The sequence below is a fragment of the Polaromonas sp. JS666 genome (assembly GCF_900103405.1).
Taxonomy (GTDB): Bacteria; Pseudomonadota; Gammaproteobacteria; order Burkholderiales; family Burkholderiaceae_C; genus Polaromonas.
In genome coordinates this window covers 1-42711 of the sequence record NZ_FNHX01000017.1, presented here as the reverse complement: position 1 = coordinate 42711, position 42711 = coordinate 1, and the positions used below count along the sequence as shown (strand labels likewise).

At 64.7% G+C, this 42711-nt stretch carries 38 protein-coding genes and 2 pseudogenes; 19 read left to right on the top strand and 21 right to left on the bottom strand.

Annotated features, from left to right (window positions below):
- Positions 1-493: 493 nt before the first annotated feature.
- Positions 494-1309: an IclR family transcriptional regulator gene (locus BLQ85_RS23215; protein ID WP_074580338.1), complete on the bottom strand. Its 816-nt coding sequence runs from the start codon at positions 1307-1309 to the stop codon at positions 494-496.
- Between the two features lie 168 nt (positions 1310-1477).
- Between BLQ85_RS23215 and BLQ85_RS23210 the strand changes: the two genes are divergently transcribed.
- From BLQ85_RS23210 to BLQ85_RS24995, 4 genes are all read left to right on the top strand, one after another.
- Positions 1478-2473 carry a tripartite tricarboxylate transporter substrate binding protein gene (locus BLQ85_RS23210; RefSeq protein ID WP_074580337.1) on the top strand — a complete coding sequence of 332 codons (996 nt, stop codon included), beginning with the start codon at positions 1478-1480 and terminating at the stop codon, positions 2471-2473.
- Positions 2474-2500: 27 nt separating this feature from the next.
- Positions 2501-4024: a class I adenylate-forming enzyme family protein gene (locus BLQ85_RS23205; protein WP_074580336.1), complete on the top strand. Its 1524-nt coding sequence runs from the start codon at positions 2501-2503 to the stop codon at positions 4022-4024.
- A gap of 19 nt (positions 4025-4043) precedes the next feature.
- On the top strand, positions 4044-4847 hold the full coding sequence (locus BLQ85_RS23200; protein WP_074580335.1) for a citryl-CoA lyase: 804 nt from the start codon (positions 4044-4046) through the stop codon (positions 4845-4847).
- 149 nt (positions 4848-4996) lie between these two features.
- Positions 4997-5407 (top strand): very short patch repair endonuclease, encoded by a 411-nt coding sequence (locus BLQ85_RS24995; RefSeq protein WP_074580334.1) that lies wholly within the window; start codon positions 4997-4999, stop codon positions 5405-5407.
- 15 nt (positions 5408-5422) lie between these two features.
- Here BLQ85_RS24995 and BLQ85_RS23190 read toward each other — a convergent pair whose 3' ends face one another.
- Entirely contained in the window at positions 5423-6496 is a 1074-nt protein-coding gene (locus BLQ85_RS23190) for a DUF262 domain-containing protein (protein WP_074580333.1), read from the bottom strand.
- A complete protein-coding gene (locus BLQ85_RS23185; protein WP_074580332.1) occupies positions 6493-7242 on the bottom strand; it encodes an FRG domain-containing protein in 750 nt (249 codons plus the stop codon). The genes BLQ85_RS23190 and BLQ85_RS23185 overlap by 4 nt, the downstream gene beginning before the upstream one ends.
- 342 nt (positions 7243-7584) lie before the next feature.
- On the opposite strand from BLQ85_RS23185, the gene BLQ85_RS23180 reads away from it, so the two are divergent.
- Together BLQ85_RS23180 and BLQ85_RS23175 are read left to right on the top strand one after the other, a co-directional pair.
- The gene (locus tag BLQ85_RS23180; protein ID WP_074580331.1) at positions 7585-8850 is read left to right on the top strand and encodes a DNA cytosine methyltransferase; all 1266 of its coding nucleotides are present in this window, start codon (positions 7585-7587) and stop codon (positions 8848-8850) included.
- Positions 8847-9626 carry an Eco29kI family restriction endonuclease gene (locus tag BLQ85_RS23175; protein ID WP_083336968.1) on the top strand — a complete coding sequence of 260 codons (780 nt, stop codon included), beginning with the start codon at positions 8847-8849 and terminating at the stop codon, positions 9624-9626. The genes BLQ85_RS23180 and BLQ85_RS23175 overlap by 4 nt, the downstream gene beginning before the upstream one ends.
- A gap of 110 nt (positions 9627-9736) precedes the next feature.
- Here the strand turns inward: BLQ85_RS23175 and BLQ85_RS23170 are convergent, their stop codons facing one another.
- Positions 9737-10516: an IclR family transcriptional regulator gene (locus tag BLQ85_RS23170; RefSeq protein WP_074580329.1), complete on the bottom strand. Its 780-nt coding sequence runs from the start codon at positions 10514-10516 to the stop codon at positions 9737-9739.
- Positions 10517-10807: 291 nt separating this feature from the next.
- Between BLQ85_RS23170 and BLQ85_RS23165 the strand changes: the two genes are divergently transcribed.
- From BLQ85_RS23165 to BLQ85_RS23145, 5 genes are read left to right on the top strand one after another with little or no spacing between them, the layout of a single operon-like run.
- The gene (locus BLQ85_RS23165) at positions 10808-11818 is read left to right on the top strand and encodes a TRAP transporter substrate-binding protein (protein ID WP_074580328.1); all 1011 of its coding nucleotides are present in this window, start codon (positions 10808-10810) and stop codon (positions 11816-11818) included.
- 28 nt (positions 11819-11846) lie between these two features.
- The gene (locus BLQ85_RS23160; protein WP_074580327.1) at positions 11847-12305 is read left to right on the top strand and encodes a type II 3-dehydroquinate dehydratase; all 459 of its coding nucleotides are present in this window, start codon (positions 11847-11849) and stop codon (positions 12303-12305) included.
- A 1-nt stretch (position 12306) separates the two neighbouring features.
- Entirely contained in the window at positions 12307-12879 is a 573-nt protein-coding gene (locus BLQ85_RS23155; protein WP_074580326.1) for a TRAP transporter small permease, read from the top strand.
- Positions 12876-14153, top strand: coding sequence for a TRAP transporter large permease subunit (locus tag BLQ85_RS23150; RefSeq protein ID WP_074580325.1), 1278 nt, complete (start codon positions 12876-12878; stop codon positions 14151-14153). Before BLQ85_RS23155 ends, BLQ85_RS23150 begins: the two co-directional genes overlap by 4 nt.
- Positions 14154-14175: 22 nt before the next feature.
- Positions 14176-14871: a hypothetical protein gene (locus tag BLQ85_RS23145; RefSeq protein ID WP_074580324.1), complete on the top strand. Its 696-nt coding sequence runs from the start codon at positions 14176-14178 to the stop codon at positions 14869-14871.
- A 662-nt stretch (positions 14872-15533) separates the two neighbouring features.
- Here BLQ85_RS23145 and paoC read toward each other — a convergent pair.
- The 3 genes and pseudogenes from paoC to paoA all read right to left on the bottom strand — a co-directional run.
- Positions 15534-17753 (bottom strand): aldehyde oxidoreductase molybdenum-binding subunit PaoC, encoded by a 2220-nt coding sequence (gene paoC, locus BLQ85_RS23140; RefSeq protein ID WP_074580323.1) that lies wholly within the window; start codon positions 17751-17753, stop codon positions 15534-15536.
- Entirely contained in the window at positions 17750-18706 is a 957-nt protein-coding gene (locus tag BLQ85_RS23135) for an FAD binding domain-containing protein (RefSeq protein ID WP_074580322.1), read from the bottom strand. Before BLQ85_RS23135 ends, paoC begins: the two co-directional genes overlap by 4 nt.
- Positions 18703-19302, bottom strand: a pseudogene (gene paoA / locus BLQ85_RS23130) (aldehyde dehydrogenase iron-sulfur subunit PaoA); the annotation flags it as partial. The pseudogene paoA and the gene BLQ85_RS23135, both read right to left, overlap by 4 nt.
- A 344-nt stretch (positions 19303-19646) precedes the next feature.
- On the opposite strand from paoA, the gene BLQ85_RS23125 reads away from it, so the two are divergent.
- Positions 19647-20654, top strand: coding sequence for a transporter (locus tag BLQ85_RS23125; protein ID WP_074580320.1), 1008 nt, complete (start codon positions 19647-19649; stop codon positions 20652-20654).
- A 31-nt stretch (positions 20655-20685) separates the two neighbouring features.
- Here the strand turns inward: BLQ85_RS23125 and BLQ85_RS23120 are convergent, their stop codons facing one another.
- Complete coding sequence (locus BLQ85_RS23120) at positions 20686-20922, bottom strand: hypothetical protein (protein WP_074580319.1); 237 nt, start codon at positions 20920-20922, stop codon at positions 20686-20688.
- A 27-nt stretch (positions 20923-20949) separates the two neighbouring features.
- Positions 20950-21933 carry a LysR family transcriptional regulator gene (locus BLQ85_RS23115; RefSeq protein ID WP_074580318.1) on the bottom strand — a complete coding sequence of 328 codons (984 nt, stop codon included), beginning with the start codon at positions 21931-21933 and terminating at the stop codon, positions 20950-20952.
- Positions 21934-22089: 156 nt separating this feature from the next.
- Here BLQ85_RS23115 and BLQ85_RS23110 point away from each other — a divergent pair, with 156 nt between their 5' ends.
- A complete protein-coding gene (locus BLQ85_RS23110) occupies positions 22090-22485 on the top strand; it encodes a RidA family protein (RefSeq protein WP_074580317.1) in 396 nt (131 codons plus the stop codon).
- On the opposite strand, the gene BLQ85_RS23105 is transcribed toward BLQ85_RS23110, so the two are convergent.
- Entirely contained in the window at positions 22477-23382 is a 906-nt protein-coding gene (locus BLQ85_RS23105) for a LysR substrate-binding domain-containing protein (RefSeq protein WP_074580316.1), read from the bottom strand. The genes BLQ85_RS23110 and BLQ85_RS23105 overlap by 9 nt on opposite strands.
- A 137-nt stretch (positions 23383-23519) precedes the next feature.
- Here BLQ85_RS23105 and BLQ85_RS23100 point away from each other — a divergent pair, with 137 nt between their 5' ends.
- Positions 23520-24746: a CaiB/BaiF CoA transferase family protein gene (locus BLQ85_RS23100; protein ID WP_074580315.1), complete on the top strand. Its 1227-nt coding sequence runs from the start codon at positions 23520-23522 to the stop codon at positions 24744-24746.
- A 34-nt stretch (positions 24747-24780) separates the two neighbouring features.
- Here BLQ85_RS23100 and BLQ85_RS23095 read toward each other — a convergent pair whose 3' ends face one another.
- From BLQ85_RS23095 to BLQ85_RS23045, 11 genes are all read right to left on the bottom strand, one after another.
- Complete coding sequence (locus tag BLQ85_RS23095) at positions 24781-28428, bottom strand: molybdopterin cofactor-binding domain-containing protein (RefSeq protein ID WP_074580314.1); 3648 nt, start codon at positions 28426-28428, stop codon at positions 24781-24783.
- Entirely contained in the window at positions 28425-28922 is a 498-nt protein-coding gene (locus BLQ85_RS23090) for a (2Fe-2S)-binding protein (protein ID WP_074580313.1), read from the bottom strand. The genes BLQ85_RS23095 and BLQ85_RS23090 overlap by 4 nt, the downstream gene beginning before the upstream one ends.
- Positions 28919-30073 (bottom strand): ABC transporter substrate-binding protein, encoded by a 1155-nt coding sequence (locus tag BLQ85_RS23085; RefSeq protein ID WP_074580312.1) that lies wholly within the window; start codon positions 30071-30073, stop codon positions 28919-28921. Before BLQ85_RS23085 ends, BLQ85_RS23090 begins: the two co-directional genes overlap by 4 nt.
- A gap of 23 nt (positions 30074-30096) precedes the next feature.
- On the bottom strand, positions 30097-30834 hold the full coding sequence (locus BLQ85_RS23080) for an ABC transporter ATP-binding protein (RefSeq protein WP_074580311.1): 738 nt from the start codon (positions 30832-30834) through the stop codon (positions 30097-30099).
- On the bottom strand, positions 30834-31613 hold the full coding sequence (locus BLQ85_RS23075) for an ABC transporter ATP-binding protein (RefSeq protein WP_074580310.1): 780 nt from the start codon (positions 31611-31613) through the stop codon (positions 30834-30836). The genes BLQ85_RS23080 and BLQ85_RS23075 overlap by 1 nt, the downstream gene beginning before the upstream one ends.
- Complete coding sequence (locus tag BLQ85_RS23070) at positions 31610-33508, bottom strand: ABC transporter permease (RefSeq protein ID WP_074580309.1); 1899 nt, start codon at positions 33506-33508, stop codon at positions 31610-31612. Before BLQ85_RS23070 ends, BLQ85_RS23075 begins: the two co-directional genes overlap by 4 nt.
- Positions 33509-33609: 101 nt before the next feature.
- Positions 33610-34800, bottom strand: a complete 1191-nt coding sequence (locus tag BLQ85_RS23065) for an ABC transporter substrate-binding protein (protein WP_139201099.1) — start codon at positions 34798-34800, stop codon at positions 33610-33612.
- A gap of 67 nt (positions 34801-34867) precedes the next feature.
- Positions 34868-35452: an amino acid synthesis family protein gene (locus BLQ85_RS23060; RefSeq protein WP_074580307.1), complete on the bottom strand. Its 585-nt coding sequence runs from the start codon at positions 35450-35452 to the stop codon at positions 34868-34870.
- Between the two features lie 45 nt (positions 35453-35497).
- Entirely contained in the window at positions 35498-36139 is a 642-nt protein-coding gene (locus tag BLQ85_RS23055) for an amino acid synthesis family protein (RefSeq protein WP_074580306.1), read from the bottom strand.
- 22 nt (positions 36140-36161) lie between these two features.
- Positions 36162-37073, bottom strand: coding sequence for a UPF0280 family protein (locus BLQ85_RS23050; RefSeq protein ID WP_074580305.1), 912 nt, complete (start codon positions 37071-37073; stop codon positions 36162-36164).
- Positions 37074-37085: 12 nt separating this feature from the next.
- Positions 37086-38717, bottom strand: a complete 1632-nt coding sequence (locus BLQ85_RS23045; protein ID WP_074580340.1) for a 6-hydroxynicotinate reductase — start codon at positions 38715-38717, stop codon at positions 37086-37088.
- A gap of 276 nt (positions 38718-38993) precedes the next feature.
- Here BLQ85_RS23045 and fdxA point away from each other — a divergent pair, with 276 nt between their 5' ends.
- The 5 genes and pseudogenes from fdxA to BLQ85_RS23020 form a co-directional block, all read left to right on the top strand.
- Positions 38994-39320, top strand: a complete 327-nt coding sequence (fdxA, locus tag BLQ85_RS23040; protein WP_074580339.1) for a ferredoxin FdxA — start codon at positions 38994-38996, stop codon at positions 39318-39320.
- Between the two features lie 55 nt (positions 39321-39375).
- Positions 39376-40149, top strand: a complete 774-nt coding sequence (locus BLQ85_RS23035) for a ferredoxin--NADP reductase (protein ID WP_074580304.1) — start codon at positions 39376-39378, stop codon at positions 40147-40149.
- A gap of 106 nt (positions 40150-40255) precedes the next feature.
- On the top strand, positions 40256-40954 hold the full coding sequence (locus tag BLQ85_RS23030; protein WP_074580303.1) for a TetR/AcrR family transcriptional regulator: 699 nt from the start codon (positions 40256-40258) through the stop codon (positions 40952-40954).
- A gap of 37 nt (positions 40955-40991) precedes the next feature.
- Complete coding sequence (locus BLQ85_RS23025; RefSeq protein WP_074580302.1) at positions 40992-42185, top strand: amidohydrolase family protein; 1194 nt, start codon at positions 40992-40994, stop codon at positions 42183-42185.
- A gap of 75 nt (positions 42186-42260) precedes the next feature.
- Positions 42261-42711, top strand: a pseudogene (locus BLQ85_RS23020) (electron transfer flavoprotein subunit beta/FixA family protein); the annotation flags it as partial.

The following is a 42711-nucleotide window of genomic DNA, read 5'->3' as shown; positions in this document are numbered from 1 at the left end:
AGGCGGGGTCTCGCTAAACTCGCTACGTTTCACTTCGCTCAAACAACGCGATCCCTTATCCGCCTGAACCTCCGCTCCTCGGCGCATCCACAAGGGGTGGAGACAGGAATACCAAACAGCCGAAGACAAATCCCAAATACCTAAAGCAAAAAGGACACGCCATGGCGTGTCCTTCTTTGTCTTGCTTTGTTCTTTGGTATTTGTCTTCTGTCCCCGATCCCGCTTGCCCCGTCCTGGCTGGGCCGAGCAGCGCAGACGGAGGAGGGATAAGGGCTGGCGTTGTTTGAGCGAAGCGCAGCGTAGCGAGTTTAGCCAGACCCCCTCCGTAGTCGAGCAGCGCAGGTTGCCCGTAGCGCAGCGAAGGGACCCAGACTGCGGGTCGCCTTTTCTTTGGTGACTTTCTTTTGGCGAAGCAAAAGAAAGTTACTGGCCGCCGGGCCACTCCCGGCCAGCAGGAGTCAGAGGGGAGCGCCCCGCTGGAGCAAGACCCGGCCTAGAGCCCCTCGGGTAGCAAACCCGATAAAGCCTCCTTCATCCATCGAACAATCAACTGCTGCCGAGCGCGAGGCATCCGCTCCATCGTCGACGCCACACTGATAGCAGCAGCAGGCAAACCATCCCGCCCTGCCACGGCCATGCCAACGGCCAACACCCCTTCAGTAGCGTGATTACCAATCACAGCCCACCCCCTCTCCCGCGTGGCACGGACAAGAATCTCCATGCGTTCGGGCGTCATGCCGCCATAGCGCCCCAAAGCCGGCGCGTTGGCGGCAATGACAGCCGCCGCGTCTTCCTCGGGCAGCGCCGCCAGCAAAGCCAGGCCCGCTGCCCCCACGCCCAGCGGCTGCCGCGTCCCGACCTGTATCACCAGCATCTGCACCGGGTGGGTTCCCACTTGGCGTGCGATGCAGTGCGAGGCGGCGCCTTCGCGCACGATGGCAAAGGCTGCGTCGCCGCAGGCTTTGCTCACGCGGGCCAGCACCGGCTGCAAACGGGCCGCGAAGTCCGACGGTGACGGTGGCAACGTTTGCAATTGCGCAAGGCGCGGCCCGGCCACATAACGGAAGCGGCCGCGCGGCGCAACATAACCCGACTCCAGCAGCGTGGCCAGCAGGCGATACACCGTGGCGCGTTCCAGGCCGGCGCTGCGGCACAGGTCGACCACACGCAAACCTTCGCGGCCGCTTTGCAGCACGGCGTCCAGCAGCTGCAGGCCGCGCCGCAGGGTGCGGCTGCCGCCGTCGTCGGCGGCTTCCACCGAGTCGGTAAGAGGTGCGGGAGGTTTGGAAGTAGAAGAACGCGGGGCCATGGCATCCGACTATAAAACGTCCGCTGGCCGGACGTTTGAATTTGTGGCCCGGCTGGCCCTGGTCAAGAATTTCCCCCTGCCGCCGCTACCGCTACCACCACTACAGGGCCGGCACACGCACCGCATACCGACAACAGAGACAACAGAGACAACAGGAGACACTTCCCTATGAGCTTGTTCAAGACCCCATCGCGCCGGGCGGCCCTGGCCGCGCTGTTCACCGCCCTCGCTGGCACCACCCTGCCCGCCCAGGCCCAATCCACCGCCGCCTGGCCGGCCAAACCCATCAAGCTGGTCGTCGGTTATGCGGCCGGCGGCGCGACCGATGTGATCGCGCGCATTGTCGCGGTCGAGCTTGGCAAGCAGCTGGGCCAGCCGGTGCTGGTGGACAACCGCGCGGGCGCCAACAGCAATGTGGGCGCCGAGATCGTCGCGCGTGCGCCGGCCGACGGCTACACGCTTTACGTTTACACCATCGCCAACACCATCAATGCCTCGCTTTACGACAAGCTGGGCTACGACCCGCTCAAAGATTTCGAGCCCATGGGCCTGATCGCCAAGGTGCCCAACATCCTGGTGGTCAACCCGCAGCTGCCCGTCAAGACCCTGGCGGACTATGTGGCCTTCGCCAAAACATCACCCAACGGCATCACCTTTGCCTCGTCGGGCAGCGGCTCGTCGATTCACCTCTCGGGCGAGCTCTTCAAGATCGCGGCCAAGGCGCCCATGTTGCACGTGCCCTACCGTGGCAGCGCGCCGGCCGTGACCGACCTGCTGGGCGGCCAGGTGCAGTCCATGTTTGACAACGCGCCCTCGGTGCTGCCGCACGTGCGCGGCGGCAAGCTGCATGCGGTCGCCATCACCAGCGCCCAGCGCTCGCCGCTGCTGCCCGATGTGCCCACGGTGGCCGAGTCGGGCTTTCCGGGCTTTGACGTGCAGTCCTGGTTCGGCATCGCCGGGCCGGCCGGCACGCCGCAGGCCGTGGTGCAGCGTGTGAACAGCGAGCTCGTCAAACTGCTGGCCCTGCCCGAGGTGCGCCAGCGCCTGCTCAACCTCGCGGCCACGCCCGAGCCCGGCACGCCCGCGCAGATGCGCAGCTGGACGCTGTCTGAAGCCAAACGCTGGCGCGAGGTGGTGAAACAGTCCGGCGCGCGCGCTGAATAAAAACCAAGGAAAAGAAAGAACCGCCGCATGAACCCGATTGATTTTTTCTGGCGCGCCGCCCAGCGCTGGCCCGAACGCATCGCGATTGACGCGCCCGAAGGCACGCTGCGCTATGACGCGCTGGCGGCCTGGGTATCCGCCTTCGCGGCCGCGCTGATGGAGATAGACCCCGAACCGCAAAGCCGCGTCGCCATCTGCGCCGGCAACAGCAGCGAACACATTGCCGCGCTGCTGGCCGTGCTGGCCTGCGGCAAGACCTGGGTGCCGCTCAATCCCAAAAGCACAGCCCCTGAAATCCGCCGCATCATTGACGCGACCGAGCCCTCCATCCTGATCCTGGACGCCGACTGCGCGAACCTGCTGGCAGGCGCGCCGGGCCGGCGTATTTACTGCGGCGTGGCCGGCAATGACGGCGCGCCCAGCATGGCGGCCCTGAGCGCGCGGCACGCGGGCGCGGCACGGCCGAGCTTCACGCTGCCGCCCGAGGCGACGCAGGCCATCAAGTTCACCGGCGGCACCACGGGCCTGCCCAAGGGCGTGATGCAGACCTACCGCGCGTGGATGGCCAATATCAGCAACCAGATCCATGCCTGGGGCTTTGACGAACATGAACGTTATGTGGTGGCCGCGCCCATCACCCACGGCACCTCGACTTACTTGCTGCCCATACTGGCCCAGGGCGGCTGCCATGTGCTGCTGGCCGGCGCGGGCGCCGAAGCCGTGCGCGCGGCCTTCCAGCACAAGGGCGGCACCGTGAGTTTTATGCCGCCCACCCTGGTCTATATGCTGATGGCCTTGCCCGGTGCCTCGCGCGCCGACTTCCCGAAGCTGCGCCGCCTGATCTACGGCGGCGCCCCCATGCCGCCCGAAAAAATCCGCGAGGTGCGCAGCTTCTTCGGCCCGGTGCTGGGCACCACCTACGGCCAGACCGAAGCGCCGCAAATTTTGACCGTGATGCGGCCCGAAGATTTTGAGGACGAACGCAACTGGGCCGCCGTGGGCCGCGCCACCTGGTTCAGCGACGTGGCCATCATGGCGGGCGGCCAGCTGCTGCCGCCGGGTGAGGTCGGCGAGGTCGTGGCGCGCGGCGATTTACTGATGTCGGGCTACTGGCGCCTGCCCGGCATGACGGCCGAAACCATTGTCGAAGGCTGGCTGCACACCGGCGACCGCGGCCTGATCGACGAGCGCGGCTACCTCTACCTCAAAGACAGGCTCAAAGACCTGGTCATCACCGGTGGCTTTAATGTCTACCCCGTCGATGTCGAGAACGCCTTGGGCCAGCACCCGGCCGTGCATGAATGCGCGGTCTTCGGCATACCCGACGACAAATGGGGCGAAGCCGTGCAGGCCGCGGTGCAATTACGCCCCGGCTGGCAGGCCAACCAGGCCGAGCTGATCGCCTTTGTGCGCGAACGCCTGGGCCCGGTGCAGACACCCAAGTTGATCCACTTCCACGACAGCCTGCCGCGCTCGCCGGTCGGCAAGGTGCTTAAAAGCGCGGTGCGTGCCCAGGCCCTGGCCGCTGCCGATGCCGCCACCACTTCATGATGATGAAAGACTTACTCCCATGAGCAGCACCAAACCCCAGGCCAAACCCGTCACCAGCCTGTGCACCCACACCCTCACCAGCCTGCATTACCGCAATGCCGACCTGGTGCAAGACCTGATGGGTAAAAAGACCTTTACCGAAGTCATGCTCATGCAAATCCTGAACCGCGCACCCCGCAGCGTGGACCTGCGCATCACCGACGCGGTGCTCATTGTGTTGATGGAACACGGCCTCACACCCAGCGCCATCTCGACCCGCCTGGTCTATATGAGCGCCCCCGAAAACCTGCAAGGCGCAGTCGCCGCCGGCCTGCTGGCCGTGGGCAGCTCGTTTGTGGGCACCATGGAGAACTGCTCAGGCCTGCTGGACCGCATATCCGCGGCAGCAGACCCCGAAGCCGAAGCCCTGGCCATTGCCCAGCACTACAAAGATCAAAAGAGCCCCATCCCTGGATTCGGCCACCACCTGCACAAACCCGTGGACCCACGCGCCTACAAGCTGCTGGACTTAGCCCGCGCCGAACCCGAACTGGCCGGCAAAAAAATACGCGCCCTCGAACAACTCTCAACCGCCGTCGATGAAATGGCAGGCCGGCCCATCACCATCAATGCCACCGGCGCCGTCGCGGCGCTGCTCGGGGAAATTGGTGTGCCGACCGCCGTGATGCGAGGTTTTGCGGTCATCTCACGCGCGGCCGGGCTGGTGGCGCATATCGTCGAGGAGCAGAACAGTCCCTCGGGGCGGTTTATTTGGGAGACGGTGGAGGGGGCTGTGCCGTTTGTGGGGGCGGGCGATCAAGGGCGAGACTCGCGTCAGTTCTAGCTGCCCCCCCCAATAGGGTGTGGCTCTCCTCGGTTACGTGACCGCCGTTCTAGCTGAACCAATGGCATCGCAAATTCCCAAAAGACAAGAGAGCCACCTCAGTAGACAATAGCTTATCCACAAGCCATTCCTGTCAGGCTACTCACTCTATGACTGATAACTGGACACCCTCCAAAAGGTCGGATGTCATGAGCCGTGTGCGCTCCCGAGGGAATCAGTCCACGGAAATGCGTTTGGCGACGATCTTCCGCACAAACGGAATAACAGGCTGGCGTCGCAACCAAAAGCTCCTTGGTAAACCAGATTTCGTTTTTAGAACTCAACGAGTATGTGTCTTCGTTGATGGCTGCTTCTGGCACGGTTGCCCCGCTTGCTATCGTCGTCCAAACTCGAACCAGTTGTTTTGGGATACAAAGCTTCAACGCAACACAGCCAGAGACCGCTTGGTTACCCGCGAGCTACGCAAGCAAGGCTGGCGAATCATCCGTATTTGGGAGCATCAGCTATCGGAGAAGAATCGCAAACGGCTACTGTGGCGCTTAAACCTGTATCTCGGCTAGGTCAAATTCAATCGACTAGATTTCATCATCGTCTAGCTCGCGACCAAACGCTCGATTTAGGAGAATTTTCAACCGAAAACGGATCGCGCCTGAGTCATTGGGAGACTGGGCATAGCCATCGAAATCGATAAGATCTTTATCCACTTGAGCAGTCGAGCCTGCTTCGAAGAGTTGCCTATTTCTCGACCGTCTACTATCGAATTCGACCAGCTTCTTGCGCGAAACCTCCGCGATCCAGTCTTGATCAATTGCGACGCGAAATAAGTGAAAGTACAACGTAACCATACCTACTTGACGCAATAGCGTATCGGAGGCGGTAAAGACTTTGCTCATTGCCTGAACCACCCGCTGTGCCACTCTCAAAAATGGTAGGGTTTTAGTTCGCGGCTCACCTTCGAACCTTTTCACGAAATCATCTAAGCGAGTCTTCTTCGTATCAACAACCTTGCCCTCATCTGCTGCCATCAAAAACTTCGTTGCAAGATCGTAATGGCGATATCGCTTATTGAGAAACGGTAATGATTGTGAAAAAAATGGTTCCTTGGCCAACTTGCGAATTGCCAGAGGCACCGGACCACTATAGGCATTGCGCTTCTCCGGCGCCGTCAGAGGTGCCGCCTCGTTCAGGCGTGAAAACATCTCCTCGATCATCTCCAAATCATCAGTCTCGACAAGCACAACGGACAGAGGGAAACCGTCGAAATCTGCCTTCAGTTCGGGGTATTCCTTCGCCAGTTCTTGATATGTCATTCCGCCTGCTGCTATCTGACTATCTTTGAACATTTTGAAATCGTCAGCGAGGGGGATTTTTCCATCGATGAAACTCCATAACGTTTCGAGGCGTTGACGGCCGTCGACAATTGCATAGTCGTAGGTTTTCCCTTTTACCTGCAGCGGAGTCGTGAACTTATGCATGTAAAGCTTGGGGACATCGAAGCCATTGATGATGGTGTCTATCAGAAGTTGCCTGTTGTCCGGCGCCCATATTCCACCCAAGCGCTGATACTCGGGGTCGAGTTGGATTCGATCACGTATGCGATAGAGTTTCCAGACGGTGCTGCCGTGAAAATCCGTAATCGAAAAACTCATTTCAGCAGCTCCTTGGCCAAATCAGCCACACGGTCCAGCTCGGGGAAGAGGGTCAGCGGGGTGTATCCCAACGAGGAGAGCTCCTGTTGCAGATTCTTTTTCGAAGCAGAGGGGATGACCCATCGCCATACATGCTTGGCTTTTCCAAGTGCCTCAATCGGTTTGTGATCACGGTGATTAACAGTGAACACGCCAAGCTGAGCGACCATGCGGGCGGTGTTGCGCGGGCCGACGATTGCAACGGCGTTCATGACGTTGGGCGCTTCCTCAACCAAACTTGGGAGGTAGCTGTTCAGTACCTTATCAATTCCAAAAGCAGGAACCTCGTTGGGAAATGGGAAGTCGATACGGGCCTCGTCACTATTTAATGCGATAGGGTCGAGACACCAGACTGCGGCATCTCTCCGTGAGTGTTTGTCCTCGCTTACCGCGAAGTAGAGCGCAGTCAGCGGACCTTCGCTCCAATCCAGCAGGCGTGTCGGCGCTCTATGGTGCTGCATCATGAACATCCACTCCCATTCATTGACGGGGGGACGGTCAAGATGAGGCACTGCATTCTGCATAAAGCGTTTTAGCAACGCACTTTCCGCCTTCAGATGTTTTGCGTTCCTTGCAAGTGAAGGTACTAGGCTCCAGGTGCTTACGGATTGCCCACGAAACCACACCAGTTGACCGGGGGTTGACTGCTTTTTTAAAGCCCTCAGCAAATCAGCAACCGACTTTATTGTCACATCTGCGTACCGCATTGTTCCGCTCCCCAGACTACGTTTTCTGTACTTTTATGTGTCGTCTCTTGGTAAATCTCGCCGTCACGCCACACTTCCTGCTTTACCCCAGTCTTTCCCAAGACTAATCTCCCAGGCAGGAATGGCCTATTACGCTGCAATTTTCTCCAGGATGCAAGGTGAATTACTCCCTTGATGCAACCAACTATCGACCGTACGATGTCGGCTACGCGAGTGGGGACCGCTTCTAGGCATATGCATACTGCATTGCTAAACACAAACGCCTGAAAAGCGGCCTAAACCTGAGGAGTGTTAGTAAGCACTTCGCGATACACTAAAAGGCAAAACTGGAAGGGTCGATGAATGCGTGCAGTTGAGCTTTTTGCGGGGGCTGGCGGTCTGGCGTTGGGCGCTAGTCTGGCCGGATTCGAGCCCCTAGCTGTCCTAGAGTGGGATCGCTGGGCTTGCGATACCCTCCGAGAAAATCAAAAGCGCGGCTACCCTCTTGTTTCCGGTTGGCCAATTCACGAGGGGGACGTTCGCGACTACGACTGGAAGGCTCTGCCGACGGATATCGAACTTGTCTCCGGTGGCCCCCCGTGCCAGCCCTTTTCCATGGGGGGGAAACATGGAGCGTACAACGATCGTCGGGATATGTTCCCCGCTAGTGTGGACATTGTGCGCAGGTTGCGACCAAAAGCGTTCATTTTTGAAAACGTTAAAGGCCTTACGCGGTCAGCTTTTCACAACTACTTCGAGTACATCCGACTACAGCTAGAGTTCCCCGAGTCTCCGATTCGGAAGAGCGAAGATTGGCACGGTCACTATGTTCGCCTTCAAGCAGAGCACAGCTCAGGCAAGCAGCACGGCAAGGCGTTGACCTATCGTTTACAGACTAATCTCGTGAACGCGGCGGATTATGGAGTTCCGCAGCGTCGCGAGCGCGTGTTCATCGTTGGTTTTCGCTACGATCTCGAAACTACGTGGAGCATGCCAGAACAAACGCATAGCCACTCCGCGTTGTTGCATGACCAGTGGGTCACAGGCGACTACTGGGAACGCAACAAGGTCGCAAAGAAGCATCGGCCAGTGTCGCCACTAAGCGCAACCGCAAATCAAACGCTCACTCGCCAATTGAGCCTCATCGAAGAGCCCCTTAAGCCGTGGAAGACAGTGCGGGAAGCTCTATCCGATATGCCCCACCCCGAAAAACGGGTCAAGCACAGCTTTATCAATCACACCCACCAACCGGGTGCCAAAGCTTATCCTGGCCATACCGGAAGCCCCTTAGACCTGCCGGCGAAAACGCTCAAAGCCGGGGGCCACGGTGTACCCGGAGGTGAAAACATGATGGTGAACGACGATGGCAGCTACCGCTACTTCACCATTCGCGAGTCGGCAAGGCTCCAGACATTTCCCGATGGATACCGCTTTCACGGCGCATGGGGCGAGGTCATGCGCCAACTCGGCAATGCCGTCCCTGTCGAACTTGCTCGCCAGGTCATGTCGAGCGTTGCCATCCAACTCGTCGAAACTCAGCTGCGTAAGCACGGGTTTAAAACTACCGCCGACGTCGCAAAGGCAATAGCTCAGATGAACCGTCCAGCCGCAGTGTTAAAACGAGCATGAACACCCGTCCAAAGGCGGTGGCCAAAAAAAGCACGCGGACAGCCATTTCCTCCGTGGTCCCCTTCAACCCGTTGGAACGAAAGGTTCTTGGAGCCGCAATGGCGGAGGTGCTGCTAACAACGCCGGTTTACCCGTTATCAACCTCGTTCCCATTGCGCGGCCCCGGCGTCTACGCAATCTACTACGTCGGCAGCAGCTTCGTGCCATACGGGCCGCTAGCCCGACGAAATGCCAATGGCCGCTTTGAGTGGCCGATTTATGTAGGCCAGGCGCTTCCAAGCGGTGGCCGTCGCGGCATTGTGACCGCTGAAGAGGAGCCATCGCTTCGTAATCGCCTGATGAAGCACGGTCGGAGCATTGCGGCCGCGACTACCGATTTCAGCATCGAAGACTTTCACTATCGCGCGTTGGTGATGGACGACGCGTTCATCCGACTAGCAGAGACTAGCCTTCTAGCGCTGTACAAGCCAATCTGGAATAACTACATCGACGGTTTTGGGAACAACGCTCCCGGTGGCGGTCGCGAGGCATCAAAACGATCACGTTGGGACACCCTCCATGGAGGACGCAGCCAGGCCGCCGTCCATCAGGAACGCGGAGAAACGCGCGAACAGCTCATAGCTGAGATTACGCAGGAGCTGGCGAGCACAAATTTCGACATTCCTAGCACGCTAATAACCGCAGTTGGCCAGAGCGTCGGCGGGTTGACGCCCGTGATGGACCTCAAGAACGTTGTGAACAGCGATTCGCCTGAGGCCTCCTCTGAAGGGGCGTGAGCATCTATCATTTGTATTGGCGAATAGATCTATCTCAACTAGGACGAATCTGCTCAATCTGACTTGATTGACGGCGGGGCGTGCACTGTTAGTACAAACTCCGCGCCCATCTAAGCCCTCTTCTTAAACATCCCAGAAGCCCCACTAGCCGCCCGAATCTCATCAGCCGTCGCCTTCAAGGCTTCAGCCAGCTCCTCCATACGCGCCTCGGTCAGCCGCACCAGCGGCCCCGCGATGGTGACCACGCCGATGGCGCCCGTGGGTGAGAGCACCGGCGCGGCCATGGCCGTCATGGAGGGGGCGAACACTTCGTTGATCATGCTGAAGCCGCGTTTGCGTGCGGTCTGGATATACGTCAGCAGCGCCTTGACGGTGGTGGGGGCCTTGGGGCCGTAGTCTTTGGGTTGGCCGAAGCCTTGTTTGGCGACCAGGCTTAAGGCTTCCTCATCGCTCATGGTGGAGAGCCAGGCGTGGCCGGCTGCGCTGCATGACAGGCGCACCGACAAGCCCATGTCGGGGTCGTAGCGCAGGCCGCGGCGGGCGCCCTGGGCTTTGGCGACGAAGGTGAGCTCGTCGCCGTCGACGACCGCCAGGCGCACCAGCTCGCCGGATTCTTCGGCCAGGTGGTCCAGCAGCGGTTGCGCGACGTCGACCACGCCGGAGGCGCTCAAAAAACCCAAACCGAGCGAGACCAGCTTCATGGTGAGCACGTACTCACCCTGCTCGCGCACCTGGCGCGCATAACCGCAGCGGCACAGCTCGGCCAGCAGGCGGTGTGTGGCGCTCAGGGGCATGTTCAAGGTGGCGGCGATGGTGGAGACGGTCATGCCCTCGGGGTGGGCGGCGAGTTGCTCCAGGGTGTTAAAGCTTCTTTCCAGCAGGTTGCTCATGGTGTGGGACTCTTTGGCTTGACGGTGTCTGGGCTCTGCGATGCGCCGGGCCGGCCGCTTCCTGGGGGATTGGCCAGGGCCCTCTATATATATGAGGGTTTGGTCGATTGGGCCATGGCCTGAAGCGGGTCGCAATTGAATAATGGTAATGGTTTTCCATAATGGAAAGACTTTCCATTTCACGAATATGATGCTTTCGGCCTGCAGCGTGTGCTGCGGCACCGGACACCAGCGACATCGCCAGTCCCCCCTGACAGCAGCCCCCAGGCACCACCCCAAAAGGACCTCACCATGCACGTTCGCCGCAGAACACTCACCCTTGTTGCCGCCCTGATGGCCGCGGCCATGCCGGCCCTGGCCCAGGACATCCAGGAACGCACCATCAAGTTCGGCCACCTGAACAACCCCGACCACCCGACCAGCCTGGGCGTGCGCAAGTTCGCCGAGATCGTCGCCGCCAAGAGCGGCGGCAAGATCAAGGTGCAGGAATTCGCGGCCTCGCAGCTCGGCAACGAGCTGCAGCAGCAGTCGGCGCTGCAGGGCGGCGTGCAGGAAATGCTGGTGGCCTCGACGACCTCGCTGAACGGCATCGTCAAGGAATTCGGCCTGCTCGATTTCCCCTTCCTCTTTGCCAACGCGAAACAGGCTGACGCGCTGGTCGACGGCCCGCTGGGCAAGATGCTGACCGCCAAACTGCCTGAAAAAGGCGTGATCGTGCTGGGCTTCTTCGACCTGGGTTTTCGCAACGTCACCAACAGCAAGCGCCCCATCATGAAGGGCGCCGACCTGGAAGGCCTGAAGCTGCGCGTGATCCCGAACCCGGTGTTCCTGGAAACCTTCAAGACCTTCAAGGCCAACCCGGTGCCCATGCCCTTTGCCGAGCTGTACGGCGCGCTCGAGAGCAAGGCGGTGGACGGCCAGGAAAACCCCTTCGCGGTGATCGCCTCAAGCAAGTTCTACGAAGTGCAGAAGTACGTGAGCGGCACCAATCACGTGTACGCGACCAACCCGGTCCAGATCAGCAAGCGCTTCTGGGACAAGCTCTCGGCGACGGAGCACAAGATCCTGCAGGATGCCGCCATCGAAGCGCAAAACTGGCAGCGCGTGGTCAGCCGTGAAGTCTCGGCCAAGGCCCTGGGCGAGCTCACGGCCAAGGGCATGGTCTACAACGACCTTCCGCCCGCCGAGCTGGCCAAGATGCGCGCCGACGTGCGCCCGGTCTACGAGAAGTTCTCCGCCGCCTATGACCCGGCCGTCGTGACCCTCTTCAAGTCCGAGCTGGAACGGGTTTCAAAGTTCTGATGGTGAAGTTCTGAAAGCCCTGAGCCCCATGAAAATACTTGTCCTCCACGGGCCGAACCTGAACCTGTTCGGCCGGCGCGAACCCCACATCTACGGCACCACGACGCTCGCGCAGATCAACGCCATGCTGGCAACACTGGCCGGCGAGCTGGGCGTGACGCTGGAGACCCTTCAGTCGAACCATGAAGGGGCGCTGATCGATTTCCTGCACCAGCACATCGACACGGCGCAGGGCGCGCTGGTCAACCCCGCCGGGCTCACGCAGCATGGCGTGCCGCTGCATGACGCGATCAAGGCCATGCCTTTCCCGGTGGTCGAGGTGCACATGTCCAACCTCGCGACACGTGAGCCCTGGCGCCACCACTCGATCATCTCGCCGGCCGTGAAGGGCACGATCCAGGGCTTCGGCCCGCGCTCCTACCTGCAGGGCCTTCGCGTCGTGACCGATATCGCGCGCGAAGCGCAGGCCCCTGCCGCGCACAACTGACATGGACACCTTCGTCGACAAGGCCTGCAAGGGCATCGAGTTCCTGATCGCGCTCGGCCTGGCCCTCATGGTCGTGCTGGTGTTCGGCAACGTCGTGCTGCGCTACGGCTTCAACTCGGGCATCACGGTGTCCGAAGAGCTGTCGCGCTGGCTCTTCATCTGGGGCACCTTCCTCGGCGCCCTGGTGGCGCTGCGTGAACACGGCCACCTCGGTATCGACATGGTGGTGGGGCGGCTGCCGGTTATCGGCAAGAAGGTCTGCCTCATCGTCGGCCACGTGCTGATGATCTTCATCGTGGTGCTGCTGGCCATGGGCAGCTGGGAGCAGGTCAAGATCAACTGGGACGTGACGGCGCCGACGACCGGCTGGAGCATGTCCATCGTCTACCTCTCGGGCCTGGTGTTCGGCGTGCTGGCCTGCGGCCTGCTGCTGCTGGATTTGTGGAAGGTGCTCACCGGCCGGCTGTCGGATGACGAGCTGGTCATGGTGCAGGAGTCGGAAGAGGCGGTGCAGCTCAAGCAGGTGCTGGACGATGCGCGCCAGACGGACAACACCGCGGGAGCACGGCCATGACGATCTTCATTTTTATCGGCTCGCTGCTGGCCGCCATGGCCTTGGGCATTCCCATCGCGTTTGCGCTGCTGGCCAGCGGTGTCGCCCTGATGTGGCACCTGCAGCTGTTCGATGCGCAGATCCTGGCGCAGAACCTGGTCGGGGGTGCCGACAGCTTTCCGCTGCTGGCCGTGCCCTTCTTCATGCTGGCCGGCGAGATCATGAACGTCGGCGGCCTGTCGCGCCGCATTGTCGATCTGGCGCTGGCGCTGGTCGGCCACGTCAAGGGGGGGCTGGGCTACGTGACCATCATGGCGGGCTGCCTGCTGTCGGCGCTGTCGGGCTCGGCCGTGGCCGACGCGGCCGCGCTCACCGCCCTGCTGCTGCCGATGATGGTCAAGGCCGGGCACGACAAGAAGCGCGCCGGCGGCCTGATCGCCTCCGTGGGCGTGATCGGCCCGGTGATCCCGCCCAGCATCGGGCTGGTGATTTTCGGCGTGGCGGCCAATGTGTCTATCTCCAAGCTCTTCTTCGCGGCTGTTGTGCCGGGCCTGCTGATTGGCGGCGCGCTGTGGATCACCTGGGCCTGGCTGGTGCGGCGCGAGGCCATCGTGCCGCCGCCGCGCAAGAGCGGCGCCGAAGTCATGAAGGCCTTTCGCGACGCCACCTGGGCGCTGGTCCTTCCGGTCATCATCCTGGTCGGCCTGCGCATGGGGGTGTTCACGCCCACCGAGGCGGCCGTGGTGGCCGCCGTCTACGCGCTGTTTGTCTCCACCGTCGTCTACCGCGAGCTCAAGCTCTCGCAGCTCTACGGCGTGTTCGTCGCCTCGGCCAAGACCAGCGCCATCGTGATGTTTTTGATCGCCGCGGCCATGGTCAGCGCCTGGCTGATCACCGTGGCCAACCTGCCGGGCATGGTGGTGGACCTGCTCAAGCCCTTCATGGGCAGCCCCATCTTGCTGATGGCGGCGATCATGGTGCTGGTGATGCTGGTGGGCACCGCGATGGACATGACACCCACCATCCTGATCCTGACGCCGGTGCTGATGCCCGTGGTCAAGGCCGCGGGCATAGACCCGGTCTACTTCGGCGTGCTGTTCATCATCAACAACTCGATCGGGCTGGTGACGCCGCCGGTGGGCACGGTGCTCAACGTGGTGGCGGGTGTCGGCAAGATCAGCATGGACGACGTCACCAAGGGTGTCATCCCGTTCATGATCGCCGAGTTCGCGGTGATGTTTCTGATGGTGGTGTTCCCCAAGCTGGTCACGGTTCCGGCAAGCTGGTTCTACTGAGGCTCTACGGAGGTTCGACGAGATGGCACTTTTAGGCAATGCGGCGGTCGCCATGTGGTGGGACATCCTGCCCGCGCAACGCGAGGAGTTCCAGGCGTGGCACTCCCGCGAACACTTTCCGGAACGCATGGGCATTGACGGCTTTCTGCGCGGCTCACGCTGGACCCACGTTGACGGCGGAACGGGGTTTTTTGTGATGTATGAGCTGGCATCGTATGAAACCCTCACCTCCGCCGGCTACCTGCAAAGCCTGAACAACCCGACGCCATGGTCGGCAAAGATGATGCCGCACCACCTGAACATGGTGCGCAGCCAGTGCCAGCTGCTGGGCAGTTTTGGCGCCGGACTGGGCAAGGCGATGCTGACGATCCGCCTGTCACCCGCGGACGGCCAGGCAGGGCCTTTGCAGGCCTGGCTGGAAAACCGGCTGGCCCGCCTGGCAGAAAGCAAAGGCATCGTCGGGGCGCACCTGCTGCAAACCCGAACGCCGGAGGCCGCCATGACACAAGAGCAAAAAATCCGCGGCGGCGATGCCGTCGCCGACTGGATTGTTTTGCTGTCGTCTTATGAGACGGAGGCCTTGCAACTCGCCCTGGCGAACGAGCTGTCGCCGGAGAGCCTCGAGGCCGCGGGGGCGCTTGCGGGCATGACGCACGGTGTCTATGCGCTTTCGTTTTCTTTGGGGAAACATGAGTTGAAGGCTCAGCCCTCGCGTTAGGGCTGAGGTAACTAAGGCTTTTTGTGTTTGGGTGTTGATGTTGTTTTGAGTTTCGGAGCCGGGGGTTGCCCGGCGGCAACTCACTTTCTTTTGCTTCGCCAAAAGAAAGTAAGCAAAGAAAAGGCGACCCTGGTTGCCGCGTCCCTTCGCTTCGCTACGGGCAACCTGCGGTGCTCGGTCCAGCCGGGGTCTCGCTAAACTCGCTACGTTTCACTTCGCTCAAACAACGCGATCCCTTATCCGTCTGGCCCTGCGCTCCTCGGCGCATCCACAAGGGGTGGGAGAAAAATACCAATACCTAAAACCACAAGGACACGCCATGGCGTGTCCTTGTTTGTATTTGTCTTCTTTGTCTTTGGTATTTGGTTCCCGTTCCCGATTGCCCCGTCCTGGCTGGGCCGAGGAGCGCAGAGACAAGCGGATCAGGGCCGGCGTTGTCTGAGCGAAGCGAGTTTAGCCGGACCCCGCTTGGCTCGAGCACCGCAGATTGCCCGTAGCGAAGCGTAGGGACCCAGACTGCGGGTCGCCTTTTCTTTGGTGACTTTCTTTTGGCGAAGCAAAAGAAAGTTACTTGCCGCCGGGCAACCCCGGCCAGCCGCCCTCAGCAAGAGAACCGAGGAGATAAGAGAAAAGACGAGCGCGCCCGCCGGAGCAAAAACAATTCAAACCACGTTTGGCAATCGCTCCAGCAACTTGTCAAGCGTGACGGGATAGTCCCTCACCCTCACCCCAGTGGCGTTGTAAACCGCATTCGCAACCGCAGCAGCAATCCCACAAATCCCAAGCTCGCCAACCCCTTTGGCCTTCATAGGCGAAGAAACCGGATCGGTTTCGTCAAGAAAGATCACATCCTGGTGCGGGATGTCGGCATGCACCGGCACTTCATACCCGGCGAGGTCGTGGTTCACAAAAAAGCCGTGGCGCTTGTCGACTGCGAGTTCTTCCATCAGGGCTGCGCCCACGCCCATGGTCATCGCGCCTATGACCTGGCTGCGTGCGGCCTTGGGATTCAGGATGCGGCCCGCCGCGCAGACGGCGAGCATGCGGCGCACGCGGATCTCGCCGGTGGCGGCGTCAACGCCGACTTCGACAAAATGCGCGCCGAAGGTGGACTGCTGGTATTTATTGCCCAGGTCGCCGTATTCCATAAAGTCTTCGGCGACCAGGCCCTTGTCGCCGGCCTCTTGGGCGACTTGCGCAAGCGGCACGGCGCGGTCGGCGACGCGGACCATGCCGTCTTCAAAAATCGCCTCGAGCGGCGTGAAGCCGGCGCGGGTGGCAATGGTTTCGCGCAGCTTCATGCAGGCCGCATAGACACCAGAGGTGGAGCTGTTGCCGCCCCACTGCCCGCCTGAACCGCAGGAGACGGGGAAGTCCGAATCGCCCAGGCGCACTTGTACCTTCTCCAGCGGCACGCCCATGACCTCGGCGGCGGTCTGCGCGATGATGGTGTAGCTGCCCGTGCCAATGTCGGTCATGTCGGTTTCCACCGTGACCACGCCTTTGTTGTCGAGCCGCACGCGCGCGGCTGACTTCATGAGCAGGTTGTTGCGAAAGGCCGCGGCCACGCCCATGCCGACCAGCCAGCGGCCGTCGCGCACTTGCGCGGGCTGGGCCTGGCGCCGGCTCCAGCCGAAGTGTTCGGCGCCCAGGCGCAGGCATTCAATCAGCCGGCGCTGCGAAAAAGGCCGCCCGGCTTGCTCCGGGTCGACCTGGGTGTCGTTGAGCGCGCGGAACTCGATCGGGTCCAGGCCCAGTTTTTCGGCCATTTCGTCCATGGCGATTTCCAGGGCCATCAAACCGGGGGCCTCGCCGGGCGCGCGCATGGCGTTGCCTTCGGGCAGGTCCAGCACGGCCAGGCGTGTGGCCGTGAAGCGGTTCGCGCCGGCATACAGCAAACGGGTCTGGTTGGCCGAGGTTTCGGGCTGGCCCTCGGGCAGGTCGCCGGACCAGCATTCATGGCCTATGGCGGTGAGCTTGCCGTCGCGGCCCGCGCCCAGGCGTATGCGCTGCAGGGTGGCCGGCCGGTGGGTGGTGTTGTTGATCATCAGCGGGCGCTGCAGCGCGACCTTGACGGGCCGCCCCGCCGCGCGCGCGCCCAGGGCGGCCAGCAGCGCATCGGCGCGCACCCAGAGCTTGCCGCCGAAACCGCCGCCGATAAAGGGCGAGACCAGGCGCACATGGGATTTGGGGATGCCCAGCGTGGCGGCCATGTCGCCCACGCTCCAGTCGATCATCTGGTTGGCCGTCCAGAGCGTGAGCTTGTCGCCTTGCCAGGCGGCGGTGGTGGCGTGCGGCTCCATCATGGCGTGCGACTGGTCGGGTGTGCTGTAGCTGGCATCGAGCTGCACGGGCGCGGCGGCAAAAGCGCCCGCGAAATCGCCGACCTGGGTCTCGGACGGCCCGGCGAAGTCGGAAGGCTTGGCCAGCGGTGCGCTGTCTTTTGCGGCGGCGAGGTCGAACTTGCCCGGTGTGCGTTCGTATGCTATGCGCACCAGCTGCGCGGCGGCGCGTGCCTGCTCAAAGGTGTCGGCCACCACGAGCGCGAGCGCCTGGTGGTAGTGGTCTATCTCGGGCCCGCCCAGCAGTTTGGCGGTGTTGAACTTGCCCTTGCCGAGCTTGCCGGCGCTGCCTGCGGTGACGATGGCCAGCACGCCGGGCGCGGCGCGCGCGGCGTCCAGGTCCATGGAGGCGATGCGGCCCTTGGCGATGCCGGCGCCGACGATGTAGCCGTAGGCCGGGTTCGGCACGGCGTCGTGGCGCTCATAGGCATAGGGCGCGGCGCCGCGGGTCTTGAGCGGACCGTCGATTCGGTCGGTGGCTTGGCCTATGACCTTGAGCTGGTCTATCGGGTTGCTGGTGGCGGGGGTGTCGAATTTCATGCGGCGCTCCTGGCCTGGGCCAGCACGGCGGCGAGGGTGCGCTCCACCAGTGGCAGTTTGAAGGCGTTGTCTTCGGTGGTTTGGGCGCCGGCGAGCAGGCGCGCCGCCGCGGCTTTGGCGCCCTGCGGCAAAGCGGCATCGGCCGCCTCGTCGCGCCAGGGTTTGTGCGCCACGCCGCCCAGGGCAACACGGCCGGTGCCGTCGCGCTGCACGATGGCCGCGACCGAGACCAGCGCGAAGGCGTAAGACGCGCGGTCGCGCACCTTGCGGTAGATATGCGTGCCGCCCGCCGGCCTGGGCAGGCTGACCGAGGTGATGAGCTCGCCGGGCTGCAGCGCGGTCTCTATTTGCGGCGTGTCGCCGGGCAGGCGGTGGAAGTCGGCAATCGGGATCACGCGCCTGGCGCCGTCGGGCTTGACGGTTTCCACCGTGGCGTCGAGCACGCGCATGGCCACGGCCATGTCGCTGGGGTGGGTGGCGATGCAGGCCTGGCTGGCGCCCAGCACCGCATGCTGGCGCGTGTGGCCGCCCAGGGCGCTGCAGCCGCTGCCGGGCTGGCGTTTATTGCAGGCTTGGTCGGTGTCGTAAAAATACGGGCAGCGCGTGCGCTGCAGCAGGTTGCCGGCCGTGGTGGCCTTGTTGCGCAGCTGGGCCGAAGCGCCGGCCAGCAGGGCGCGCGACAGCACGCCGTAGTCGCGCCGCACACGTTCGTCGGCGGCAAGCGCGGTGTTGCGCACCAGCGCGCCTATGCGCAGGCCGCCGTCTGGCGTGGCCTCTACCTTGTCGAGCGCCAGGCCGTTGACATCGACGAGGTGCGTGGGCGCCTCGATCTGCAGCTTCATCAAGTCCAGCAGGTTGGTGCCGCCCGCGATGAATTTGGCGCCGGGGTGGCGCACGACGGCGGCCGCGGCCTCGGCCGGGCTGCTTGCGCGCTCATAGGTGAAGGGTTTCATGCCGCACCCCCAGCTACTTCTGCGATGGCTTCGACGATGTTGGAATAGGCGCCGCAGCGGCAGAGGTTGCCGCTCATGCGTTCGCGAAGCTCATCGGGCGACAGCAGGGGGCGGGTGTTGAGGTCGGCGCTGACGTGGCTGGGGATGCCGCGGCGCATTTCATCGAGCATGCCGACGGCCGAGCAGATCTGGCCCGGTGTGCAGTAGCCGCACTGGTAGCCGTCGTGTTTGACAAACGCGGCCTGCATAGGGTGCAGGCTGTGCGGCGTGCCCAGGCCTTCTATGGTGGTGACTTTGGCGCCTTCGTGCATCACGGCCAGCGTGAGGCAGGCATTGATGCGCTCGCCGTCCAGCAGCACGGTGCAGGCGCCGCACTGGCCGTGGTCGCAGCCTTTTTTGGTGCCGGTCAGGTGCAGGTGTTCACGCAGGGCGTCGAGCAGCGTGGTGCGGGTGTCCAGGTCCAGCGTGTGCGCATGGCCGTTCACCTCAAGCGTGACGCGGGCCGTCGGCACGGAGCCGGCGGAGCTGGGAAGGGATTCAGTCATTGCCATGGCTTCCTTGGGGAGTGAAGCGGCTGCCACGAATGCGGCGCCCGCGGCTCACCTAGGTGATTAAAGCAGCAAGGCAAAGCCCCAGCATCCGTGTATGCATAAAAAGCACACCCAATCAGTGACGGAAGCACAGATGCTTACATGAGCGATGCTTTTTTGCCGCATCAGCCATCACTGAAACCATATCGCGCGGCCGCTGGTGGTGGTGTAGCCGGGGCGTGCCAAAAATGACCTCTTCATGACATAGCAGTGGATGGGCCCGGACTCGCGCCCTGGCTTGGCTTGACTGTCACTGAACCGTCATGAAGGGGCTACACACTGTGGGACCTCTTTCAGAACCTGAGCCCCAAGCTCCCCTGCCCTACTGCCGGCTTCACGCCCCTCCCTGAATGGACATCACTTACGGCGCCGACAAGACCGGCCTGCTCTGCGGTTACCGCTTTGAAAACGGCGCGCCCGGCGTGCCTGTGGACCTCATGGAAGCGGCGGCCTGGCTCAAGAGCGACGTGCCCAAGGGCAAGTCGGATTTTGTCTGGCTGCACTTCAACCTCAGCGACGCCGCGGCCGAAACCAGCATACGCAAGCACCTGAACCCGGTGCCGGAATTTTTTGAGGCGCTGCACGAGGGCTCGCGCTCCACGCGCATCGAGGACGCCCACGACACCTTGATTGCCGTGGTCAACGACGTGGCTTACGAATTTGCTTTCGACCCGGCCGAGATGGCCAGCCTGTGGCTGAACGTGGGGCCGCACATGGCGCTGAGCGCGCGCTCGCACCCGCTGCGCTCCATAGACCGGCTGCGCGACGCCGTGAAGAACGGCAAGAAGCCGCTGGCGTCTTCGGTGTCCTTCCTCAACCATTTGCTGCGCGAGCAGGGCGACGTGCTGGTGCGCATCGTGCGCGATGCGACGCTGCAGGTCGATGTGGTGGAAGACAAATTCCTGGTGGGCCGGCTGCACAACCGCCGCGCCGACCTGGGCAAGCTGCGCCGTGTGCTGGTACGGCTGCAGCGCCTGCTGGCACCCGAGCCGGGCGCGCTGTTTCGCCTGCTGCGCCTGCCGCCGCCCTGGGTCAGCGAAGGCGACCTTGAAGAGCTGCGCCAGGCCACCGAGGAGTTTTCATTGACCATACGCGATTTGTCGGAGCTCAAGGAACGCATCAAGCTGCTGCAGGAAGAAATCGCCGCCCAGGTCAGCGAGGAAACCAACCGCAGCGTCTTCACCCTGACCATGGTGACGGTGCTGGCCCTGCCGATCAATATCGTGGCCGGCCTGCTGGGCATGAATGTGGGCGGCGTGCCGCTGGCCCAGCACCCGCACGGCTTTATGGTGATCGTCGCCATCATCGGCGTGTTCACCGCTTTTGCGGCCTTGTACGTTTACCGGCAGAAGCAGTAGCAGGGCCTGTCAACCGCCTGGCGCGAAACGCTTACCGGGGCAGCGCGGCCTCGAAGCGCTGCAGCTCTTCATCCACAGTGCCGCGCCCACCGAAATCCCGCTTGGCCCTGCCGTACCAGTAAGCGGCGTTGCCCAGGTCACCTTCCTGGACATGCAGGATGCCGTGCAGCCAGGCGCCCAGTTGGGATTCATCGCTTTGCGCCAGGGTGTGCGCCTCGTCCCAGCGTCCCGCGCGCGTACAAAGCAGGGCTTCGCGAAGAATGTCCATGTTGAATACTCCTTGAATTGAAGGCAGCTAGGGCTGCGAAATCTTTCCCGGCCTGCGCGGACGTGGGGCTGGAGCCGCCCGCTCTTTGCGGTCACGCGGGCCGCCGACAGGCGCGTGTTGCGCCATCAGCTCAGCCACCCACTCGATAAACACCCGCAGCTTGGCGCTCACATGGCGGTTCGGCGGAAAGGCCACATACAGCGGCATGGGGTCCAGGCGCCAGTCCTGGAACAGCGGCAGCAGCTCGCCGCTGCTTACATGCGCCCCAGCCATATAGTCCGGCAGCCACAGCACGCCCAGGCCCGCCAGGCCGGCCGCGAGGTAGGCATTGCCGTCGTCAAAAGCGAACAGGTGGCGGCCCTGCACCTTGAGGCTTTCGTCACCGAGATGCATGGCATAGGGAAAGGCCTTGCCGGTGCGCGCCCACAGAAAGCCGACGATGTGGTGCAACGTTCCCTCCAGCTCCCGCGGGTGCGAGGGCGTGCCGACGCGATCCAGGTAGCCGGGCGCGGCATACACGCCGAGCTGCAGGTCGGCCACGCGGCGGGCGACCAGCGACTGGTCGGTGAGCTCGCCGCCGCGCACCACGCAGTCCACGTTGTCGCCTATCACGTCGACCACGCGGTCGCTGACGCCCATGTCGAGTTGGATCTCAGGGTAACGCGCATGAAAGTCCGGCAAGGCCGGCACCAGGATCATGCGGGCCAGCGGGCTGGGCACATCGACCCGCAGCCGGCCCCGGGGCGAGGCCGAGGCGCTAGACAGGCTGGTCTCCGCATCGTCCACGTCGGCCAGCACGCGCAGCACCCGTTCGTAATAGGCCGCGCCGTCGGCCGTGAGCTTGACCTGGCGTGTGGTGCGGTTGAGCAGCCGCACACGCAGCCGCGCCTCGAGCTGCTGCACCAGCTGGGTCACGCTGGTCTTGCTCATGTGCAAAGTCTCTGCCGCCCTGGTGAAGCTGCCCGCTTCCACCACGCGCGCGAAGGCCTGCATTGCGTCGAAACGGTCCATCTGTGCTTTCCCGTGCTTTCCCGGCCTGGGTGATTGTTTGGATTTTACGAACAGTGATGGACAGGCTTGCCTGTTTATCGGGAAGGCACTGCGCCCTACAGTGTCTTCATCATGAACCACAGGCCGGCTTCGGCCTATTTGCAAGGAGAAAGATGAATGGCACAACGTGAAGTTGTTTTCCCGCCCGGGCGCCGGGCGCTTTATGACCGCAACCGGTATTCACCGGCGCTGAAGTCCAACGGCTTCCTGTTTGTATCGGGCCAGGTCGGCAGCCGCGAGGACGGCTCCCCCGAGCCCGACCTGCAGGCGCAGGTGAGGCTCGCCTTTGACAACCTGAACGCCATCCTGAAGGCCGCGGGCAGCAGCTTTGAGGACGTGGTGGACGTGACCGTCTTTATGGTGGATCCGCAATCGACCTTCGAGACCATCTGGAAGGTGGTGCCCGAGTACTGGGGCGAGGCGCCCCACCCCACGCTGACGGCGGTCGGCGTAACCTGGCTGTATGGCTTTCAGTTCGAGATCAAGGTGATTGCCAAACTGCCATCAGCGTGATGGTTCCCTGTACTTCGCCGCCTCGGCTTCCACCCAGGCCCTGAACAAGGCCAGCATGCTGTTGCCCAGCTTCTGTTCGGGGCAGACCAGGTAGTAGCGGCGATCGCTGAGGAACTCGTGCCGGGTCAGTTGCACCAGGCGGCCCTGCGCCAGGTCGTCTTCGATCAGGAAGCGCGGGATCAGCGCCAGGCCTTGTCCGTGAATGGCCGCCTGTGCGGCCATCGAAAAAAGCTCCATGCGCGCACCGGCCATATCGCCGGCGACTTCGAGCCCCAGGGACGCGAACCACTGGCGCCAGGCATAGGGCCGTGTGCTCATCTGCAGCAGCGGCAGGCCCTCTACATCGTCGGCCTTGAGCACGCGCCGGGATGTCACCAGCGCCGGGCTGCCGACGGCCACCATGCTTTCATCCATCAGGAAGGACGACTGCGTGCCGGGCCAGCCCGCCTCGCCGGCGCAGATGGCGGCGTCCAGTGTGGTTTCGGCAAACAGGAAAGGCCGTGTGCGGGACGACAGGTGCACCGTGATCTCGGGGTGCTGGCGCTGGAAGCCCCCCAGCCTGGGCAGCAGCCACTTGGCCGCGAAGGTGGGCACCACGCCCAGTTCGAGCACGCCGCCCGTGCCGCCCCTGGCCATCATCTCCAGCGTGTCGCGCTCCACATCGTCCAGCCGCGCGCGCACCCGGCGGGCGTAGTGCATGCCCGCGTCCGTCAGCAGCACGCCGCGTTTGGTGCGCCTGAACAGTTTGACGTCCAGGAAGTCCTCCAGCCCCGCGACCTGCCGGCAGACGGCGCTCTGGGTCACCGAATGCTCTTGCGCCGCGTGGGTGAAGCTCTGGTGGCGCGCCGCGGATTCAAACAGGGCGAGCGCGGTGGTGGAGGGAATTTTTCGGCGCATGGGGGCGGGCTTTCCTGCGGGCAAGGTTGTCGGAATTCTTTTTGGGCACACACCGGTGCCGAATCATCGTTTGTGAAGGGCGGCTTGCGCCTTTAAGCTTTTCCCATTGACTGCTTCTTTCCTGGAGATTCCCACCCATGGCCTCCCCTTCTTCCGCGCTGCGCCCGCCGCCGCTCAGCGGCATCCGCGTGCTGGACTTGTCGCGCGTGCTGGCCGGCCCCTGGGCCGGGCAATTGCTGGCCGACCTGGGCGCGGACGTCGTCAAGGTCGAGAAGCCGCAGGGCGGCGACGACACCCGCGCCTGGGGGCCGCCCTACCTCAAGGACGCCTCGGGCCGAGACACCGGCGAGGCCAGCTACTTTCTGTGCGCCAACCGCAACAAACGCTCGGTCGCCATCGACATCGCCACGCCCGAAGGCCAGGCGCAGGTGCGGGCGCTGGCCGGCCAGGCCGATGTGCTGCTGGAGAACTTCAAGGTGGGCGGCCTCAAGCGCTACGGGCTGGACTACGCCAGCCTGAAGGACGGCCACCCGCGCTTGGTGTATTGCTCCATCACCGGCTTCGGGCAAACCGGGCCTTACGCGTCGCGCGCGGGCTACGACTTCCTGATCCAGGGCATGGGCGGCCTGATGAGCGTGACCGGCGGCGCGGACGGCGAGCCGGGCGCCGGCCCGCAAAAGGTCGGCGTGGCGCTGACGGACATCATGACCGGCCTGTACGCGACGGTGGCGGTACAGGCCGCGCTGGCGGAACGCGAACGCTCCGGCCTGGGCCAGCACATCGACCTGGCGTTGCTGGACGTGCAGATCGCCTGCCTGGCCAACCAGGCCTCCAACTACCTGGCCGGCGGGCAGCTGCCGCGCCGCATGGGCAATGCGCACCCCAACATCGTGCCCTACCAGGACTTCCCGACCGCGGACGGCGACATCATCCTGGCGGTCGGCAACGACGAGCAGTTCGCCCGCTTCTGCGCCGTCGCGGGCCATGCCGAATGGGCGCGGGATGCGCGCTTTGCGAGCAATGCGCAGCGCGTGGCCCACCGGGCCGTGCTGCTGCCCTTGCTGAGGCAGGCCACGGTGATGCGCAGCTCGGCGGACTGGATCGCCGCGCTGGAAGCCGCCGGTGTGCCCTGCGGCCCCATCAACCGCATCGACGAGGTGTTTGCCGACCCGCAGGTGCAAGCCCGCGGCCTGCGCATGGCGCTGCCCCATCCGCTGGCGGGCGAGGTGCCGCTGGTGGCCAACCCCATCCGCCTTTCGGGCTCGCCGGTCAGCTACCACAGGCCCCCACCGCTGCTGGGCCAGCACACGGCCGAAGTGCTGGCGCAGTGGCTGGCCGGCGACACCGCGAGCCAGCACGCCTAGGGTCTGTTAACACTGTGATTCCAAATGCGAACGGCTAGTGCTCGCCCGGCGCGGCGCGAAGGCGAGCCACCGTGGCGGGCAGGCCCTGCCAGGCGGGTTCGGCCGGCGCATAACGGCTGCGCATATAACTGGCCAGCGCCGCGACCTGGCTGTCGTCCAGGCTATGGCGGAAGGCCGGCATAAAGCCGATGTCCTTGCCGGCGGGCGCGCTGATGCCTTGCAAAATCGTGCGCAGCAGGTTGTCGGGCCGGGCGCTGTGCAAATTGCTGTTGAGCGCCAGCGGCACGTTCACGCCGAGCAGGCGGGGGCCGTCACCGTCGTGGTGGCAGGAAGCGCAGGCGCCGTTGAACAGGCGCTGGCCGGGGCCGGGCAGGCTGGTGGCGGACTGCTGCGCGGACAGCACCGCCTGCCGCGCGCGTTCGGCGCTTTCGGTCTCTGAAACCGGTTCATTAAAGGACACCAGATAGGCAGCCATGGCGCGAATGTCTTCATCGGGCAGCGCGGCCAGCTCTTTCACCACGGGCGCCATGGGGCCGGCGGCGATGCCGTGCTGCGGCGCATACCCTTGGCGCAGGTAGGCGTAGAGCTCCGAGGAGGTCCAGGGCACGGGCGCGCGCGACAGCGCCGTGAGCGCCGGCGCCTCCCAGCCGTCGACCATGGCGCCGCCCAGGAAAGCCTGGCCGCCGCGCTCAGCGCCCAGGGCGTTGCGCGGTGTATGGCAGGCGCCGCAATGCCCCAGGCCGTTGACCAGGTAGGCGCCGCGGTTCCATTCGGCACTGCGCGCCGGGTCGGCGCTGTAGGGCGAAGGGTCATGGAACATCCCGTTCCAGACGGCCATCAGGGGGCGCACATTAAAAGGAAAATCCAGCCGGGTCGCGGGCGGGGCGGAGCGCACGGCAGGCTGGGCCATCAGGTAGGCATACAGCGCGGTCAGGTCTTCATCACTGGTCCTGGCGAAGGCGGTATAGGGAAAGGCCGGGTACAGGTAACGGCCGTCGCGCGAGATGCCTTCGCGCATCGCGCGCTGGAAGGCGCTGAAGGACCAGCTGCCTATGCCTGTTTCCACGTCGGGCGTGAGGTTGGTCGTGATGATCTTGCCGAAGGGCGTGTCCATGGCCCGGCCGCCGGCATTGGGAATGCCGCCCGGCGCGGTATGGCAGACCACGCAGTCGCCGGCGGCCGCGAGCTGCCGGCCGCGCTCCAGCGTTGCCGCGGTGTAGATGGAGGCGCCGGATTGCGCCGCCGGCATCATGGGCGCGATTGCCGACCGCCCGCCCAGCAAGGCCCAGGCAACACCGGCCACGCCCGCCAGCAAGGCGCCGGCGCGCGACCAGGCGCCCAATCCCTTGGGCCATGCCGCACCTCCGGGCATGCGCACGGCCCGGCGCTCGGGCAAGGGCAAGGCGGCCGGTGGGCTTTGCGGCTCGGGGTTGAGCGCGGCGCGCACCACCTCAGGCGTGAACGGCGGCTGGCGAAAGCGCACACCGGTGGCGTCAAAAATCGCATTGGCGATGGCCGCCGTGCCCGGCACCGACGACGACTCGCCCGCGCCCAGCGGGGGTTCGCCGGGGCGCGCCATGGTGACGACTTCAATCACCGGCACGTCGCGGAAATTCAGGATGGGGTAGCTGCCCCACTCGAGGCCGACCACGGTGTTTTTTTGCGGCTCCACCGTCACCTGTTCTGTCAGGGCACGGCTGGTGGCCTGCACCACATTGCCGTGGATCTGGTGCTGCACGCCGGCCGGGTTGATCAGCGTGCCGGCGTCATGCCCGACGACCACTCGCCTGACATGCACCTCGCCGGTCTTGCGGTTGACCTCGACATCGGCCACCCAGGCGGCCCAGGCGGCGCCAAAGCCCGGCCACTTGCTGTGCACGTAGCGGGCATAAGCGAAGCCCCGGCCGTGCACAACGTCCGCCGCCTCGCCGGCCTGCCCTTGTTGCGGCCCGGTATGCGCCACCCAGCCGGCGCGGTCGGCTGTGGCGCGCACCAGCTCGGCGGCGCGCGGCTCCTTGAGGTAGCGCAGGCGAAACTCGACCGGGTCCACACCGGCGGCGGTGGCGAGTTCGTCGATATAGGATTCGTGCGCGAAGGAATTGGGCAGCGCCGACACGCCGCGCAGCCAGGAGGCGCGCAACATGGGCGGCATGTCGTTGACGGCCACGCGCAGGTTGCCGTAGTCGTAGGGCGGGCGCGCGGTGCGGTCGCCCATCTCGAAGGCCTGCGCGACCGGCTCCACGGTGCGCGTCAGCAGCAGCGCCAGCGTGGGCGCGCCGTTGGAGGGGTAGGAAGTCTGGAAGTCATAGGCCGCGACCGAGCCGTCTTCGTTGAGCCCGCCGTTGACCTGCATGAGCTGCGCGGCGCCCTTGGGCTCCCAGGCGTGTTCCTGCTCGCGGGTCAGCTGCACGCGCACCGGGCCGCCGGCGGCGCGCGACAGCAGGGCCGCGTCCGCCGCCACGTCGTCGGCGCAGTTGCGGCCGTAGCAGCCGGCGGCCTCCATGCGGATCACGTCAATGTCGACATCGGCCAGGCCGGTCAGGCGCGAGAGGTCGGCGCGCAGCACATGGGGGTTCTGGGTCCCGGCCCAGACCGTCAGGCGTTCCGCCCGCCAGTCGGCCACCGCGCACGAAGGGCCTATGGAACCATGCATCTGGTAGGGCCAGACATAGTTGCGCGCCAGCGCCTGCGCGGCACCCGCCATGGCGGCATCGACGTCGCCCTCGTCGACCAGCTTGCGCTGCGTGGACGGGTTGTTGCGTATCGCCTGCTCGAGGTCGTCCAGCCTGGGCAGCCCGGGCCAGGATTTCCACTGGACGCGCAGCTCGCGCAGGGCCTGCTCGGCCTGCTCCTCGCGCTCGGCCACCACGCCGACAAAATCGCGTATCACCACCACGGCGCGTATGCCCGGGATGTGCGCGATCGAGGATTCATCGACCGACTCCAGCGTGTTGCCGATGAAGTCGCCATGGTCGGCCCCGGCATAGGGCGGGCGCACCACGCGGCCATGCAGCATGCCGGGCACGCGCATGTCGTGCACAAAGGTTAGCGCGCCGGTGGCCTTGGCCGGGATGTCGACACGCGGCGTGCTGGTGCCCACGACGCGGTAGTCCGCCGCCGCCTTGACGGGCGTGTCCGGCGCCAGTAGGAGCTGGGTGTGCTGCCCGGCCAGCAAAGCGCCGTAGTCCACAGCGCGGCTTTCCTGCCCGATGACGCACACCCGCCCGTCCCGCACCGACAGCAGCGAGGCGTCCACCTGCAGCACGGCGGCGGCGCGCGCCAGCAGCCAGGCCCGCGCCTGCGCCGCGGCAGTGCGCAAGGGAATGGCGTGCACCTGGATGGAAGCGCTGGCGATGGTCGCGCCCTGGTTGGGCGCGCGTGTGGTGTCGCCCAGCACCATGTTGACCTGCTCCAGCGCGACATCCAGTTCCTCGGCCACGATCTGGGCCAGCGCCGTGCGCAGGCCGGTGCCAAGGTCCACATGGCCGTTGAGTGCCGTCACGCTGCCGTCGTCCCAGACGGCAACCAGGATTTCAAGGCCTTCGCGCGGGTTGCCGCTGACCAGCGCCGGCTGGCCCTTGGCCGGCGGCGGCGGCGGGGGCGGCTCGCGGCCCACCAGCAGCACGCCGGCGGCCGCGTGGAAATCCGCGCGCGTGCGCGGCGTGTCGGCGCGGCGCGTCATGCCGCCTTCCCCTGGGCCATGTTTTGCCGCGTCAGTTCGGCCGCACGCAGCACGGCCTGCATGATCTCCAGGTGGGTACCGCAGCGGCAGAGGTTGCCCGACAGCTCGCGGCGTATCTCGTCCTCGCTGGGCGAAGGGTTGCGCGCCAGCAAGGCCACCGTCATCATGATCATGCCGTTCAGGCAGTAGCCGCACTGGGCGGCCTGCGCCTCGATGAAGGCCTGCTGGACCGGATGCAGCGCCTCAGGCGTGCCCAGGCCTTCCAGCGTGGTGATCTCGCGGCCGGCCACGCCGCCCACCGGGATCACGCAGGCACGCGCGGCAATACCGTCCACCAGCACGGTACAGGCGCCGCATTCGCCGAGGCCGCAGCCGTATTTCGGGCTGTTCAATTCAAGGTCGTTGCGCAGCACCGTCAGCAGGCAGGTACCGGGCGGCACCGGCAGCGCGTGCTCCACCCGGTTGACGGACAGTGTGACGGCATTCAAGCTCATCGGATCAGGCTGCCCGCCGCGGTGTACATCTCAAGCTCCACAAAGCTGGAGCCGTTGTGGTTGCCGGGGCCGTATTCCACGCGGAAGTCGCCCACGTCGAGCGTGCCCACGCCTTCCAGGGCCGCGATGAAGTTCTCGCGCGTCAGGTTGCGCCCGGCGCGGCGCAGGCCTTCGCTGAACACCTTGGCCGCGATATAACCTTCGAGCACGGTGTAATTGTCGCCCTCCCCGGCCGACGCGCCTACCGCCTTGCGGTATTCCTTGACGATGCCGTAGCGCTCCAGCGCCGGCGAGGGCACGATGCTGGCGGTGATGACGCCGCGCAGGGCGCCGTTCAGGCGCGCGGCCGAGGCCTTGGCATCGGCCAGGCCCACCGAGATGGTGTACAGCGGCGTGCCCAGGCCGGCGCCGCGCACGTCGCGGATCAGCACCTCGGACATGGTGCCGGCCATGATCATGATGATGACGTTGGGCGAGGCCTGCTTGAGTTGGGCCGCGATGTCGGCGGCGCTTTGGGCCGTGATCGCCATGGGCAGGGTCTTCACCACCTGCAGTTTCTCGGCCTTGATGAGTTCCAGCAAGGTGTCCAGGTTGGACTTGCCGAACACACTGTCCTGGTAGACCACTGCCACCTTGTCATTGCCCACCACCGCGAGCTGCTGCGTGATGCGGGCCAGTTCGGCCTTGTAGCTGGCCCTGACATGGAACAGGTAGCGGTTGTGCTTCAGCCGTATGGAGGTGGTTCCGACCAGCGGCGCGAACAGCGGGACCTTGGCCTCTTCGGCAATCGGCATGGCCGCGATCAGGTTGGCCGTGGCCACATAACCGATCAGCGCGAACACCTTGTTCTGCTCGACCAGCGCCTTGGTGTTTTCGGCGGTGCGTTTGGGGTCGTAGCCGTCGTCGAGGGCCGTCAGCTGCAGCTTGCGCCCGAACAGGCCGCCGGCCTTGTTGACCTGCTCGAAATACAGCTCGATGCCCCGCCGGTAGTTGTTGCCGGTCGCGGCAACGGGGCCGCTGAACACGGCGGACTGGCCGATGGAGATGGCCGTGTCCGTGACGCCGGTCTCCGCGCGGGCCAATCCCGCGGCGGCCAGTGTCAGGGCCAGCAGGGCCGGGGCCAGGCGGCGTGCATGGAGGATCAGTTTCATAAGATTCCCGGTCGTGGAACGAGCTAGACACTCAGGTAGGCACGGCGCACTTCGTCATTGGCCGCCAGGTCGGCCATGGAGCCTTCATAGCGGATCTGCCCTTTCTCCAGCACATAGGCGCGGTCGGACACCAGTTCGGCAAAGTGCATGTTCTGTTCCGACAAAAGGATGCTGACCCCCTGGGCCTTGAGCTCCAGAATCATGTGGGCCATCTGCTCGACGATGACGGGAGCGACGCCCTCGGAGGGTTCGTCGAGCAGCACCAGGTAGGGGTTGCCCATGAGGGTGCGCGCCACCGTGAGCATCTGCTGCTCGCCGCCGCTCATGCGGCCGCCGGCGCGGCCCGGCATTTCACCGAGGTTGGGAAACAAGGTGAAGAGCCGCTGCGGCGTCCACAGCGGCGCTTCGCTGCCGTCGGGCCAGCGCCGCGCGGGCTGGCGCCCGACCTCGAGGTTTTCCGTCACCGTGAGGTCGGTGAAGATGCGCCTGTCTTCCGGCACAAAACCCAGGCCCATGCGGGCCGCATGGTGGGGCTCGCTTTTTGAGATGTCCTTGCCCAGGAAGGACACGCTGCCGCGCCGCTTGTCGAGCATGCCGATCAGGGTCTTGAGCGTGGTCGATTTCCCGGCGCCGTTGCGCCCCATCAGGGCCACGACCTCGCCGCGCCGCACATTGAGGCCGACGTCGAACAAGATCTGGGCCGCGCCATACCAGGCCGACAGGCCGGTGGCCTGCAACAGGACTTCCTTCGCGGTGCTCATCAGGCTGCTTCCTTTACCAGGGCTTTTTTCTCGAAGGTCTTGCCGCTGCCGAAATAGACTTCCTGGACCTTGGGGTGGTCGCGGATCTCCAGCGGCTTGCCTTCGGCGATCAACCGGCCGCGCGCCAGCACGATCATGCGGTCGGCATAGGCGAAGACCACGTCCATGCTGTGTTCGGTGAACAGCACCGCCATGCCGCGGTCCAGCACCAGCTGCTTGGTCAGGGCCATCAGCTCATTGCGCTCGCGCGGCGCCATGCCCGCGGTGGGCTCATCCATGAGCAGCAGCTTGGGGTTGTTGGCCATGGCCATGGCCAGCTCCACGCGCTTGACGTCGCCGTAGGCCAGCACGCTGCAGGGCCGGTCGGCCTGGGCTTTCATGTTGACCTGCTCGAGCAGGGCCAGCGCCTCATCGCGCTTGTGGTCCGCCGCGCGGCGCCACATGGAGAACATCTTGTGGTCCGCCGACAGCAGCGTCATCTGCACGTTCTCCACCACCGTGAGCGAGGAAAAGGTCTCGGCGATCTGGAAGGTCCGGCTGACGCCGCGCCGCCAGATGTCGCGCGGCGCCAGGCCGACGAGCTCCTGGGAGTCGAGCTGGATGGAGCCGCTGTCCGCGCGCAGCTGGCCGTTGACCATGTTGAAGGTGGTCGACTTGCCGGCGCCGTTGGGGCCTATCAGGGCCAGCAGTTCGCCGGCGGCGAGTTCGAAGTTGATGCCGTCCACCGCGCGCACGCCGCCGAACGATTTCCCCAGGCCCGTGACCTTGAGCAAGCTCATGATTTTTCTCCCGCCGCGCCGCGCCGGTTGGCCAGCAGCTGTTTGGCAAAGCCCGCGATCCCCTGCGGAAACAGCAAAACCAGGATCAGGATGATGGCGCCCAGCATGGCGCGCCAGTAGTCGGTGTTGCGCGCCACGGTGTCGTGCAGCCAGGTGAAGGTGACCGCGCCCACCACCGGCCCGACCAGGGTCTGGATGCCGCCCAGCAGCACCATCACCAGCCCGTCGATGGATTTGCCCACATGCAGGCTCTCCGGCGAAATGCTGCCCTTGGAAAAGGCGTAGAGCGCGCCGGCCAGGCCCGCGAACGCGCCCGCGATCACAAAAGCCGCCCATTGCATGCGCTTGACGTTCATGCCGATGGCGTCCGAGCGCAGCACCGAATCGCGCGCCGCGCGCATGCCGTAGCCGAAGGGTGAATACAGCATGCGGTGCATGAACAGCACCGCGCCCACCACCAGGACCAGGGTCAGGTAGTAGTAGACGCGCTTGTCGGCCAGCCAAGCGGCCGGCCAGACGCCGGTCAGCCCGTTGCTGCCGCCGGTGAAGGCATCCCACTGGTAGCAGATGGCCCAGGTGATTTGCGCAAAGGCCAGCGTCAGCATCGCGAGGTAGACCCCCGACAGGCGCACGCAGAACCAGCCGTAGACAAACGCCCCCAGCGCCGCCGCCAGGGGCGCCACGACCAGCGCCAGCTCCATGGGCATGTTCAGGCTGCGCACCAGCAAGGCGGCGCCATAAGCGCCCAGGCCGAAATACGCCGCGTGGCCGAAGGAGTGCATGCCGGCCGGGCCCATGATGAAGTGCAGGCTGGCCGCGAACAGCACCGCCACCAGCAGGTCGATCAGCAGCACGGTGACATAGGGCGATTGCGCCGCAAGCGCGGGCACCAGGGCCAGCAACAGCAGCAAGGCCGCGCCGCCGATCTTGTAGAGACGCTGCGGCCGGCGCAGGGGTTCCTCCGCCGCGCCCGCATGGCGGCTGGGCGCCTGGGGCCGGCCGAACAAACCCCAGGGCCTGGCCACCAGCACCACGGCCATGACCAGGAACTCCACCACCAGGGTCAGCTTGGAAAAAGAAATGCTGATGCCGGCGATCTCGACCAGGCCCAGCCAGATGCAGATCGCTTTGAGCTCGGCGATCAGCAGCGCCGCCACATAGGCGCCGGGAATCGAGCCCATGCCGCCCACCACGACCACCACAAAGGCGGCGCCAATGATGTTGAGGTCCATCTCGAGGTTGGCGGGTTCGCGCGGCAGCTGCAGCGCGCCGCCCAGGCCGGCCAGCAAGGCGCCCAGCGCGAACACGGCCGTGAACAGCCAGGCCTGGTTGACGCCGAGCGCGCTCACCATCTCGCGGTCCTGGGTGGCGGCCCTCACCAGCGTGCCCCAGCGCGTGCGGGTCAGCAGCAGCCAGAGCAGGCCCAGCGCGACGGGGCCGGCCACGATCAGGAAGAGGTCGTAGGAAGGAAACTGCCGCCCGAGGATGGACACCGAACCCGTCAGGCCGGGCGCGCGCGGGCCCAGCAGCTCTTCAGCGCCCCAGAACCAGAGCACACCGTCCTTGATCACCAGGCCCAGCGCAAAGGTGGCCAGCAGCTGGAACAGCTCCGGCGCGCGGTAGATGCGGCGCAGCAGCAGGATTTCCACCAGGGCGCCCAGCACGCCGACGGCCAGCGCCGCGAGCAGCAGGGCCGGCCAGAAACCCAGGGTGCTGCCCAGCGCGGCCACCAGGGAATAGGCGACATAAATGCCGACCATGAAAAAAGAGCCGTGCGCGAAGTTGACGATGCGCGTGACGCCGAAGATCAGCGACAGCCCCGCCGCCACCAGGAACAGCGAGGACGCACCGGCCAGGCCGTTGAGCAGCTGCACGATAAAGCCTGAAAAGCTCATGAATAAACCTTTTTTGCGGGAAACCGGCAGCCCGCGGCGCGGCGGCCTATCCGCCGCGCCCGGGGCTCCTGCGCACCGGGCAGGCCGGCGCGCCCGTGCTGTCAGTCGGCGGCGCGCATCTTCTTGACTTCGGCGGCGCTGGGCTGGACCTTGGCGCCGTCGATGTAGCGGTAGTCGACCATCACGCCTTTGCCGCCTTCATTCTTGGTGCGGCCCACATAAGCACCCATGGTGGACTGGTGGTCTTCCGGGCGGAACACCACGGGGCCGAAGGGCGTGCTCACATGCAGGCCGCGGAAGGCCGTGATCAGCTTCTCGGTGTCGGTGGACTTGGCTTTTTTCATGCCTTCGGCCAGGGACTTGATGGCGCTGTAACCGACGACGGAGCCCAGGCGCGGATAGTCCTTGTATTTGCCGTGGTAGGCCAGGAAGAAGGCCTTGTGCTCGGGCGTCTGGATGCCGTACCAGGGATAACCGGTCACCACCCAGCCGTTGGGCGTTTCTTCCTTGAGGGGGTCCAGGTACTCGGGTTCGCCGGTCAGCAGGCTCACGACTTCACGGCCCTGGAACAGGCCGCGGGTGTTGCCCTCGCGCACGAACTTGGAGAGGTCGGCGCCGAACAGCACGTTGAAGATTGCGTCCGGCTTGGCGTCGGCCATGGCCTGCACCACGCTGCCGGAGTCGACCTTGCCCAGGGGCGGGGCCTGCTCGGCCACGAACTCCACGTCGGGCTGGGCTGCCTTGAGCAGGGTCTTGAAGGTGGCGGCGGCGGACTGGCCGTATTCATAGTTGGGATAGACCACCGCCCAGCGCTTTTTCTTCATCGCGGCGGCTTCGGGCACCAGCATGGCGACCTGCATATAGGTCGAGGTGCGCAGGCGGAAGGTGTAGCGGTTTCCGTTCTGCCAGACGATCTTGTCCGTCAGCGGCTCGGCCGCCAGGAAGAAGAATTTCTTCTGCTTGGCGAAGTCGGTCAGCGCCAGGCCTATGTTGGAGAGGAAGGAACCCGTCAACACGTCGACCTTCTCGCGCGAGACCAGTTCCTCGGCGGCACGCACCGCGTCACCGGGATTGGCGTTGTCGTCGCGGATGAACAGCTGCACCTTCTTGCCGTTGATGCCGCCCGCGGCATTGAGTTCTTCGACGGCCAGCTCCATGCCCTTTTTGTAGGGCTCCAGGAAGGCGGGCTGGGCCTTGTAGCTGTTGACCTCGCCGATCTTGATGACGTCCTGCGCATGCGCCGTCATCATCGAAGCCATCAGACCCAGCAAGGTCACGGCGCTCAGCATCATCTTGTGGTGCGTCTTCATAAATACTCCTGTTTGTCGTGGATCGAATTGATGGCTGGCAGGCCCCGCGTCAGCGCAGCCCGTCCTCGCCCTTGATTTCGTGGACCTGCAATCCGCCCACGCGCGGTAGTGGCCGGCCACTGTCCGTGACGACGACAGCAACCACAATTTCGTTGGCGCGCGGCGCATCGGCCACGCGCGCTTCCATGGCGTCGAAGTGGCTGCGCACAAAGGCCGCATCCTTGTGCCCCAGCGGCACGTCGATGGCCGTGCCCAGGCCGCCGCGCTTTTTGCTGGACGGCACCAGGGCCGCGCCTTTTTCGACCGCCAGCCGCAGGGGCGCGCCGAGTTTTGGGTGCAGGATGGCCGCGGCGTGCTCGAGCTCGCCGGCCTCGCCCACAATCGCGGCCTTGCCGTAGCTGTGCGCCTGGCCCGGCGCGATGCCCAGGGCCTGCACGCATTTCTGGCCGAGCAGGCCGCCGAGTTCTTCGCCGATGGCGATCAGTTCGTCGAGCTTTTCCACGTAGGCGCCGGCAAAGGGGTTTTCAATCACGGCCATGGCCAGCGCCCGGCGTGTGGGCGGTGTGACGGTTTTTCCCATTTCGATCAGCGTCTCATCGACCTGGACAATGATTTTTCGGATCTTCGCGCTCATGGTGTTTCCTTATCTCAATGTGTGTGGGTGCTGCTCATGCCGGGCTCAGCGCAGGCCGTCCCATTTGGCGATCGCGCTGGCGGCCAGGCCGCCGACGCGCGCATGGATGCGCGGGCCCGTGCTCATCGCGAGGATGAAGACGATTTCGTCGGGCAGGGGCGCGCCTGGAACGCGCACCTCGATGGCGTCGAAGTGGCTGCGCACATAGCTGGCGTTGACGTGTGTCATCGGCACATCGAGCGCCGTCCCCGGCCCGCCCACTTTTTTGGTGGAAGGCACGATGGACAGCGCGTTGCCGGGCTGCCCGGTTTTTTCCTCGGCCTTGCCTTTGGCATAGGCATTGCGGTCGCCCTTCCAGCCCAGCAGTTCCCGCATGGCATAGCCGCCCGGCACATGCCAGAGCGCGCCGTGCTCAAGCTCCCCGGCCGCGCCCACGATGGCGCCCTTGCCATAACCCTCGATGCGCTCCGCCGGGACATCCATCGCGGCGCGCAGGCGCTGGGCCATGTCAATGCCGACCGGCTGCAGCGCGTCCATCATCGGCAGGATGTCGGGCTCGTAGCGGCCGGCAAAGGGGTTGGCCAGCACTGCGGCAATCGCGCCGCGCAGCAGCGGCGTGGGCGCCTCGGGGCCGAACTCGTGCCGTATTTGCTCCACGTGCGTAAAGATGCGCCTGATTTCGATCATGGTTGAAGGTCCATTCATTTCATTAAGCAAATACCGAACCAGCTTGCCGTGCGCCGCGATGGTTGTCCAGGCTTTGCACCGAAGCGCCGGCGGCGGTGGTCATGAACTGTCCCTGGCACACCAGCACCGCCGACCAGATCAGGCCGGCCGCGCGCAAGGTCTGGGCGCGCCTGAGGCCCGCGTGCAGCGCGCGGCTCACCAGCTCGGGCTCCAGCGGCGGCACCTGCACCGTGACGGGAATCGCGCCTAGGTCGCTGTCGTCCTTTAATTCGCAAGCCGGCCGGCGCAGGATGCGCGCATCGGCGACGTCCACCGCGTTGGCGATCACAGTCGCGGCCGCGTCGGCTTCGGCCGCGGTGCGCGCCAGCACGGTCACGCTGTCGGCGATGCCCAGTGAAAAGCTGCGGCCGCGCCATCCGCTGGTGGCCACGCCGCGCACCGGCAGGGCGCTGTCGACTTCGAACTGCCCGTCGGTTTGCACGCCGCCCAGGATTTCATCGACGCCCAGGCGGTCGATGTCCGCATACAGGCCTATGCGCAGCGACTGCGAAGGCGCAAGATGCAGCGCGATGTCGCCGCCGTTGTTGATCCAGGCCCGCGTGATGCCGCTTGCCGTGTAGCAGGCAACCAGCTCTTGCGCCACCGCGCCGGCCACCGCGGCCATGGGGGTGATAAAGCCGCTCCTGTAAGGCCGGCAGGCATGCCACATGCGCCGCGCCACCGGGCCGCTCAGCGGACACGGTCCTTGCACCGGCAGCCGCAGCACGGGCAGCTCGCGCACCAGTTCGCCGAGAATGCCGCCAAAGCGCTGCCAGGCCTGCTCATGCGCCGCCTCCACCGCCTGCGGGCTGCCGTTGGCGCCGATGACGATGTCCATGGGCCCATGCTGGAAATGCCAGCGGCCGTCGGGCAGTTGCGTGCGTTGGGCATTCATGGCGGGAAAGCCTCAGCCCAGCAGCGGGGGACGCGCCAGCGGCCAGGGGTTGGCGGCCGGCAGCGCGGCCCAGGCCAGGGCCGTGGGCGCGCCTTCGTTGTGCCAGGCGCCGCGGTGCAGCGCCTGCTCCAGCGTGCGCACATGGTCCATGTGGCCGCCCAGCGCGCGGTAGTCGTCCAGCTTCATGCTGAATTCAATCGGCGCGACGATGGCCGGCGTGGGCACGGTCCCGAAGCTGTTGTCCGGCATGCGCATGACGTCGGCCATCACCGTGATCCCGCCGCCCGGCCAGACATAGGCCGGCGCGCCGCCGCAGGTGACGTTCACCAGCGCGTCCTTGATGGCGCGCGTCAGCAGGACGGGGTTCTCCGTGACGCCGGCGCGCAGGCTGCCGCCGGCCCCGCCGAGGAAAAGCACGGTGGACAGCGAGGGTTCGCAGTTCTCGCCGATGCGCTCCACGATGCGGCGCACTTCGGGCGGCATCTCCTGCTCGACCGGATTCAGCGCCTCATCGAGCACATACCAGCTCGCATGCTCGCCGGTGGTGGAGGTCATCAGCAGGCGCAGGCCGGGCCAGGCCACGGACGCATCCCAGGTTTCGATGATGGACAGCGGGTCGGCGATGTCGGTGCCGCCCCAGCCCACACCGGGATTGGCGACCTGGAAATAGCGCCCCGGCGTGGACTTGCGCCCGCGCATCTTGATACCGGAAGGCGGCATGTCCAGGCAGCGGCCGGCCTGGTGTTCGGTCAGCACGCCGGTGATGTGGTCGTCGACCACGACGACCTCATCGAGCTTACCGAACAGCTGCTTGGCAAAGATGCCGACCGTGGCCGAACCGCAGCCCACGCGCATACGTTTTTCCTCCACGCCGTTCACGACAGGCGCGCGGCCCGCCTGGATCAGGATTTGCGAGCCGCCGTCGATGGTGAACTCCACGGCCTGCTTGTTGCCCAGCGCCTGCATCATCTCGACCGTTACGCGGCCTTCCTTCTTGCTGCCGCCGGTCAGGTGGTGCACGCCGCCCAGTGACAGCATCTGGGAGCCGTATTCGGCCGTCGTCACGTGGCCGACCACTTCGCCCTTGCAGCGCACATTGGCCTGCTCCGCACCCAGGAAGCGGTCGGTGTCTATCTTCACCTTGAAGCTGCAGTAGCTGAAGATCCCTTCGGTGACCACGGTGACCAGGTCCACGCCGGCCGCCTTCGACGACACGATGAAAGGCGCGGGTTTGTAGTCGGGGTAAGTCGTCGAGGAGCCGACGCCGGTGACAAATACCTCGTCGGCCAGCAACAGGTCGCCGCTCCAGGCCGGCGCCGCCGCGGGCAGGCCGTCCGCAGTGCCGTCCTTGGTCGCAGGCGGCGCTACAACCTCACGCCCCGCAAAGGAGACCAGCTGCGGCTCCGAGCCGGACAGGGTGCGGCGCAGCAGCAGCACGGGGTCCACACGCACCAGGGTGCCACCATGGTTGGCATAGCGATCGCAGGCGCCGCTGCGGCCGTCGGAAATCTGACACAACACCGGGCAGGCGTTGCACTCGATCTTCTCGCTGTTCATGCGCTCATTGCGCGGCCTGGCCTTTTCCAGCACCTGGGGTAAGCCGTCCATGCCCGGCAGGCCGTCCGTTTTTGTGTGTTCGGTCATCGTGTTCACCTTGTTCGCACCGGCCCCATCCCGGGGCGCCATTCCGGGGCGCAATCCCCAATGTAGTGCGCACTTAATTTACATGTTGCATTTGCTACATTTAAATTCAATGTAGCGGATACGGAATTGCCGCGCAATAGGATTTGCACCGCGGTCTCCAATTTATTTTTAAAAATGTTGCGGGCACTTAACTTAAATGTTGCGTTCACTACATTAATGTGGCACATTGCCTGCATCGACGATCGCCGGCCCGAACCGCCGCGCAAAGGAGTTCTTGTGACGCACGTAGTGACCGACGCCTGCATCAAATGCAAATACACCGACTGTGTGGACGTGTGCCCGGTGGATTGCTTCAAGCAGGGCCCGGACTTTCTGGTCATAGACCCGGACGAATGCATAGACTGTGCCGTCTGCATCCCGGAATGCCCGGTGAACGCGATTTACGCGGACACCGACACCCCCGAGCAGTTCAAGCCCTTCCTGGAAATCAATGCAAGGCTGGCCAAGCTGTGGCCCACCATCTCCAAGCGCACCGCGCCCCTGCCGGACGCCGAGCTCTGGAAGGACAAGACCCACAAGCTGGCGGACCTGGATCTCGGCTGAAGCCCCAGGCCCGGCCCGCGACTCTTTCACACCGACTCTCTACACCCACACCACCATGAGCGCCTTCAACGAAGAAACCGTCCTGTCCGTCCACCACTGGACCAACCGCCTGTTCACCTTCACCACCACCCGCGACACCTCGCTGCGTTTCAGCAACGGGCACTTCACCATGATCGGCCTCAGGGTCAACGACAAGCCCCTGCTGCGCGCCTACAGCATCGTGAGCCCCAACCATGAGGAGCACCTGGAATTCCTCAGCATCAAGGTGGAAGACGGCCCGCTGACCTCGCGCCTGCAGCACATCCAGGTCGGCGACAAGATCATCGTCGGGCGCAAGCCCACCGGCACGCTGGTCATCGACTACCTGCTGCCAGGCAAGCGGCTCTACCTGCTCTCGACCGGCACCGGCCTGGCACCCTTCATGAGCATCATCCGCGACCCGGCAACCTACGAGCAGTTCGAGCAGGTCGTGCTGGTCCACGGCGTGCGCCAGGCCGACGAACTGGCCTACCATGACCTGGTCGTCGAGCACCTGCCCCAGCACGAATTCCTCGGCGACTTGATCTCCAAGCAGTTGCTGTACTACCCCACCGTCACGCGCGAAGCCTACCGCAACATGGGGCGCGTCACCGACCTGATCGAAACCGGAAAGATGCAGGCGGACCTGGGCCTGCCGCCGCTGGATGCGGCGCACGACAGGGTCATGATCTGCGGCAGCCCCGGCATGCTCAAGGACCTCAAGCACATGCTGGAGGGCAAGGGCTTCACGGAAGGCAACACCTCCAGGCCGGGCGACTTCGTGATTGAACGCGCCTTCGCCGAGCAGTGAGGAAGAAGATGGCCCGGCGTTTGCTTCCGCCCTACACTACCCGGGAAATTTCTTCCCCGGCGGCCTTAGGCCCGCCCCTTTGCCAACCGCGACCGGACACCCATCCATGACAGTGAAGACCGCCAAAACCACCACGCCGCGCGCCGCGGCGCCCAAACGCGCGGCAGCCAAACGGCCGGGCGTGCGGGAGCAGGCCGCGCAGACCACGCGCGACAACATCCTGCGCGCGGCCACAAAAGTCTTCGCGCGTTACGGCTACGACGGCGGCAGCGTGGAGAAAATCTCCAAGTCGGCCAAGTCCTTCGACCGCATGATTTATTACTACTTCGGCAGCAAGGAAGGCTTGTTCATCGAAGTTCTCGAAGACATGTACCGCCGCATGAACGATGCGGAGCTCGAGCTGTCGCTGGACATCGAGCATCCCGTCGAATCCCTGACGGACGTGATCTGCTTCGTGGTCTCCTACTACAGCAAGAACCCCGAGTTCATCACCCTGCTCAACACCGAGAACCTGCACCGCGGCAAGCACATCGCCAAGTCGCAGCGCGCGCGAGATTACTCGTCGCCCGCCATCGCCATCATCCGGCAGCTGCTGGAAAGCGGGGTGCGCAAGAAAATCTTCCGCTCAGATGTCTCCGCCCGCAACGTCTACCTGCTGATCGCGGCGACGGGTTACTTTTACATCTCCAACCGCCACACGCTGTCGGCCTTCCTTGGCGAAGACCTGCAGTCGCCCGAAGCGCTGGCCCAGTGGCAGGCCTTCATCATCAGCACCGTGCTGCGCACCGTCATGCTGAACCCCTGATTCCCCCCCCACACACATCACTGAAAAGAGGCCATCCATGGCAGAAGCAGCATCGACCGGCAAGTCCGGAAAAGTCGTCATCAAAAACATCGGCTTGCTGCTGTCCGGCGACATAGACCGCCCCATCCTGGACGCCGACACCATCGTCGTGAACGACGGCCTGATCATGGCCGTCGGCAAGGCCAAGGACTGCGACATCGCGCACGCGCAGACCGTGATCGACGCGCAGCAGACCTGCGTGGCGCCCGGCTTGATCGACAGCCATGTGCACCCGGTCTTCGGCGACTGGACACCGCGCCAGAACCAGATCGGCTGGATAGACTCGACCATGCACGGCGGGGTCACCACCATGATCTCGGCCGGCGAAGTCCACCTGCCGGGGCGGCCCAAGGACATCGTGGGCCTGAAGGCGCTGGCCATCACCGCGCAGCGCGCCTTCGACAACTTCCGCCCGGGCGGCGTCAAGGTGCTGGCCGGCGCGCCCATCATCGAAAAAGGCATGACCGAGCAGGACTTCAAGGACCTGGCCGAGGCCGGGGTCACGCTGCTCGGCGAAGTGGGCCTGGGCTCCGTCAAGGCGGGCTACGAGGCCAAGGAAATGGTCGGCTGGGCGCGCAAATACGGCATCCAGAGCACCATCCACACCGGCGGCCCGTCGATCCCGGGCTCCGGCCTGATCGACAAGGACGTGGTGCTGGAGGCTGATGCGGACGTGATAGGCCACATCAACGGCGGGCACACGGCGCTGTCGGAAGCGCATGTCTGCGAACTCTGCGAGAAGTCCTCGCGCGCGATCGAGATCGTCCACAACGGCAACGAGAAGGTCGCGATCGCCGCCGCGCAGGCGGCGCTGCAGCTCAAGTGCCCGCACCGCGTCATCCTGGGCACCGACGGCCCTGCCGGCTCGGGTGTCCAGCCGCTGGGCATGTTGCGCCTGATCTCCCTGCTTTGCAGCCTGGGCAACATCCCGCCGGAGCTGGCCTTTTGTTTTGCCACCGGCAACACGGCGCGCATCCGCAAACTCAACTGCGGCCTGATAGAAGCCGGCCGCGATGCCGACTTTGTCTTTATGGACAAGGCCCAGCACTCCGCCGGGCGCGACATCCTCGACAGCATCCAGCGCGGCGACATCCCCGGCGTCGGCATGGTGATGATTGACGGCCTGGTGCGCTGCGGCCGCAGCCGCAACACGCCGCCGGCCACGCAAATCCCCCAGATCGTCGCGGCCTGAGGCTGCCTCCATTTTTTCCCCGCGCGGGGGTAGCCCTGCGCGCCATTTATTCATCCAGCATCAAGGAATTGGTCAATGAAGGTCCTGGTCCCCGTCAAACGTGTAGTCGACTACAACGTGAAAGTCCGCGTCAAATCCGATGGCAGCGGTGTCGACATCGCCAACGTCAAGATGAGCATGAACCCGTTTGACGAGATCGCCGTCGAGGAAGCCACGCGCCTGAAAGAAAAGGGCGTCGTCACCGAAGTCATCGCCGTCAGCTGCGGCGTTGCCCAGTGCCAGGAAACCCTGCGCACCGCCATGGCGATCGGCGCCGACCGCGCCATCCTGGTCGAGACCGCCGAAGAACTGCAGCCCCTGGCCGTGGCCAAGCTGCTCAAGGCCCTGGTCGAGAAAGAACAACCCCAGCTCGTCATCCTGGGCAAGCAGGCCATCGACGACGACTGCAACCAGACCGGCCAGATGCTGGCCGCGCTGCTGGGCTGGCCCCAGGCCACCTTTGCCTCCAAGGTCGAGGTCGAAGGCG

Coding starts and splice junctions, on each gene's coding strand:
- BLQ85_RS24995 (WP_074580334.1), top strand. CDS start 4,997: ATGACTGATAACTGGACACCCTCCAAAAGGTCGGATGTCATGAGCCGT.
- BLQ85_RS23030 (WP_074580303.1), top strand. CDS start 40,256: ATGACAGTGAAGACCGCCAAAACCACCACGCCGCGCGCCGCGGCGCCC.
- BLQ85_RS23065 (WP_139201099.1), bottom strand. CDS start 34,800: ATGATGCTGAGCGCCGTGACCTTGCTGGGTCTGATGGCTTCGATGATG.
- BLQ85_RS23085 (WP_074580312.1), bottom strand. CDS start 30,073: ATGAAACTGATCCTCCATGCACGCCGCCTGGCCCCGGCCCTGCTGGCC.
- BLQ85_RS23060 (WP_074580307.1), bottom strand. CDS start 35,452: ATGAGCGCGAAGATCCGAAAAATCATTGTCCAGGTCGATGAGACGCTG.
- BLQ85_RS23215 (WP_074580338.1), bottom strand. CDS start 1,309: ATGGCCCCGCGTTCTTCTACTTCCAAACCTCCCGCACCTCTTACCGAC.
- BLQ85_RS23090 (WP_074580313.1), bottom strand. CDS start 28,922: ATGAGCTTGAATGCCGTCACACTGTCCGTCAACCGGGTGGAGCACGCG.
- BLQ85_RS23185 (WP_074580332.1), bottom strand. CDS start 7,242: ATGCGGTACGCAGATGTGACAATAAAGTCGGTTGCTGATTTGCTGAGG.
- BLQ85_RS23175 (WP_083336968.1), top strand. CDS start 8,847: ATGAACACCCGTCCAAAGGCGGTGGCCAAAAAAAGCACGCGGACAGCC.
- BLQ85_RS23180 (WP_074580331.1), top strand. CDS start 7,585: ATGCGTGCAGTTGAGCTTTTTGCGGGGGCTGGCGGTCTGGCGTTGGGC.
- BLQ85_RS23025 (WP_074580302.1), top strand. CDS start 40,992: ATGGCAGAAGCAGCATCGACCGGCAAGTCCGGAAAAGTCGTCATCAAA.
- BLQ85_RS23100 (WP_074580315.1), top strand. CDS start 23,520: ATGGCCTCCCCTTCTTCCGCGCTGCGCCCGCCGCCGCTCAGCGGCATC.
- BLQ85_RS23170 (WP_074580329.1), bottom strand. CDS start 10,516: ATGAGCAACCTGCTGGAAAGAAGCTTTAACACCCTGGAGCAACTCGCC.
- BLQ85_RS23205 (WP_074580336.1), top strand. CDS start 2,501: ATGAACCCGATTGATTTTTTCTGGCGCGCCGCCCAGCGCTGGCCCGAA.
- BLQ85_RS23075 (WP_074580310.1), bottom strand. CDS start 31,613: ATGAGCTTGCTCAAGGTCACGGGCCTGGGGAAATCGTTCGGCGGCGTG.
- paoC (WP_074580323.1), bottom strand. CDS start 17,753: ATGAAATTCGACACCCCCGCCACCAGCAACCCGATAGACCAGCTCAAG.
- BLQ85_RS23080 (WP_074580311.1), bottom strand. CDS start 30,834: ATGAGCACCGCGAAGGAAGTCCTGTTGCAGGCCACCGGCCTGTCGGCC.
- BLQ85_RS23115 (WP_074580318.1), bottom strand. CDS start 21,933: ATGGACCGTTTCGACGCAATGCAGGCCTTCGCGCGCGTGGTGGAAGCG.
- BLQ85_RS23145 (WP_074580324.1), top strand. CDS start 14,176: ATGGCACTTTTAGGCAATGCGGCGGTCGCCATGTGGTGGGACATCCTG.
- BLQ85_RS23055 (WP_074580306.1), bottom strand. CDS start 36,139: ATGATCGAAATCAGGCGCATCTTTACGCACGTGGAGCAAATACGGCAC.
- BLQ85_RS23210 (WP_074580337.1), top strand. CDS start 1,478: ATGAGCTTGTTCAAGACCCCATCGCGCCGGGCGGCCCTGGCCGCGCTG.
- BLQ85_RS23125 (WP_074580320.1), top strand. CDS start 19,647: ATGGACATCACTTACGGCGCCGACAAGACCGGCCTGCTCTGCGGTTAC.
- BLQ85_RS23035 (WP_074580304.1), top strand. CDS start 39,376: ATGAGCGCCTTCAACGAAGAAACCGTCCTGTCCGTCCACCACTGGACC.
- BLQ85_RS23200 (WP_074580335.1), top strand. CDS start 4,044: ATGAGCAGCACCAAACCCCAGGCCAAACCCGTCACCAGCCTGTGCACC.
- BLQ85_RS23155 (WP_074580326.1), top strand. CDS start 12,307: ATGGACACCTTCGTCGACAAGGCCTGCAAGGGCATCGAGTTCCTGATC.
- BLQ85_RS23135 (WP_074580322.1), bottom strand. CDS start 18,706: ATGAAACCCTTCACCTATGAGCGCGCAAGCAGCCCGGCCGAGGCCGCG.
- BLQ85_RS23110 (WP_074580317.1), top strand. CDS start 22,090: ATGGCACAACGTGAAGTTGTTTTCCCGCCCGGGCGCCGGGCGCTTTAT.
- BLQ85_RS23150 (WP_074580325.1), top strand. CDS start 12,876: ATGACGATCTTCATTTTTATCGGCTCGCTGCTGGCCGCCATGGCCTTG.
- BLQ85_RS23165 (WP_074580328.1), top strand. CDS start 10,808: ATGCACGTTCGCCGCAGAACACTCACCCTTGTTGCCGCCCTGATGGCC.
- BLQ85_RS23070 (WP_074580309.1), bottom strand. CDS start 33,508: ATGAGCTTTTCAGGCTTTATCGTGCAGCTGCTCAACGGCCTGGCCGGT.
- BLQ85_RS23095 (WP_074580314.1), bottom strand. CDS start 28,428: ATGACGCGCCGCGCCGACACGCCGCGCACGCGCGCGGATTTCCACGCG.
- BLQ85_RS23160 (WP_074580327.1), top strand. CDS start 11,847: ATGAAAATACTTGTCCTCCACGGGCCGAACCTGAACCTGTTCGGCCGG.
- BLQ85_RS23190 (WP_074580333.1), bottom strand. CDS start 6,496: ATGAGTTTTTCGATTACGGATTTTCACGGCAGCACCGTCTGGAAACTC.
- BLQ85_RS23050 (WP_074580305.1), bottom strand. CDS start 37,073: ATGAATGCCCAACGCACGCAACTGCCCGACGGCCGCTGGCATTTCCAG.
- BLQ85_RS23120 (WP_074580319.1), bottom strand. CDS start 20,922: ATGGACATTCTTCGCGAAGCCCTGCTTTGTACGCGCGCGGGACGCTGG.
- BLQ85_RS23045 (WP_074580340.1), bottom strand. CDS start 38,717: ATGACCGAACACACAAAAACGGACGGCCTGCCGGGCATGGACGGCTTA.
- BLQ85_RS23105 (WP_074580316.1), bottom strand. CDS start 23,382: ATGCGCCGAAAAATTCCCTCCACCACCGCGCTCGCCCTGTTTGAATCC.